Genomic DNA, 57671 nt, shown 5'->3' with positions numbered 1-57671 from the left:
GCCGAGGTGGAGACCGCGCCCACGCCGAGCAGCACCAGCGGCGGCATCAGCTGGAGGTAGTAGTGCCCGAAGAAGTGGAAGCCGACGCTGACCGCGACCACCGAGGAGAGCAGCCAGACCCACAGGTCGGCGGTCGAGCCGCGCTCCTCGCCGGCGGCCGGCAGCGGCCGGTGCCGGTACTTCAGCCAGAGCCGGTGGCCGAGCGGCAGCACCAGGCCCAGGCCCGCGCCGAGCAGGATCGCCGAGTTGCCGAGCGCCCGGCCGGCCATCTGCACCCAGGCGCCGCCGAACGAGGCGTAGTCGCCGCTGCCGGTGACCACCCAGAACAGGAAGCCCTTGGGCTTGGTGAGGATCACCGCGACCAGCGCTATCGGCAGCGCGAAGCCGAACCAGATCTTGGACAGGGCGGGAAGCCACCGCACCCCGCGTCTGCGACTGTCCTGGAAGAGCATCCAGAGCACCGGCAGCATCACCGCGCCGCCGGTCTGCTTGGTGAGCGAGCAGAGCGCCACCGCGATGCCGGCGGCCAGCCAGCGGCGCCGCTCGGCGTACCGGAAGGCGGCCACCATCGCGGGCAGCATGAAGACCTCGAAGGTCGCCGCCTGGGTGTCCTCCGGGGAGAGCCCGATGGAGAGCAGCAGGTACAGCGCCCCCGCGGCGGCGCCGGCCCGGTTGCCCCAGCGGCCGCGGGCGATCGAGGCCAGCAGGATCGCGGTGACCAGGTGCGCGACTATCGCGAGGCTGCGCAGCGGCCAGAGCGAGAGCGAGCCGAAGACGGTGAAGCAGGCCTCGTACAGCCAGGGCAGCAGCGGGGGCTTGCGGTCCACCACGGTGTCGTAGAGGACGCCGCCGTCGGCCAGCATCCGGGCCTGGGTGGCCAGGAAGCCCTCGTCGGGGCTCCAGACCGGCCGCAGGAACGACGGGATGTGGGTGACGACGGCCAGCAGTGCCAGGACCGGGACCACTCTCGTCCAGTAGCCCGTGCGTACCCGTGCGGGCAGGCGCTCGGTGAGCGCGGCGAGTCGGTGGGTGGTGGTCGGCACGAAGGACAACCTACCCGGCGGGACCGGCGCGAGGAGCGCCGGTCCCGCCTTCCGTACGATTATCGATCCGTGATGTCGCGTACGGTCATCGGAGTGTCGCCGCGGGTGGTCAGGCCTCGACGGCGTCGACGGCCAGCCGGGACACCAGGGCGGTGACCTGACGGGCGATGTCGGGGGCGGTCAGACCGATCTCGGCCAGGATCTCGGCCCGCGAGGCGTGGTCGAGGAACTCCTGCGGGATGCCGAAGTCGCGCAGCGGCAGGTCCACGTCCGCGTCCCGCAGGGCCTGGGCGATCGCCGAACCCACGCCGCCGGCCCGGCCGTTGTCCTCGACCGTGACGACGACCCGGTGCTCGGCCGCGAGGCCCGGCAGGGCGGCGTCGACGGGCTTGACCCAGCGCGGGTCCACCACGGTGCTGGTGATGCCCTGGGCGTCCAGCAGGCCGGCCAGCTCCAGGCAGAGCGGGGCCAGCGCGCCCACCGAGACGATGAGCACATCGGCGCGGCGCTCGCCTGCCGGCTCGCCGCTCTCGCGGAGCACGTCCATGCCGCCGACCTTGCCCACGGCGGGCACGGCGGGGCCGACGCTGCCCTTGGAGTAGCGGACCACGGTCGGGGCGTCGGTGACCTCGACGGCCTCCCGCAGCTGCGCGCGGACCTGGTCGGCGTCGCGCGGGGCGGCCAGGCGCAGGCCGGGGACGACCTGCAGGATGGACATGTCCCACATGCCGTTGTGCGAGGCGCCGTCGGTGCCGGTGACACCCGCGCGGTCCAGCACGAAGGTGACCCCGAGCCTGTGCAGCGCGACGTCCATCAGCACCTGGTCGAAGGCCCGGTTGAGGAAGGTCGCGTAGACCGCGACGACCGGGTGCAGGCCGTTGCTGGCCAGCCCCGCCGCCGAGACGGCCGCGTGCTGCTCGGCGATGCCCACGTCGAAGATCCGGTCCGGGTAGGCCTTGGCGAACGGCGCCAGGCCCACCGGGTGCAGCATCGCGGCGGTGATCGCCACGATGTCGTCCCGCTCGCGGCCGAGCGCGACCATCTCCTCGCCGAAGACGGACGTCCAGTCCTTGCCCGAGGACTTGATCGGCAGACCGGTCTCCGGGTGGATGACGCCGACCGCGTGGAAGCGGTCCTCCTCGTTCTGCTCGGCCGCGCGGTAGCCGCGGCCCTTCTCGGTGAGGCAGTGCACGATCACCGGGCCGCCGAAGCCGCGCGCCTTGGTCAGCGCGGACTCCAGGGCGGTGAGGTCGTGGCCGTCGATCGGGCCGATGTACTTCAGGCCGAGGTCCTCGAACATGCCCTGCGGGGCGATGAAGTCCTTGAGGCCCTTCTTGGCGCCGTGCAGGGTGCCGAAGAGCTGCTGGCCGACCACCGGGGTGCGCTGCAGCGCGTCCTTGCCCCAGGACAGGAAGCGCTCGTAGCCCTGGGTGGTGCGCAGGGTGGCGAGGTGGTTGGCCATCCCGCCGATCGTCGGGGAGTAGGAACGCTCGTTGTCGTTGACGACGATGACGACGGGCAGGTCGCGGGCGTCGGCGATGTTGTTGAGCGCCTCCCAGGCCATACCGCCGGTGAGCGCGCCGTCACCGATCACGGCGACCACCGGACGGTCCTTGTGGCCGAGGATCTTGTTGGCCTTGGCCAGGCCGTCGGCGTAGCCGAGGACGGTGGAGGCGTGCGAGTTCTCGATCACGTCGTGCTCGGACTCGGCCCGGGACGGGTAGCCGGACAGGCCGCCCTTCATCTTCAGCCGGGAGAAGTCCTGGCGGCCGGTGAGCAGCTTGTGCACGTAGCTCTGGTGGCCGGTGTCGAACAGGATGCGGTCGCGCGGCGAGTCGAACACCCGGTGCAGGGCGATCGTGAGCTCCACCACGCCGAGGTTGGGTCCGAGGTGGCCGCCCGTCTTGGAGACCTCTTCGACCAGGAAGCTGCGGATCTCCTCTGCCAGGGCGGACAGCTGTCCGGGCGTGAGCCGGTCGAGATCGCGCGGTCCCCGAATGCGGGTCAGCAGGGCCACCCGTTCCTCCTCGTACATTGTTTCGTCCGAACGGACTCGGACCTGTTCGGATCCGACGGGCTTGGCCGCCCATGCCGGCGCCGCGAACCGACGGTGTCGGTTCGTCCCGGCTGGTCGAGTCTAATGTCCGCCTGCCGGACGCCGAGCGGCGCGCCCGCCGTTGTCGTGTCCTGCGCCGTGTCCGACGCGGCCCGGCGGCACCGGACACGGTCGGCGACCGCACATGACAGGACGAGGCCCGGCACCCGATCGGTTCGGGTGCCGGGCCTCACAGTTGCTTCCGGGCGGGGCGTCAGCCTCGGCCGGAGGACTTCTGCGTCCGGCGGGACACGGAGTCCAGGACGACCGCGGCGAGCAGCACCGCGCCGGTGATCATGTACTGGATGGCCTGGTCGACGTGGACCAGGTCGAGGCCGGTGATGATCGACTGGATCACCAGGATGCCGAGCAGCGCCGACCAGGTCTTGCCCCGGCCGCCGAAGAGGCTGGTGCCGCCGATGACGGCCGCCGCGATGGAGTTCATCAGGACGTTGCCGCTGCCGAGCGCCTTGTCGGCCGAACCCTGCTGGGACATGATGAACAGCCCGCCGAGGGCGGCCATGCCGGCCGAGATCATGAAGACCGAGATCCGGACCCAGGCGACGTTGATGCCCGCGCGGCGGGCGGCCTCGATGCCACCGCCGACCGCGAAGATCTGCCGGCCGTAGGAGGTGCGGCGGAGCACGAAGTCGGTGACGATCACGATGCCGAGGAAGATCACCAGCGGCAGCGGCAGGCCACGGCTCTGGTTCAGCATGTACGCCGCGGCGATCGCGATCAGCGCCAGCACGCCGGTGCGCAGGCCGATCTCGCTCATCGGGCGGGCCGGCAGCCCGGCCGCGCTGCGGCGGCGGCTGTCGAGCACCTGGCCGGCCAGGAAGAGGGCTATGCCGGCGACGGCGAAGATCCAGGTGATGGCGATGTCGCCGTCACCGAGGAAGTAGTGGTCCAGGTCCGCGATGACGCCGTTGTTCACGACGTTGGCGGTGCCCTTGTCACCGAGCACCGACTGCTGCAGGCCGCTCCAGGCGAGCAGGCCCGCGAGGGTGACGACGAAGGCGGGGACGCCGATCTTGGCGAAGAAGAAGCCGTGCAGCGCGCCGATGGCGACACCGGCGGCCAGCGCGATCAGGATCGACAGCCACTCGTTGACGCCCTGGCGGGCCGACAGGACACCGGCGATGGCCGCCGAGACACCGGCCACCGAGCCGAGCGAGAGGTCGATCTCACCGAGCAGCAGCACGAACACGATGCCGACCGCGATCAGGCCGGGGCCCACGATCCACAGCGTGATGTTGGTGAGGTTGTCCGCGTTCAGGAAGTTGCCGGTCAGGCTCTGGAAGATCGCGGCGATCAGGATCAGGCCGAGGACGACCGGCACCGAGCCGAGCTCGCCGCTCTTGATCTTGCGCTTGAAGTCCGCGACGTAGCCGGCCAGGCCCTCCTCGCGGACCAGCAGGCGCGGGTCCAGTGCGGGGGCGGCGGTGGGCACGGGCTCCTGGGCCGGTGCTTCCTTCACGGCGGAGGCCTTGGTGGCCTCGGTGTTGTTGGTGCTCACTTCGCTACCTCCGCGATGCGTGCCTGACGCCGGGTCACGGCGTTCTCCGTGGCTCCGGTGATGGCGGAGATGATTTCTTCGTGGGTGGTGGAGGCGACGTCGAACGCACCGTTGTTGCGTCCGAGGCGCAGGACCGCCACGGTGTCGGCGACGGCCTTGACGTCCGCCATGTTGTGGCTGATCAGGATCACGCCGAGGCCGCGCTCGCGAAGCCGCTCGACCAGGTCGAGCACCTGGGCGGTCTGCTCGACGCCGAGGGCGGCGGTCGGCTCGTCCAGGATGACGATCTTCGGGTCACCGACCAGGGCGCGGGCGATGGCCACCACCTGGCGCTGACCGCCGGAGAGCGCGGCGATCGGGATCCGGACGCTGGGGATGCGGATCGACAGCGTGTCGAGCAGCTCCTTGGCGCGCTTCTCCATCGCGACCTCGTCCAGCGTGCCGAAGCGGCGCAGCTCACGGCCGAGGAAGAGGTTGCCGACGACGTCGAGGTTGTCGCACAGCGCGAGGTCCTGGTAGACCGTCGCGACGCCCAGGCCCTGGGCGTCCTGCGGGCGGTTGATGCGGACCTCGCGGCCCTCCCACTCGATCGACCCCTCGTCGATCGGGTGAACGCCTGCGATCGTCTTGACCAGCGTGGACTTGCCTGCGCCGTTGTCGCCGACCAGGGCGACGACCTCTCCGGCGTGGACCTCCAGGTGAACGTCGGTGAGCGCCTGAACGGCACCGAAGCGCTTGGAGACCCCGCGCAACGCCAGTACGGGTGCGCTTGTCAACTGAACCATCTCCTTCTTCCCGCCCGGCCTCTGTTGCACGAGGTGGGACGGCCGACGCGCGCCGACCCGGGCGCGAAGGGAGTAGTGCGAGAAATAAGGGGGTGCGCGGCGGGACGCACGCGCAGGGCCGCGACGACCCCTGGGGAGGGGCCGTCGCGGCGGTCTGACTACTTCAGGCCCGCGGTCGCGCAGGCGGCGGCGTAGTCGCCGGTGCAGATGTCGGCGACCTTGTACAGGCCGTCGGCGATGACCGTGCTCTGGACGTTGGCCTTGTTGACGACCTTCGGCTCCAGCAGCTTGGCCGGGATGCCCTTGTCGGTGTCGCTGTCGATGGTCGACGACGCGATCGACTTGACGTCCTTGCCCTGCAGCAGGTTGACGGCGAGCTCGCCGGCGCTGTCGGCGAGCGGCTTGTAGGCCTTGTAGATCGTGTAGGCCTGGTCACCGGAGACGATGCGCTGGATCGCGTCGATGCCCGCGTCCTGGCCACCGACCGGGACGTTGATGCCGGAGGACTTCAGCTGGGTGATGATCGCCGCGGCCATGCCGTCGTTGGCGGAGTAGACGGCCTGGAAGCCGTCCTTGCCCAGGCTGGTGATCGCGGTGCCGATCTTCTGGCCGGCGACGGTGGGCTTCCACTCGCCGGAGGCCTCGTAGACGACCTTCTTGACCTTGCCGTCGAGCACCTTGTGGGCGCCGGACTTGAAGAGCGCCGCGTTCGGGTCGGCCTCGTCACCGTTGATCATGACGATGTTGGCGTCCGCGGCCTTGGCGCCGAGGGCCTCGACCAGGGCCTGGCCCTGGAGCTCGCCGACCTTCTGGTTGTCGAAGGAGACGTAGGCGGCGACCGGGCCGGTGGCCAGGCGGTCGTACGCGACGACCTTGACGCCCTTGTCGGCGGCTTCCTTCACCCAGGACTGGGTCGACTTGGCGTCGAACGCGTCCAGGATGATGACCTTGACGCCCTCGGCGATCAGGGTGTCGAACTGCTGCTTCTGCTTCGAGGCAGAGCCCTCGGCGTTGCTGTACTTGACCTTGCAGTCGGGGCAGAGGGCCGCGACCTTGGCCTCGATGAACGGCTTGTCGAAGGACTCGTAACGCGTGGACGACGCGTTCTCGGGGAGCAGCAGGCCGATGGACTTGGTGTCGCCGGCCTTGTCGGAGCTCTTCTTGTCGTCGCCGGCCTTGCCGCAGGCTGCCATGGACAGAGCCATCGAGACGGCGGCGGTGGCGATGACAGCGCGACGCATCATTGCGTTCATGGTGGGGGTTGCCTCCCTGACATTGCCGCAACGCTGCGGCGAGGTGGGAGGGAGTCAACCCGCACCCGGCACATGCCGTCAATAAGTAAATCCAACCTCCGGCGGATCCAAACCCTTTCGTTATCTTCCTGAACGCTTACCCGATACCAAACGGGGTAGCTCCAAGTCAGGAACGCGCGCCCACAGCGTGCCCGGTACGCCCCAGAGCGCCCGATTCGCCCATCTCGCTCATCACCAGGGCAAGCGCTCCCAGAACCTCCGCACGACCACCCAGCGTGCCCGGAACCACCGACAACTGGCGGGCCGCGCTGGGGATCGCATAGCGGGCCACGGAGTCCCGGATAGGGGAAAGCACCAGTTCACCGGCCTCGGCGAGGTCACCACCGAGGATGATCCGCCGGGGGTTCAACAGGTTGCAGAGCGTAGCCACGCCACTGCCGATCTGTCGGCCGGCGTCCGCGATCACCCGACGGCAACCCAGATCGCCCTGCTGGGCGAGCTGCACGACCTTCGACAACGTGAGGTCGCCGCCCAGGTTGGCGTTCAAGAGATTGAGCAGGTAGCGGGAACCGACGAAAGTCTCCAGGCAGCCGCGGTTGCCGCAGCGGCAGACCGGCCCGGCCTCGTCCAGGGTGATGTGCCCGATCTCGCCCGCCGTACCGCCCGGACCTCGGTAGATCTGCCCGTTGATGACCAGGCCGGCGCCCACGCCGCTGGCCACCTTGATGTACGCCAGGTCGCTCAGCCCCCGCCCGGCGCCCCAGACCAGCTCGCCGAGCGCGCCGAGGTTGGCGTCGTTGTCCACGTGCACGGGCATGCCCAGCCGGGTCGCCAGCTCGCGGCCGGGCGCGATGCCCGTCCAGCCGGGCAGGATCGCGGTGGAGCCCAGCGCGCCGGTCTCCACGTCGATCGGGCCGGGCACGCCCAGGCCCACGCCGATCACCTTGTCCGGGTTGAACCCGGCCTGCTGGAGCAGCCGGTCGACCAGTGCCTCGGCCCGGTCGAAGCCCTGCTGCGCCGAGACGTCCACGTCGATCGGCTCGCTCTCCTCGGCCAGCACCCGGTGCGCCAGGTTGCCGACGGCGACCCGCAGGTGGGTGTGGCCGAAGTCGATGCCGACCACGATGCCCGCGTCACCGCTGAGCGAGACGCTGCGGGCCCGGCGGCCGCCGGAGGAGGTGTCGGCGACCACGACGGTGCCGCTCTCCTTGAGCTCCCGGACGATGTTCGACACCGTGGCCGCCGAGAGTCCGGTACTGCGCGCGATCTCCGCCTGTGTCAGCGAGCCGGCCATCCTGACCGCTCGCAGCACTCGTTCGAGATTCGCCCGGTGCAGTGAGGACTGCGATCCCGGTGTGTCCGTCGACATGATTCACCCTCCCAAGGGCGCGGGGACCTGACGTCCCCGCCCTTGCCGCGCCGTTGCGGCGGAGTCCGTTGTGTCAGTGGCCGGGTCACCGGAAGATGTGGATCCCTCAACCAACTGTTCACTTTCAACTTCTGAACTCTAAGCTCAGCCAACCCCGGAACGTCGCGTCAAGGCCGAACAAACATCGTTGCGAAACCTCTGCCGAGCTCCGGTTCACCCGGGAACGGTGCCCCCGACGGCCCACCTGCGGCCACCGGAAAACCCGTCCCCCTTACGATGGTCCCCAATCTCACCCGCCCCAGCAGCCTCGGGCCCACCAGGCGCGGGGGCGGGACGCTGAGAGGGTCCGCCGGTGGGGGGTCGGGAGCAGGAGCGGAGTCCGGACGCCGCGACGCCGGCCCGCGGCCGGCGGACCCTCCTACGACACGACGGGGCATCAGATGGCAGGGGACCACCCGAATCCGGGTACAGGCGACACCTCAGGCGGTCCGCCGCAGCAGCGGGGTGTGTCCTTCGGCCGCAGGCCGGAGGCCGACCCGGCCGCGCTGGCCGACCAGATGACACAACTCGGCGGCGCACCCGTCACCACACCGGCCGGGCCCCCCGCCACGGCCGCCCCGGCCCACGGCGGCGACTACGCCTACCAGCCGACCGCCGCGGCCTTCCCCGCCCAGAACGCCCCGCAGCAGCCCCAGGTTCCGCAGCCGGCCCCCGGCGGCCCGGTCGGGCCCTTCGACCCGTACGCGGGAACCCCGGCGCAGCCCTTCCAGGCGCAGCAGACCCCGCCGCCCACCGCCGGCGGCTACGGCTACCCGCCGCAGGCACCCGCGCCCGCGTTCCCCCAGCAGCCCGGCTACGGCTACCCAGGCCCGGCGGTCCCCGCCCCGCGCAAGCGCAACCCGGTGCTGGTGTACGGCGGCGCGGTCTGCGCGCTGCTGGTGGTCGCCATCGTCATCGGCCTCTTCGTCCTGTTCGACGACAAGGACCCGAAGAGCCCCACCGGCGGCGGCCCGGCCGGCACCTACAACGTGGCCTGGGCGGCGCCCAGGACTCAGGGCTCGCACTCCGCCGGCCTGCTCGGCATCTGGGGCAGCGAGAAGCTGATCGTCCGCGGCGACGAGGGCGGCATCAAGGCGTACAGCAGCTCCGACGGCAAGGAGGCCTGGTCGCTCGCCCCGCCGGCCGGCACCAAGGAGTTCTGCTCGATGTCCTACGGCCACAACAGCAAGGGCGTGGCCGCCGTCGCCCTCAACACCGGTGACGGGGACTGCTCCACCCTCGGGGCGGTCGACATCACCACCGGCCAGCTGCTCTGGTCCAAGAAGATCGACGCCGAGCGGATCTACGCCCCCACCCTCAGCATCACCGACAAGGTCGTCGCGGTGGGCGCCGGCTCCGCCCTCGGCGGCTTCAGCGTCGCCGACGGCTCCCCCGTCTGGACGTACCAGCCCCGCGAGAAGAACTGCAGCACCTCGGGGGCCAAGGCGGCCGGAACCAGCGTCGTGCTGACCGACCGCTGCTACGGCAGCACCACCACGACCAAGGCCACCCTCCAGGTGCTCGACGCGGAGACCGGCAAGTCCGGCGCCCAGTTCGCGCTGGAGGGCACCAGCGAGCGGCTCGGCACGGTGCTCTCCGACAAGCCGCTGGTGCTGGCGATGTCCGGCGGCACCGGCGGCGACTACGTGGTGGGCTTCGACGCCGCCGGCAAGCCGATGGCCAAGGTCCCGACCAAGGAGGCCGGCAGCGACAGCCTGCGGTTCTCCGACTCCTCGGACGCCTTCACCCTCAACGTGGTCAGCGGCACGACGCTGTACGTCCAGGCCGGCAGCACCAGCAAGCCGTCGATCGAGGCCTACGACCTGACCGCCGGCAAGAAGCTCTGGGAGCAGAACGGCGGCAGCGAGCAGGGCCTGCGGCTGGTCTCCGGCACCGACAAGGACGGCGCGGTGCGGGCCGTCGTCGCCAACGGGTACAGCAAGCCCGGCAAGCTGGTGACGCTCGGCAAGGCCGACGGCGCCGTCACCGAGCTCGGCCCGGTCGCCAAGCCCAAGTCCGGCACGCTGATCTGGAGCATCACCGAGTTCGTCGTCACCGACAACGGCTCGCTGGTGGCCTTCCCGAAGACCAGCACCGGCGAACCCGTCATCAGGTTCACCAAGGGCTGAGCCCGTGGCCGCCGCGGGGCCGGGCCGGGCGGCGCCGCCCGGCCCCGCGGGGGCGGCCCCGCCCGGCCCCGGGTATTCCCCCGCTGCGGCCCTCCGGCCATGGGAGGATGCGGAGCATCCCTGCCTGACGAAGGAGTCCTGCGAGTGCCTGGCACAAACCTGACCCGTGAGGAGGCCCGCACCCGGGCCCAGCTCCTCCACGTGGACGCGTACGACATCGAGCTCGACCTGAGCTCGGCCCGCGAAGGCGGCACCTTCCGGTCCACCACCGTGGTCCGGTTCGGTGCCAGCACCCCCGGGGCGTCCAGCTTCATCGACCTGGTGGCGCCGAGCGTCAGCGAGATCGTGCTCAACGGCGAGAGCCTGCCGGTCGCCAACTTCGCCGACAGCCGGATCGCCCTGCCCGGCCTGCGCGCCGAGAACGAGCTGCGGGTGGTCGCCGACTGCGCCTACACCAACACCGGCGAGGGCCTGCACCGCTTCGTCGACCCGGTCGACGGCGAGACCTACCTCTACACCCAGTTCGAGGTCCCGGACGCCCGCCGCGTCTTCGCCTCCTTCGAACAGCCGGACCTCAAGGCCGCGTTCCGGTTCACCGTGACCGCCCCCACCGGCTGGGTCGTCGTCTCCAACTCCCCCACCCCGACCCCGGCCGGCGAAGGCCCCACCCAGGTGTGGGAGTTCGAGCCCACCGGCCGGATCTCCTCGTACATCACCGCGCTGATCGCCGGCCCGTACGTCGGCGTCTTCGACAGCTACGAGAACGGCGCCCAGAAGGTGCCGCTCGGCGTCTACTGCCGGCCGTCGCTGCGTGAGTTCCTGGACGCCGACGCCGTGTTCGCCGTCACCAAGCAGGGGTTCGACTACTTCCAGGAGAAGTTCGACTTCGCCTACCCCTTCGCCAAGTACGACCAGCTCTTCGTCCCGGAGTTCAACGCCGGCGCGATGGAGAACGCGGGCGCCGTGACGCTGCGCGACCAGTACGTGTTCCGGTCCAAGGTGACCGACGCCGCGTACGAGTCGCGGGCCGCGACCATCCTGCACGAGCTGGCCCACATGTGGTTCGGCGACCTGGTCACCATGGAGTGGTGGAACGACCTCTGGCTGAACGAGTCGTTCGCGACCTTCGCCGAGGCCGTCTGCCAGGCCGAGGCCCCCGGCTCCAAGTGGCCGCACTCCTGGACCACCTTCGCCAACCAGATGAAGACCTGGGCCTACCGCCAGGACCAGCTCCCCTCCACCCACCCGATCATGGCCGAGATCAACGATCTCGAGGACGTCATGGTCAACTTCGACGGCATCACCTACGCCAAGGGCGCCTCGGTGCTCAAGCAGCTGGTGGCGTACGTCGGGCAGGACGCCTTCTTCAAGGGCGTCCAGGCCTACTTCAAGCGCCACGCCTGGGGCAACACCCGCCTCAGCGACCTGCTCGGCGCCCTGGAGGAGACCAGCGGCCGCGACCTCGGCGCCTGGTCCAAGGCCTGGCTGGAGACGGCCGGCATCAACATCCTGCGCCCCGAGCTGACGCTGGCCGCCGACGGCACCATCGAGTCGCTCGCGGTCCTGCAGGAGGCGCCCGCGCTGCCCGCCGGCGCCAAGGGCGAGGCCGTGCTGCGCCCGCACCGGATCGCCATCGGCGCCTACGAGCTGCAGGACGGCAAGCTCGTCCGCACCGAGCGGATCGAGCTGGACGTCGACGGGGCCCGTACCGCCGTGCCGCAGCTGACCGGCCGCCGCAAGCCCGCCGTGCTGCTGCTCAACGACGACGACCTGTCGTACGCCAAGGTCCGCCTGGACGAGGACTCGCTGGCCTTCGTCACCGAGCACCTCGGCGCCTTCGCCGACTCGCTGCCGCGCGCCCTGTGCTGGGCCTCCGCCTGGGACATGACCCGCGACGGCGAGCTGGCCGCCCGCGACTACCTGACGCTGGCCCTCTCCGGCCTGCCCCGGGAGTCCGACATCGGCGTCGTCCAGTCGGTGCACCGCCAGGTCCGCGCCGCGCTGGACGTCTACACCGACCCGGCCTGGCGCGAGCAGGGCCTCGGCCGCTGGGCCGCCGCCGCCGAGGAGCAGCTGCGCGCCGCCGAGCCCGGCAGCGACCACCAGCTGGCCTGGACCCGCGCGCTGGCCGCCGTCGCCCGCACTGACGGGCAGCTCGCGCTGCTCGCCGGCCTGCTGGACGGCTCGGTCGAGCTGAAGGGCCTGGCCGTCGACACCGAGCTGCGCTGGACGCTGCTCGGGCGGCTGGCCGCCGCCGGCCGCGCCGACGAGGCGGCCATCGAGGCCGAACTCGCCCGGGACCGCACGGCCGCCGGCGAGGAGCACGCCGCGACCTGCCGCGCCGCCCGGCCGACCGCCGCCGCCAAGGCGGAGGCCTGGGCCTCGGTCGTCGAGTCGGACAAGCTGACCAACTACATGCAGGACGCGGTCATCGCCGGCTTCGTCGACTCGGACCAGCGCGAGCTGCTCGCGCCCTACACCGCGAAGTACTTCGCGGCGGTCAAGGACGTCTGGGAGAGCCGCAGCCACGAGATCGCGCAGCAGATCGTGGTCGGGCTCTACCCCTCCGTCCAGGTCGAGCAGGCCACCCTGGACGCCACCGACGCCTGGCTGGCCTCGGCCGAGCCGGTGCCGGCCCTGCGCCGCCAGGTCGTGGAGGCCCGTGACGGCGTCGAGCGCGCCCTGCGGGCCCAGGCCGCCGACCGGGCGGCGGGCGCCCGGGAGCTGGGGCACTGAGGGTACTGAGGCACTGACGTACTGAGGTGTTCGAGACACCCGTGGGCGGGCCGGTGCCGGAGGTGATCCACCTCCGGCACCGGCCCGCTCCGGCGTTCCCGGCCCGGGCTCTGTCGATCCCGTAGGGATTTTCAAAGGAAACGCCCATCTTCCGGTGGCACGCTGGCTCGCCAAGGAGGCCAGCCCATGACCACTCCCGCCACCACCGCCCGCCGGGCCCACCGGACACCCCCTCGCCCGGCCCGCCGACCCCGGCTGCCCGCCGACACCCTCGCCGCCACCGTCCTCGCCCTCGTCGGGGCCGGCGCGGCCGCCGTGCTGGCGCTCTGGTGGCAGGACACCCGGTCGATCAGCGGCGCGGACCAGTGGCTGACCGGCGCCGGGCGGATCACCGGCCTGCTGGCCGGCTACACCGCGCCCGTCCTGATCCTGCTGACGGCCCGGCTCCCACCGCTGGAACGCGGCCTCGGCGCGGACCGCCTGACCCGCTGGCACGCCGCCGGCGGCCGCTACCTGGTCGGCCTGCTCACCGTCCACGTGCTCACGATCGTGTGGGGCTACGCGCTGACCGTGCACCGGAACGTGGCCGGCGAGGCCGTCGACGTCGTGCTGCACTACCCGGACATGCTGAAGGCGACCTTCGCCACCCTGCTGATGCTCGGCGTCGGCGCCGTCTCGGCCCGGGCCGCCCGCCGCCGGATCGGCTACGACACCTGGTACCACCTGCACCTGACGACCTACCTGGCGGTCGCCCTCGGCTTCGGCCACCAGCTCACCAACGGCGCCGACCTCGGCCCCGGGCCCGCCCGGGCCGGGTGGTACGCGCTGTACCTGGGCACCGCCGCCGCGGTGGGCTGGTACCGGCTGGCCGTCCCCGCCCTGCGCGACCGGCGGCACCGGCTGCGGGTCGCCGAGGTCCGGCCCGAGGCACCCGGGGTCGTCTCGGTCTTCGTCACCGGGCGGCGGCTGCCGGAGCTGCGGGCCGAGGCCGGCCAGTTCTTCCGGTTGCAGTTCCAGGCCCCCGGACTGCGCTGGACGGCCAACCCGTACTCACTGTCCGCGCCGCCGCACCCCGACTTCCTGCGCTTCACGGTCAAGGACCTCGGCCGGCACAGCGCCGCCGTGGCGGCCCTGAGGCCCGGTACCGCCGTCCGCGCCGAGGGACCGTACGGCGCCCTCACCGCCCGCCGGGTCCGGGACCGGGGCCGGCCCGTGCTGCTGCTGGCGGCCGGGGTGGGGATCACGCCGCTGCGGGCCCTGTTCGAGAGCCTGCCGGCGCCGCGCGGCGGGCTGACCCTGGTCTATCGGGCCAGCAGCGCGGCGGACGTGCTGTTCCGGGCGGAGCTGGCCACGGTCGCGGCCGCGCGGGGCGCCCGGGTGCACTACCTGCTCGGCCCGCGCGCGGAGGTCGGTGACACCGGCGCCGCGCTCGCCCGGCTGGTCCCGGGGCTGGCCCGGCAGGAGGTCTTCCTCTGCGGGCCGGACGCGCTGGCCGAGGCCACCGTCCGGTCGCTGCGGGCGGCCGGGGTGCCCCGCGGGCGCATCCACCACGAGTCGTTCAGCCTGTGAGGCCCGGCCTCGTCCGGTCCGTGAGGCCCGGCCTGGCAGGGCCGCGCAGCCGGCCGTCATCAGAAACCACCGTCCCCAGATCCTTTCGGGAGTCCCCGTGCGCAGAGCCGTCGTCGCCAGCAGCGCCACCGTGGCCGGCATAGTCCTGCTGCTCTCGCTCAAGCCGCACGAGGCGGCCACCGTCCCGGCCGCCGTCGGCACGGGCACCGGTACGGGAACGGGCGCCGGGACCGGCAGCGAGGCCGATGCCGCGAGCCCGTCCGCCGGGACGGGCGCCGCCGCCGGGACCGTGCGGACGGTCACCGGCACCGCCGCCGACACCCGGTTCGGCCCGGTCCAGGTCAAGGTCACCCTGGACGGCACGAAGATCACCAAGGTGGAGGCGATCCAGTACCCCACGCACGACCGGCGCGACCAGGAGATCAACAGCTACGCGGTGCCGCTGCTCAACCAGGAGGCCGTCGACGCGCAGAGCGCCGACATCGACGTCGTCTCCGGCGCCACCTTCACCAGCCAGGGCTACACCACCTCGCTGCAGAGCGCCCTCGACCGGGCGGCCGGCCGATGACCGCCTCGCCGAGTGCCCTCCCGGCCACGTCGTTCCGCGTCGTACGGCCCGCCGCCGGTCACGGCGCCCCGCTGCGGCACGCCGAGCACGTGATGGGCACCGTGTTCTCGTTCACCGTCCGCGACGCGGGGCAGGGCGCCCGGCGGGCCGGCGTGGAGGCCGCGCTGCGGCGGGCCGTGGACCGGCTGCACCGGATCGACCAGGTCTTCTCCCCCTACTGGCGGGACAGCCAGGTCAGCCGGCTGGCCAGGGCCGAGACCACCCTCGCCGACTGCGACCCGGAGGTCGCCGAGGTGCTCGACCGCTGCCGGGAGGTCGCCGACGAGACGGACGGCTGGTTCACCGCCCACCCCGGCGGGCGGCTGGATCCGAGCGGCTGGGTGAAGGGCTGGGCCGTGGAGGAGGCGGCCGGCCTGCTCCGCGCGGCGGGTGCGAGCGACCTCAGCGTCTCCGGCGGCGGCGACGTCCAGTGCGTCGGCGGCCCGTGGCGGGTCGGGATCGCCCACCCCACCAGGCCCGGCGCCCTCAGCGCGGTGGTGGCGGGCCACGACCTGGCGGTGGCCACCTCGGGCACCGCCGAGCGCGGCCCGCACATCCTGGACCCGCACAGCGGCCGGCCGGCCACCGGCCTGCTCTCGCTCACCCTGGTCGGCCGGGGCCTGGCCCGTACCGACGCCCGGGCCACGGCGGCCTTCGCGATGGGCCCCCGGCGCGGCCTGGCCTGGGCCGAGGCCCGCCCCGGCCTGGAGGCGCTGGCGGTCCTGCCGGACGGCCGCAAGCGCTGGACGAGCGGCTTCCCCGCCCTGGTGGCGTCGGGCGTCCCGCTCGGCCGGGCCTGACGGGACCGGCCCGGCCCCGTACGCGGTGGCCGGCCCGACAAGCGACCGCCGCGCGCGCCGGGCCCCGCCCGACACGCGACCGCCCCGCCGGCCACGGTGGGCGGGCGGGGCGGTCGTACGGCGTGATCCGGTGGGAGGCGCCTACTTCTTCTTGTCCTTGCCGACCACCGACGGCAGCATGACGAGACCGGCGATGACCGCGAACAGCACGATCGGGATCGCCACGTACAGGCCGAGGGTCTGGGCAACGCTCAGACCGGCGCCCGGGTCGTCGCCGTCGTCCCGGGTCAGGGCCATGGCGGGCGACGACATCAGCATCATCAGCGTGGCCGCTGCGGAGACCGCACCGGCGCGCAAAGCGTTCCTCTTGTCCACGTTTCCACCGTACCGGCCCCTTACCCGGGGCCGCGCGCCGGGGTCAGCCTTCCGGGCCCGCCGCCGGGGCCGGGCCGGGGCGCTGCGCCTCCGCGGGTTCCTTCGCGCCCGCCGCGCCCGTCCTGCCCTTCCCGTCCTCCCCGCCGCCTTGACGGTTCAGCTCCGCCAGCACCGAGACGAGGGCGGCGGTGCCGGGTGCGGCGGCCAGCCGGTCGAGGGTGAGCGGCCGGCCGGCCGCGTCCGCCACCGGGAGCCGCCAGTTGGGGTACTGGTCCCAGGTGCCGGGCAGGTTCTGCGGGCGCGGGTCGCCGACGGTGTCGGGCAGCCAGACGCCCACCAGCTCGGCCGGCGTCGCCAGCAGGAACCGGTGCAGCACCTGCGGGTCCAGCGGCTCACCCTTCGCCAGCAGGCCCAGCCGGGTCAGTTCGGCCCGCCAGTCGGCCAGTTCGGCCGCCGCCTCGGCCTGCTCCTCGCCCAGCGCGCGGGCCAGCAGCCCCAGCCGGTGGCGCAGCTCCACGTGCTCGCCGGAGAGGCGGGCGGCGGTGCTCGGCAGGTCGTGCGTGGTCAGGGTGGCCAGGCAGTCGGCGCGCCAGCGGGCGGGCGGCAGGATCTCGCCCTTCGCCTGCCAGTCCCGCTCGAACCACAGGACGGAGGTGCCGAGGATCCCGCGCGCCGCCAACACCTCGCGCACGCCCGGTTCGACCGTCCCGAGGTCCTCACCGATGACCGCCGTCCCGGCCCGGTGCGCCTCCAGGGCCAGCACGCCGAGCATCGCCTCCGCGTCGTAGCGCACGTACGCGCCCTCGGTCGGGCGGTGGCCCTCCGGCACCCACCAGAGCCGGAACAGCCCCATCACATGGTCGATCCGCAGCGCGCCGGCGTGCCGGGCGGCCGAGCGCAGCAGTTCGGCGTACGGGGCGTAGCCGGCGGCGGCCAGCGCGTCCGGGCGCCAGGGCGGCAGGCCCCAGTCCTGGCCGTGGGCGTTGAAGGCGTCCGGCGGGGCGCCGGTGGAGATGCCGGTGGCCAGCACGTCCTGGAGCGCCCAGGCGTCCGCGCCGTTCGGGTGCACGCCGACGGCGAGGTCGTGGATCAGCCCGACGGTCATACCGGCCCGCTCGGCGGCCTGCTGGGCCTGCCCGAGCTGCTCGTCCACCTGCCAGGCCAGCCAGCGGTGGAACTCCACCCGGGCGGCAAGCTCGCCGCTCGCCAGCGTGACGTGCGGGCTGTCGGGGCGGCGCAGGCCCTTCGGCCAGGCGTGCCAGTCACTTCCGTGCGCCTCGGCGAGCGCCGACCAGACGGCGTACTTCTCCAGCCACGCGCCCTCCCGCCGGACGTACGCCCGGTACGCGGCCTCGCGCCCCACCCCGCGCGGGGCCTGGTGCAGCAGCTCCAGTGCCTCGCTCTTCAGCGTCCAGACCGCGTCCCGGTCGATCAGCCCGTCGTGCTCCAGCACCTCCGCCCGCAGCAGGCCGGCCCGGCGCGCCAGGTCCTCCACCCGGCCGCGCTGCCCCGGCCGCAGGTACGCGTACTCGGGGACGGCCTCGACCCGCAGGTGCACCGGATCGGCGAACCGTCGCGAGGAGGGGCGGTACGGCGACGGGTCGGAGGGCACCCCCGGCAGCGCCGCGTGCAGCGGGTTGATCTGCACGAAGCCGGCGCCCAGCCCGGCGCCCGCCCACTGCGCCAGCTCGGCGAGGTCCCCCAGGTCGCCCATCCCCCAGGACCGCTCCGACAGCACCGAGTACAGCTGCGCCAGGAACCCCCAACTGCGGCCCCGCAGAGCGTCCAGCCGCTCCGGCGCGACGATCAGCGCCGCCTCTGCCCGCCGCTCGCCCACCACGGCCAGCAGCCGGTGCCGGCCGAGCGGCAGGTCCGCGGGCAGCCAGTGCGAGCGGGCGGCGGGCAGCGTCCACTCGCCGCCGTCCTCCAGCTCGATGCTCACCCGGGCGTCGGCCGGCACGTCCAGCGCCGTCCGCCGCCCGGCCCGCACCACCACGCTCGGCGGCAGCAACCTGGCCTTGGCCTGCGCCAGATGACGCTCCATCGACTCCCTGACGGCCTCCGGCGTCCCCGCCTCCACCCCCAGCGCGGCCAGCACCGCCACCAGCGTCCGCGCGCCCACCGGCACCGGCCCGCTGCCCGGGTCGTACGTACTGTCCACGCCGTGCGCGTGCGCCAGCGCCACCAACTCCGGCGGAGGCGGCGGGGCGTCCTGCGCCGGCACCTGCCGGCTGCCTGTTTCGTCACGGTCGAGGTATGCGGCCACTCGCGGCTCCTGCGGGTCTCGGCGACGCCCGTACGGGACAGCACAAGTCCTACCCGCGCGGGGGTCGGCCGACCCGGCACGACACGACGGGGCGGGGGCGGTGCGGCGGGACGGGTGACGGGGGCGAGGCGCTCGCCTCCCGGACCGAGCAGCGGCCGGAGGTCCGGCGTCGGCCGGGGCATCCGGGCGGACGTCCCGCCGCACTGCCCCCGCCCCGTCGTGTCGGGTGCCCCGGCAACGCCCGGCCCCCGGTGGCCGACACCACGGCGCGCAGGCGACGCCTCCCCCGTACCGCTTCAGGCGGCTGTCACGGCCTTCGACGACGAGGCGGCCCGGTCCGATCCGACGAACCCACCCGGACCGGGAACACGCCGTGTCGAGCGCACCGCCCACGAACGGATTAACCATCACAAACCGGATATACAAGCCGCCCACGTTGACACCGCCTGTCTCAGCTGGTGGGCTTTGGCCGCGACCGGGGATCGTGGGTGGCCGAGCGCGGCACCCGGGTCGGTCGCCGATCGATGATCACTCCGTGCGTCCGGCCCGTTGACCTGGGCACTCACTGCGAGGAGGCCCCCTGTGCAGTCCCGTGTGTCCGTCGCCGCCGGCCGCAGGCTGAGGCAGCAGTTGGAGCAGAGCGCCGCCCTGCGGGACGTGCTGCAGCACCCGGCCGCGCTGGCGGCCCGGCGGGCGACCGCGCGGACGGCCCGGCAGTTGGCGCCGCGGGCGGCGGACCGGCTGATAGCCGACATCAAGGGGACGGAGCCGTTGCTGGCGTCCGTACGGGCCGAGCGGGCGGTGGCCGCGGGCGCGGTGCGGGTCCCCTCGCAGCGTCGGCGGACCCTGCAGGTCGCGGCGACGCTGTCGGCGGCCGCGGTGGTCGGCGGGCTGCTGGTGAGCGCCCCGTCCTCGTACGCGGCGCCGACGGCGTACGCGGCGGCGGCCGACGTGGTGGGCGGGGAGGCGCAGACGCCGCTGGGGAGCCTGGCGAATCCGCAGGTCTTCCCGCGTCCGCAGCAGCAGACGGTGGCGGGGCGGCCGGTGTCGGTGCCGGCCGAGGTGACGCTGGTGCTGGCGCCGAAGGCGGACGACGCCGCGGTGGACGCGGTGCGCGAGGTGCTGTCGATCGCCGGGGCGAGCACGTTGACGCCGCGGCCGGAGTCGCCGCAGCCGGCGGCCGGTTCGCTGGTGGTGTACGTGGGCGGCCCGGCCGAGGGCGCCGATCCGGTGGTGGACCAGGTGCTGCGCGAGCTGGCGGCCACCGCGGGCGACAAGGACAGCGCCGTGCCCTCGCCGGCCGGGCTGCCGGCCGGCGGGTACGTGCTGTCGGCGGGTCAGCTGGCGGCGCAGGGCGGCGGGACGTACGGCGCGGTGGTGCTCGCGGGCGTGGACGCCACCGGCACCTACTACGCGGCGCAGAGCCTGCGGCAGCTGCTGGCGGCCGTCCCGGCCGGTCAGGGCCAGGCGCCGGCGCCGGGCGGCGAGCCCGTCGCGCAGCCTGCCCAGGCGAACGCCGGCACCCTGGGCCTGCCGGGGATCTCGCTGCGCGACTGGCCGGGCGGCGCGCCGGTGCGCGGCACCGCCGAGGCCTTCTACGGCCGGCCGTGGACCCAGCAGCAGCGGCTGGACCAGTTGGACTTCCTGGGCCGCTCCAAGCAGAACTTCTACCTCTACGCCCCCGGCGACGACCCGTACCGCCTCGCCCGCTGGCGGGACGCCTACCCGGCCGCGCAGGCCGAGGAGCTGGCGGCGCTGGCCGCCGAGGCCCGCCGCAACCACATCACGCTGGGCTACGCGATCGACCCCGGTCAGTCGTTCTGCTACAGCTCCGGCAAGGACGTGGACGCGCTGATCGCGAAGCTGGACGGGCTGCGCCGGATCGGTTTCGGCTCCTTCCAGCTGCAGTTCCTGGACGTCAGCTACGACGAGTGGCACTGCGGCGGGGACAAGCGCGCCTTCGGCTCCGGGCCGGCCGCGGCCGCCAAGGCGCAGGCCGAGCTGGTCGGCAAGGTGCAGCAACGGCTGATCGCGAAGAACCCGGGGCTGGCGCCGCTGTCCGTGGTGCCGACCGAGTACCACCAGCAGGGCTCCACGCCGTACCGCAAGGCCCTGGCGGCGGCGCTGCCCGAGGGCGTGCAGATCGCCTGGAGCGGGGTCGGGGTGATCCCCGAGAAGATCACCGGCGCTCAGGCCGCCGACACCGGCGCGCTGTACGGGCACCCGCTGGTCACCCTGGACAACTACCCGGTCAACGACTCCAGCCCGGACCGCCTCTACCTGGGCGCCTACACCGGCCGGGACCCGGAGGTCGCGGCCCGCTCGGCCGCCCTGCTGACCGGTGCGATGCAGCAGCCGGTGGCCTCCCGGATCGCGCTCGCCACGGCGGGCGACTTCGCCTGGAACCCGGCCGGCTACCAGCCGGACGAGTCCTGGAAGGCCGCCGTGCGCTCGCTGGCCGGCCCCGCCGCGGGCCCGGTCACCGGCCCGGCCTCGGTGCTGGGCGCGGTCACCGCGCTGGCCGGCAACAGCTCCTCGTCCCCGCTGGCCAAGCAGGAGTCCGGCTACCTGGCGCCGCTGCTGGAGCGGTTCTGGTCGGCGCTGGAGCCGGCCTCCGGCAACGCCCCCGACCAGGCGAGGCTGCTGGACGCGGCGGCCCCGCTGCGGGAGGCCTTCGGGGCGATGGCGGCGGCTCCGCAGACCCTGGCGGGCGACCGGGCGACGGCCGCGCTGGCCGCCGAGGCCGGCCCCTGGCTGGCCCCGCTGCGGGCGTACGGGCTGGCCGGGCAGTCCGCGATCGACATGCTGCTGGCGCAGCGCGGCGGTGACGGCACGGCTGCCTGGAAGGCCCGGGTGGAGCTCGGCCGGCTGCGCGACCAGGCCGGTCAGAGCCCGGCGACGGTCGGCGGGGGCGTGCTGGGCCCCTTCCTGGAGCACGCCGTGCGGGTGGCGGACACCTGGGCCGGGGTGGCGGGCGGCAGCGTGACGCCGACCAGCACCCTGGGCGCCGCGAACGAGCACCCGCCGGCGCTGATGACGGACGGGGAGGCCGGCACCTTCTACTGGAGCTCCGCGCCGCCGCAGCCCGGCGACTCGGTGGGGATATCGCTCGGCGACGGGCGCCCGGTCGGCAGCGTGACGGTACTGATGGGCTCCTGGGGCAACGGCCCGGACGCCGCGACCGCGGTGGACGACTACATCCGGGACGGGGTGCTGGAGTACTCCACCGGCGAGGGCGGCTGGAAGCAGCTGGCCCAGGTCAGCCGGCAGAAGAGCGTCACGGCGCCGGTGCCGGCCGGCGAGGTGGTGAGGGCGGTGCGGCTGCGGGCCACGGCCGCGCAGAAGACCGCCGTCGCGATCCGCGAGTTCACCGTCACGGCGCCGGGCGAGGTCCCGACGAGCGTCTCCGGCGGCCCGGCGGCGACGCCCGGCTTCTCGGCCGCGGCCGTGCTGGACAACAACCCGGACACCGCCTACCGGGCGGCCACCGCGCCCACCGCCGCCGACGAGCCGCTGACCGTGGAGCTGGGCGCCGACCGTCCACTGGACCGCCTCACCGTGCTGACCGACCCGGGCGTGCGGGCCACCGCGACGGTGCAGGTGCGCCGGGCGGACGGCAGCTGGGCGGAGATCGGCACGGTCCGGCCCGGCTACAACGAGCTGCCGGCCGGCGGGCTGCCGGCGGGCGCGGTCCGGCTGACCTGGCAGCCCGGCGGGGAGCCGCCGGTCGTCAACCAGGTGATCCCCTGGTACGCGGACACGCCGGCCGCGCGGCTGAGCCTGTCGGACACCGCGGTGGACGTGGTGACCGGCGCGTCCGCGCCCGCGCAGACCCGCGCGTTCGTCGAGGCCGGCCGGCCGGAGGGGGTGACCGGTGAGCTGCGCACGGAGGTGCCGCCGATCGCCAAGGGGCTGACGGTCACTCCGGTGGCCGCCGTGACGGTGCCGCGCGGCGGCCGGGTGGGGACCCCGCTGCTGATCACGGCCACCCCGGAGACGCCCTCCGGGACGTACCAGGTGCCGGTGGTGTTCACGGCGGGCACGGCCAGCGTGCGGCAGGTGCTGCAGGTGCACGTGGTGCCGCCGACCGGTGGCGCCGACCTGGCGCCGACCGCGACGGCGACCTCCTCGGGCGACGAGACGCCGGCCTTCCCGGCCTCGGCGGTGGCCGACGGCGACCCGAAGAGCCGCTGGTCCTCGCCCGCCTCGGACAGCGCCTGGGTGCAGCTCAAGCTGCCGCAGGCGGTCCACCTGGGCGCGGTGGTGCTGCACTGGCAGGCCGCGTACGCCGCCTCGTACAAGGTGCAGACCTCGGCGGACGGGGTGTCCTGGACGACGGTGGCCTCGGTGGACGACGGCGGCGGCGGCACCGAGACGGTCCGCTTCGACGCGCCGGGCGCGGTGTACCTGCGGGTGCAGGGCGTGTCGCGGGCCACCAAGTACGGGTACTCGCTCTGGGGCATCGAGACCTACGCGGTCACGCCGGCCGCGCCGCCGGTGGCACCTCCCGTGCAGCCGGGCGCTCCGGCCGCGCCCCCCGCCGCGCCCCCGGCGCAGCCGCACTGACGCGCGCCGCCGCCGTAAGGACGGCGGGCCGCCGGCGCTCCCGCTCGGGGTGCGTCGGCGGCCCATGAGGCGTACCGGGATATGACGGGGCAGGCCCTTTGTGGAGCGGGATCAGGCGGAGAGCGGTTCGGGCTGCTCCCCGCGGCGGCCCGGCGCGGGGCGCGCGGGGGCGCCGTGCACCGGGAGGGAATGGGCGGCGTGCGCCCGGCCGAGCGGTACCGGGTGGGCCCCGGCGAACTCGGTATGGTCGTGGTGCTCGTACTCCCGGAACTGGTCGTTCGCCCCGTACGGCTCCAGGTAGGGCCGCCAGCGCGGGTCCTTGATCCCGGTGCCGATGATGCGCCAGGCCAGGCCGCTGGGCGGGGCGGGCTGGCGCTTCATCCGCCAGCCGAGTTCGGTGAGGTGCCGGTCGGCCTTGGTGTGGTTGCAGCGGCGGCAGGCCGCCACGACGTTGTCCCACCGGTGCTGGCCGCCCCGGCTGCGCGGGATGACGTGGTCGACGCTGGTCGCGGCGGCCCCGCAGTAGACGCAGCGCCCGTGGTCACGGGCGAACAGAGCGCGGCGGGTGAGCGGGACGGGCCCGCAGAAGGGGACCCGGACGAAGCGGGTCAGCCGGACGACGGACGGCGCCGGAAGGGCGCTGGTGGCGCTGTGCAGAGTGACTCCCGAGTCCTCCAGGCTGACCGCCTTGTGGTTGAGGACCAGGATGAGTGCGCGGCGCATCGATACGACGCCGAGTGGCTCGTAGGACGCGTTGAGGACCAGGACATGCGGCACGGATGCCTCCTTGGACGCCTGCGGCGCGTGGCTCGCGCCGGGACGAGCGGTTCGACCACGCAGCGGGTGCGTGATCTCCCCCAGTGTCGCCTTACGTGTTCGCGCGGCGCCACCACTCCTGTGTAACGGACCTGACGTGAATTCCGGATGTGTCTTCCGTCATACCCGGTATGCCCAGGTCGCGGCCGGGTTGCACCCGACGCGCCGGGGTGTCCTCGGCGCGTCGTCACCCGCCCGCCCCTCGGCGGTCACCGTCCGCCGTCACCCGGCGTCGGCCCGGCCGCGGACGGCCGGAGCAGCCCTGACTGCCTGTCCGGGACGGCCCCGGGCGGCCGCTAGGCTGGTTCGGACGGCCTTCGGGCCCGGGAGCGGCGCCGCACCGGGTCCCCGGCGGCCCTCCACCGCTCCCTGCAGGAAGGCCCCGCACGTGTCCTGGTCCGGTGTCACCGGTCTCCTCGCCGACGCGACCCCGACGACGGCTCCCACGGCCCCCACCCCCGGCACGGGCCAGCCGCCGTCCGGCCTGCCCGGGCTCGACCTCAGAATCCCCACCAGCGCGGACGAGGTCACCAGCAGCACCAAGGAGGCGGCCGGCTGGCTGGACGCGCACTGGCAGGAGTGGGTCGCCGGCGGTATCCGGATCGTCTTCATCGTGGTGCTCGCGCTGGTGCTGCGGGCCATGGTGCGCAAGCTGATCACCCAGTTGATTGGGCGGATGACCAAGCCCGCCGAGGGCGAGGCCGCCGAGCCGAGCCGGCTGGGCGGGCTGCTGGCGAACACCGGGGTGGTCAACCCGGAGCGGCGTCAGCAGCGCTCGGAGGCGATCGGCTCAGTGCTGCGCAGCGTGGCCTCGTTCACCATTCTGGGAACGGCCGCGCTGATGGTGCTGTCGGCCCTGGGGGTGAATCTCGCGCCGCTGCTGGCCAGTGCCGGTGTCGCGGGTGTGGCGATCGGTTTCGGCGCCCGCAACCTGGTGACGGACTTCCTCTCCGGGGTCTTCATGATCATGGAGGACCAGTACGGGGTCGGGGACGAGATCGACACCGGGGTGGCCACCGGCACGGTGCTGGAGGTCGGCCTGCGGGTGACCAAGCTGCGCGGGGCGAACGGCGAGATCTGGTACATCCGCAACGGCGAGGTGAAGCGGATCGCCAACATGAGCCAGGGCTGGTCGACCGCCTCGGTGGACGTCCAGGTCGGCTACAAGGAGGACCTGGTCCGGGTCGAGGCGCTGATCCTGGAGACGGCGGAGGCGCTGTCCAAGGAGTCCCCGTACGACGAGCTGATCTGGGCGCCGTTCTCGGTGCTCGGGGTGGAGTCGGTGGCGGCGGACTCGGTGGTGCTGCGACTGGAGGCGAGGACGGCCCCGGGCAGGTCCGCGCTGGTGGGCCGCGGTCTTCGGCAGCGACTGAAGGCGGCCTTCGACCTGGCGGGGATCAAGCTCAAGGAGGAGGTCCCGACCGCGGCCGCCGCCGCGACCGCGGCTGCCGCGGTCGCCCCGGTGCTGGTGGCGGACGCCGGCCCGCCGTCGGCGCTGGCCGATCCGGCCTCGCCGCGGTCGCTGGCCGCGGCGCCGATACCGGCTCCGGCCCGTCCGGCCGACGAGGCCGGGCCCGGGTCCCTCAAGACCACCTGAGCCGGCCTGCGCGGCCTCCGGGCCCTCGTCCCGGCCGGTCCGCCGCCGGGGCCGCCGCGGCCCCGGCCCGGGCGTCCGCGCGGACGGCCCGCGACGCCTCCCACCGAGCCCCGTCCCCCTTGCCGGGGGGCGGGGCTCGGTCGTGTCCGGTAACGCTTCGGCATCCACCTGCGGGCGGGCCATTGACACCCTGCTGAGCCGGGTTCTACGGTCCTCTCCAAGCGACTGGAAAGTTTCCTAACAGTTCTTGTCGCAACCACCGGGCGACCCCGCCCGGTCACCGCGGCCTGCCGGGCCCGAGCCACCCCGGCCTGCCGGGCCCACCCGACCCCGGCCTGCCGGCCGGGCCACCGAAAGAGGAGGATCGACCTGTGACCGAGAACACCAGCCGCCTCCCCCTCGCCGGTACCCCCAGCCTGCTGCGCGCCATCAACGACCGGGCCGCCCTCCAGCTGCTGCTGGAGAACGGGCCGCTCTCCCGCACCCAGATCGGCACCCTCACCGGCCTGTCCAAGCCCACCGCCTCCCAGCTGCTGGCCCGCCTGGAGGCCGCCGGGCTGGTGGTGCCGGTCGGCACCACCGAGGGCGGCCCCGGGCCGAACGCGCAGCTCTACCAGGTCGACCCGGCCGCCGGGTACGTCGCCGGGCTGGACGTCACCACCAGCCAGGTCCGGGTCGCGGTCGCCGACATCACCGGCCGCACCCTCGCCGAGCACGTCGTCCCCACCAAGGGCTGGCCCGCCGCCGCCACCGTGGAGAAGGTCGGCGAGGCGGTCGCCGAGACCGTCCGCCGGGCCGGCCTCGCCCCCGGCAGCCTGCGCGAGATCGTGATCGGCGTCGGCGGCGCCCCCGACCCGGTGAGCGGCAAGCTCCGCTACGCCTCGCACCTGCCCGGCTGGCACTCGCCGCGGCTCACCGACGAGCTCTCGGCCGCGCTGGACGCGCCGGTGAGCATCGAGAACGACGTCAACCTGGCCGCCGTCGCCGAACAGGCTTCCGGCGCCGCCCAGGGCTGCGAGGACTTCGTCCTACTCTGGGCCGGTGAGGGCACCGGCGCCGCGATCGTGATCGCCGGCCGCCTGCACCGGGGGTTCACCGGGGGCGCCGGGGAGGTCGGCTACATGCCGGTGCCCGGGGCACCGGTGGTCCGCGACGTCCGCCGGAAGAACTCCGGCGGGTTCCAGGAACTCGTCGGCGCACCGGCCGTCCGGGCACTCGCCCGGGAGCACGGCCTGACCGCGCCGACCGCCGAGGAGGCGGTCCTGCTGGCCCTGGAGACCCCGGGCGCCGGCGACGACTTCCTCACCGCGCTGGCCGGGCGCCTCGCCGTCGGGCTGGCCGTGATCGTCTCCGTCGTCGACCCCGAGCTCGTGGTGGTCTCCGGCGGCGTCCCGATCGCCGGCGGCGAGCGGCTGCGCCTGCTCGTCGAGGACGAGCTGGCCCGGATCGCGATCACCCGGCCGGAGGTCCGCAGCAGCGCGCTGCCCGGACCGCCCGTCCTGCACGGGGCGCTGCAGCGCGCACTGGCCGCCGCCCGCGAGGCGGTCTTCTCCACCCACTGACGCTCCGCCGCCCGACAGACCCTTCCCCGCCCGACTTCCCCGCACCGACTTCCCCGCACCCGACACCGCACCGCACCGCAGCTGAGGAAGACTCAGAACCGCGCCGCACCCGACACCGCGACCGCAGCACACCTTCCCCCAACCCCCGCCGGGCGACGAGGCAATGACGCCTGCCCGCGCACCCCCCAGGAGGACCTCGAAGTGCACGCCACCACCTCCCGCAGAGCCCGCCGTACGATCGCCGCCGTCACCGGAAGCGCCGTCCTGGCCCTGCTCGCCACCGCCTGCACCGGCACCAACTCCGGTGGCGGCAACGACGATTCGGCCAGCGGCAAGGACGTCACGATCACCTTCTGGCACGGTTGGAGCCAGGACAGCGAGACCAAGGCGATCAACGACAACATCGCCGCCTTCGAGAAGGCCCACCCGAACATCCACGTCAAGGCCGTCGGCAACATCGCGGACGACAAGACCAACCAGGCCCTGCGGGCCGGCGGCGACGACGCCCCCGACGTGGTGTCCTCCTTCACCACCAACAACGTCGGCACCTTCTGTTCGTCGAACGTCTTCGCGGACCTCAACCCGCTGCTGAAGAAGGACGGCATAGACGCCGCCAAGACCTTCCCGGCGGCGATGCTCAACTACACCCAGTTCAAGGGCAACCAGTGCTCGCTGCCGCTGCTCGGTGACGTGTTCGGCCTCTACTACAACAAGAAGGCCTTCGCCGCGGCCGGCATCACCGCGCCGCCGAAGACCTTCAGCGAGTTCGCCGACGCGGCCGCCAAGCTGACGATCGCCGACGGCGACGGCTTCAAGCAGCTCGGCTTCATGCCGAACTACCACGGCTACGAGTCGACCACCGAGCACTTCCTCGGCCAGTTCGGGCCCAGCTACTTCGGCTCCGACGGCAAGTCGAGCATCGCCACCGACCCCAAGGTCGCCGAGATGCTGACCTGGCAGAAGGGCCTGGTCGACAAGCTGGGCGGCTTCGACAAGCTGGAGAAGTACCGCGCCTCCTTCGGCGACGAGTTCAGCGCCAAGAACCCGTTCCACACCGGCCAGGTCGCGATGGCGATCGACGGTGAGTGGCGGACCGCCTCGCTGGCCACCGACAAGCCCGACTTCGAGTGGGCCACCGCGCCGTTCCCGGTGCCGGACGCCGAGGTCTCGACCTACGGCCGCGGCTACCAGACCGGCACCATCATCGGCATCGCCAAGAACAGCAAGAAGCAGGCCGCGGCCTGGGAGCTGGTCAAGTACCTGACCACCAACACCGACGCCGTGGTGAGCTTCGCCAACGCGATCCACAACGTGCCGAGCACCTTCGAGGCGCTGAACTCGCCGAAGCTGGACGCCGACGCGAACTTCAAGACCTTCCTGGACATCGCCAAGAACCCCAACTCCGGCACCACGCCCGCCAGCGTCAACGGCGGCGCGTACATCGTGTCCCTGCAGAACCTGGGCTACGACTACGAGTCGGGCAAGCAGACCGACCTGGCGGCCGGCCTCGCGGCCACCGCCAAGGAAATCGACGCCGCCGTGAACCAGGCGAAGTAGCGTAAGGCGAGCAACACATGGCAATCGCGTTCGGCTCCCGTAAGGCGAGTGCCGGACTCCCCGTCCCGGCGGCGCTTCGCAGCAAGCGCCGCCGGGCGGCGGCCCGCACCCTGGCCTTCCTCTCGCCCTGGCTGATCGGCTTCGGCTTCTTCTTCGTCTACCCGCTGGTCTCCACCCTCTACTTCTCCGTCACCCACTACGACGGGTTCACGACCCCGACGTTCACCGGCCTGAAGAACTGGTCGTACGTCTTCAACGACTACCCGTTCTTCTGGCAGGGCCTGCGCAACACCCTGTGGCTGGTCGTGGTGATGGTCTCGCTGCGGGTGGTCTTCGGTCTCGGCATCGGCATGCTGATCACCAAGGTGAAGACCGGTGCCGGGCTGTTCCGCACCTTCTTCTACCTGCCCTACCTGGCCCCGCCGGTGGCCGCCACGATGGCTTTCGCCTTCCTGCTCAACCCCGGTACCGGCCCGGTCAACCAGCTGCTCGGCGACCTCGGTCTGCCGGCTCCCGGCTGGTTCACCGACCCCAGCTGGTCCAAGCCCGCCCTGACCATGCTGGCCATGTGGGGCATCGGCGACCTGATGGTGATCTTCATGGCCGCCCTGCTGGACGTGCCGAAGGAGCAGTACGAGGCCGCCGAACTCGACGGCGCCGGACCGTTCCAGCGGTTCCGCTACGTGACCTTCCCGAACATCTCGCCGATCGTGATGTTCGCGGTGGTCACCGGGGTGATCCAGACCATGCAGTACTACACCCAGGCGATCGTCGCCGGGAAGGTCGCCAGCGGCGTGATCGGCGGGTCCGGCCAGCAGTTCGAACCCGGCTACCCCCAGGGCTCCACCTGGACCCTGCCGCAGATGGTCTACAACCTGGGCTTCCAGCGCTTCGACTACGGCTCGGCCTGCGTCATCGCCCTGATCCTGTTCGCCATCTCGATGGCGTTCACGTCGATCCTTCTGCGCCGCAAATCCGGCTTCATGGCGAACGAGGACTGACCCATGACACTCAGCACCACCCTCACCAAGCCCGCGGCCGCGCCCGGCTCCTCGAAGTCCGCCTCCGAGGCCGCCCGGACCGCCCGCCGGCGGGCCGCCCTGCACTGGGTCGCCGTGCACTCGACCGCGATCGCGGCCGCACTGTTCTTCGTCCTGCCGTTCGTGTTCGTCTTCCTCACCTCGGTGATGACCGACCAGCAGGCCCTCACCAAGAACCTCTGGCCCACCTCCTGGGAGTGGGGCAACTACGTCAAGGTGTGGCAGACCCCGGGCTTCCTCACCTGGTGGCGCAACACCCTGCTGTACGCGGGGCTCGGCACGCTGCTGACCGTGGTCTCCAGCCTGCCGGTGGCGTACGCGCTGGCCAAGTTCCGCTTCCGGGGCCGCAACCTCGCCCTGATGGCCGTCATCGCGATGATGATGCTGCCGCCGCAGGTCACCGTCATCCCGATGTACCTGTTCTGGGCGAAGCAGATGCACCTCAGCGGCACCCTCTGGCCGCTGATCATCCCGATGGCCTTCGGCGACGCGTTCTCGATCTTCCTGCTGCGCCAGTTCCTGCTGACCATCCCCAAGGAGTACATCGAGGCCGCCAAGATCGACGGCTGCGGTGACCTGCGGACGCTGCTCAGGGTCGTACTGCCGATGGCCAGACCGGCCATCGCCGCCGTGGCGCTCTTCCAGTTCTTCTACGCCTGGAACGACTACTTCGGCCCGCAGATCTACGCCAGCGAGAACCCCGGCGCCTGGACCCTCTCGTACGGGCTGGAGTCCTTCAAGGGCGCCCACCACACCAACTGGAACCTCACGATGGCCGCCACCCTCCTCGTCATGGCACCCGTCATCATCCTGTTCTTCTTCGCCCAGAAAGCCTTCATCGAAGGCGTCACACTGACAGGGGTCAAGGGCTGATGTCCCCCACGCTCAAGCTCGCCATCGTCGGCGGCGGATCCACCTACACCCCCGAACTCATCGACGGTTTCGCCCGGCTGCGCGACACGCTGCCGATCGGCGAACTCGTCCTGATCGACCCCGCCGCGGACCGCCTGGAGCTGGTCGGCGGTCTGGCCCGGCGGATCTTCGCCAAGCAGGGGCACCCCGGCACGATCAGCACCACCACGGACGTCGCGGCCGGCGTGCAGGGCGCGGACGCCGTCCTGCTGCAGCTGCGGGTCGGCGGACAGGCCGCCCGCGACCGGGACGAGACCTGGCCGCTGGAGTGCGGCTGCGTCGGCCAGGAGACCACCGGCGCCGGCGGCCTGGCGAAGGCCCTGCGGACCGTCCCGGTGGTGCTGGACATCGCCGAGCAGGTGCGCCGGGCCAACCCGGACGCCTGGATCGTCGACTTCACCAACCCGGTCGGCATCGTCACCCGGGCGCTGCAGAGCGCCGGGCACAAGGCGGTCGGCCTGTGCAACGTGGCGATCGGCTTCCAGCGGCGCTTCGCCAAGCACCTCGGCGTCGACCACGAGCTGATCCGGCTCGACCACGTCGGCCTGAACCACCTCACCTGGGAGCGCGGCGTCACCCTGCTCGACGCCCCCGGCAGCGCCACCGGCCGCGAGGTGCTGCCCGAGCTGCTGGCCGGCTTCGGCCAGGAGATCTCCGAGGACCTCCACCTGCCGCTGCCGGTGATCCGGCGCCTCGGCGTGGTCCCCTCGTACTACCTGCGGTACTTCTACCAGCACGACGTGGTGGTGGAGGAGCTGAAGGCGAAGGGCTCGCGGGCCTCCGAGGTCGCCGCGATCGAGCGGCAGCTGCTGGACATGTACGCCGACCCGGCGCTGGACAGCAAGCCCGAGCTGCTGGCGCAGCGCGGCGGCGCGTTCTACTCCGAGGCGGCGGTCCAGCTGATCGCCTCGCTGCTGGGCACCGACGGCCGGACCACCGTGCAGGTCGTCAACGCCCGCAACGACGGCGTGCTGCCGTTCCTGCCGGACGACGCCGTGATCGAGGTGCCGGCCGAGGTCGACGCCGCCGGCGTGCGCCCCCTGCCGCAGCGCCCCGTGGAGCCGCTCTACGCCGGCCTGATCGCCGGCGTGACCGCGTACGAGCAGCTCGCCCTGGAGGCCGCGCTCAAGGGTGGCCGGGACCGGGTCTTCGACGCCCTGCTCGCGCACCCGCTGGTCGGCCAGCTGGAGCTCGCGGACAAGCTGACGGACAGCCTGCTCGCCAACAACCGCGAGCACCTCAGCTGGGCCTGAGCAGCCCTCAGCAGCACCCAGAAACCCCGGTCGGGACGACGGCCGGGGCACGTACGAGCGCGGGGACCTGATGACCCACCAGCCCGATCCACTCCTGCCCGGCGTCCTGGCCATCGACGCCGGCAACAGCAAGACCGACGTCGCCCTCGTCGCCGCCGACGGCACCGTCCTCGGCAGCGCCCGGGGCGGCGGCTTCCAGCCGCACCTGGTCGGCCCGAAGGCCGCGATCGCCGCCCTGGTGCCGCTGGTCGCGGCCGCGGCCGCGCAGGCCGGCCACACCCTCGGCGGCAGACCGCTGACCAGCCACGTCAGCGCCTGTCTGGCCAACGCCGACCTCCCGGTGGAGGAGCGGCTGCTGCAGGCCGCCATCGCGGAGCAGCCCTGGGGCGTCACCGCGGACGTCGTCAACGACACCTTCGGCCTGCTGCGGGCCGGTACCGACGGGCCGCGCGGGGTCGCCGTGGTCTGCGGCGCGGGCATCAACTGCGTGGGCCTGCTGCCGGACGGCCGGACGGCGCGGTTCCCCGCCCTCGGCGAGCTCACCGGCGACTGGGGCGGCGGCGCGGGCCTGGCCGCCAGCAGCATGTGGCACGCCGTGCGGGCCGAGGACGGCCGGGGGGCGCCCACCGCGCTGGCCGCCGCCATCGCCGCGCACTTCGGCCTGCCGAGCTCCAGCGCCGTCGCCGAGGCGATGCACCTCGGCCAGCTGGACCGCGGCCGGCTGCACGAGATCGTCCGGGTGCTGTTCGCCACCGCGCAGGCCGGCGACGGCCCGGCGCTGGAGCTGATCGACCGCCAGGCGGACGAGATCACCCGCCTCGCGATCGTCGCCCTCACCCGGCTCGGCCTGCTCGGCGAGCCCACCCCGGTGGTACTCGGCGGCGGTGTGCTGGCCTCGCGCCAGCCGCTGCTGATCGACAACGTGACGGCCCGGCTGGCCGCCGCCGCCCCGCGGGCCGAACCGCGCATCGTGGTCGCCCCGCCGGTGCTCGGCGCCGCCCTGCTCGGCCTGGACCACCTGGCGGCGGCGGGCCTGGGCGGCGGCCCGGCGGCCCAGGAGCGGCTGCGTTCGGCGTACTCGCTCCAGGACCAGGTCGCGGCCTGACCGGCGCAGCGCCACCCGCCCTTCGGGGCAGCACCCTCCGACCCGGCGTCCGCCAGGGAGGTCGGCCGGACAGGCCCGCACGCCTGTCCGGCCGGCTCCCCCGGCGGACGCCGTCATGTCCGGGCCCGTCAAATCCGGGCCCGTCATGTCCGGGCCTTCATATCGGATCCCTCGCGTCGGGCCCGCCCACGGTGGACACGTCCCCGGCCGGGCGGCCCGGCTCGTCTACGCTCCTCCCCATGAGCCCCTCCATCGCCTCGAACACCCGCGTGGAACTCGCCGAGTTGCTGGACTTCGTCCGGCCGCGGCACCGCGCGCTCCTGCTCACCCGCCGGGCCGACGGCTCCCCGCAGGCCTCGCCCCTCACCTGCGGCGTGGACGACGCCGGCCGGATCGTCGTCTCCACGTACCCGGAGCGCGCCAAGGTCCGCAACGCCCGCCGCGACCCGGCGGTCAGCGTGGTGGTGCTGTCCGACGAGTGGAACGGACCGTGGGTGCAGATCGACGGCGAGGCCGAGGTCGTCGACCTGCCCGAGGCGGTCGAGCCGCTGGTCGAGTACTACCGGAACATCGCGGGCGAGCACCCGGACTGGGACGAGTACCGGGCGGCGATGGTCAAGCAGGGCAAGTCGCTGATCCGGATCACCCCGCGCCGCTGGGGCCCGGTCGCCACCGGCGGCTTCCCGGCCCGCCTCGCCGAGCCCGAGGGGGACGAGGGACGGGGCTGAGGCACCGGCCCGGCCCATACCGCCCGCGAAGGACGTCCCGTGACCCGACCCGGCACCGCCGGACCGCCCGCCCCCGAGGACCCGCCGGTCGGCGGGGAGCCGCTGCCGTCCGAGGAGTCGCTGCCCCCGACCGAGCGGCGCAACCCGGCCAGCACCGGCCTGGACCGGCTCGGCACCGCCGACCTCCTCGCCCTGATCAACCGTGAGGACGCCGGCGTGCCCGGCGCCGTCGCGGCCGCGCTGCCCGCGATCGAGGCCCTGGTGGAGGCCGGTCTGGCAGCCCTCGCCCGGAGCGGCCGGGTGCACTACTTCGGTGCGGGCTCCTCCGGCCGGGCCGCCCTGGCCGACGCCGCCGAACTGCTGCCCACCTACGGCGTCGGCCCGGAGACCGTCCGTCCGCACCTGGCGGGCGGTCCGGCGGCCGGGCGGACGGCCGACGAGGCGGCGGAGGACCGCGCGGACGGCGCCGACACGGCCGACGTCCGGGCCGGCGACCTGGTGATCGGGATCAGCGCGAGCGGCCGGACGGCGTACGTCGGCGCCGCGCTCACCCACGGCCGGGCGGCCGGCGCCGTCACCGCCCTGCTCTCCGGGGACCCGGCCGCCCCGCTGGCCGCCCACGCCGACCTGCACATCGTGCTGGCCACCGGCCCCGAGGTGGTCACCGGCTCCACCCGGATGAAGGCCGCGACCGCGCAGAAGCTCGCCCTGAACATGTTCTCGACCGCGCTGATGGTCCGCACCGGGCACACCTGGTCGAACCTGATGGTGACCGCCTCGGCCGGGAACGCGAAACTGCACCGGCGGGCGGTCCGTACGCTGTCCCTGGCCTGCGGGGTGCCGGCCGCCGAGGCCGAGCGGGCGCTGCGCGCCTGCGAAGGCCGGACGGCGACCGCGCTGGTCTCGCTGCTGGCCGGCGTCGGGCCCGAGGCCGCCGGGGCCGCGCTGCGGGCGGCGGGCGGTCTGCCGCTGGCCGCCGTCCGGAGGCTGGCCGCATCGGCGGCCGCACCCGTCGTCCACGACCCGGAGGACCCGTCATGAGCGCGCCCGAGGACCAGGCCACCGGCCCGGGCCCCGCCCCTGGAACCGGACCGGGCACCGGCTCCGCCGACCGCACCGGTGCGGGGGCGCGGGACGCGGGCGCCTGGCCGTCGCCCGGCGCCGAGCAGCGCCTGGTGCTGGGCGTCGACGCCGGCGGCACCGCCGTCCGGGCCGTGCTCGCGGACCTGACGGGCCGACGCCTCGGCGAGGCCCGCGGCGGTGGCGGCAACCCGCAGGCCCAGGGCGGCCCGGCGGCCGCGCAGCGGATCGGCACGGTGATCGGGGCCGCGCTCGGCGACCACGACCCGGACCGGCTCGCCGCCTGCGTGATCGGCCTGGCCGGCTACCGGCGGTTCGCCACCGACACGGCCGCGGTGGCCTTCACCGAGGAGTGCCGGACCGCCGCCGGGCCGGCCGTTCCCGGCCACCTGAGGCTGTCCCTGCGGCCGGACGCGGAGGTGGCCTTCGCCGCCGGCACCGCCGCGCCGGACGGCGTGGTGCTGATCGCGGGCACCGGCGCGGTCGCCTGCCGGCTCCAGCGCCGCCGGGTCAGCGGCGTCCGGGGCGGCCAGGGCTGGCTGCTCGGCGACGAGGGCTCCGGGTTCTGGCTCGGCCGGGAGGCCGCCCGGCACGCCCTCGACACGCTGGGGTCGCCGTCCGGCGCGCCGGACGCCCTGACCACCGCCGTGCTCGCCGCCCTGGGCGTCCCCGCCCGCCCCCGGGCCGGCGCCGTCGCGGGCCTGCTGCGCGCGGTCTACGACGCGCCGGCCACCGCACCGGCCGCCCTGGCGCCGCTGGTCAGCGCCGGTGCGGCGGCTGGCGACGGGGCCGCCGCCCGGATCGCCGCCCGTGCGGCTGCGCATCTGGCCGCCCTGGTCGAATCCGCCCTGCCGGCCGGTGCCCCGCCGGAGCCGATCGTGCTGGCCGGCGCGGTGGCCGCCTCCCCCGGCCCGGTGCGGGACGCGCTCACCGCTGCCTTGGCCGCTCTGCCCGGCCGGGTCGTGGCGGCCGGCGACACCGCCATGGCTGCCGCCTGGCTGGCCGCCCGCACGGTCGTGCCCGGCACCCCGCACGAGGCCTTCCTGCCGTAGGCCCGGGCAGGCGGGCACGCCGGCCGTCTGCCTGCTGGACGCCGCCGCCCCCGCCCGCCCGGTTCGGGTTGAGTGTCGGGCGGGCACGGCGGTCGACCAGGAGGTGGCGAGGATGCGGGGCACGGCGGCAGCGGACGGCGGACGGGCGCCGGACCGGCGGCGCTGGGCGGTGCTGGCCGTCGGGATGCTGGCGATGACGGCCGGGTGCGCCTTCCAGTTCGGGCTGCCCTACCTGATCCCGGCCCTGCGTGACGAGGGTCTGTCGCTGGGGCGGGCCGGTCTGCTGGCGGCCTGCCCGACGGCCGGGCTGGTGTTGACGCTGGCCGCCTGGGGTTCGGCGGCGGACCGCTGGGGCGAGCGCTGGGTGCTGGCGGGCGGGCTGGGCGTGGCCGGTCTGGTGCTGCTGGCCGCGCCGGCGGTGCGCGGGACGGCCGCGCTGGGCGCCTGCTTCGTGCTGGCCGGCGCGGCCGGCGCCTCGGCGCACGCCTCCAGCGGGCGGCTGATCCTCGGCTGGTTCCCGGCCCGCGAGCGGGGTGTCGCGATGGGGCTGCGGCAGACCTCGCTGCCCCTGGGGATGGCGGTCGCCGCCGTCCTGCTGCCCCGGACGGCGGCGCACGGACGCGGGACGGCGCTGGCCGTGCTGGGCGCGATGAGCGTGACGGCGGCCCTGCTGGTGGTGGTCGCCGTCCGCGATCCGGCCCGGCCTGCCCGGGACGTGCCGGGGCGGGCCGGGTCGCCGTACCGGACGCCGGTGCTGTGGCGGCTGCACGGCGCGGCGACGTTGCTGGTGGTGCCGCAGTTCGTGGTGGCCGCCTTCGCGCTGGTGCTGCTGGTGGACGAGCGGGGCTGGGCGCCCTCCACGGCCGGTGCGCTGCTGGCCTGTGTGCAGGTCGGCGGCGCGGGCGCCCGGTTGGCCTCGGGCCGCTGGTCGGACGTGGTGGGCAGCCGGACCGGGCCGATGCGGGTGCTCGCCCTGGTGACCGCCGGGGCGCTGGCGGCGCTGACGGTCTGCGTGCTGACCGGCTCGCCCGTCGCGACGGTGGCGCTGGCGGCCACCGGGGTGCTGACGGTGAGCACCAACGGTCTCTCCTTCACCGCCGTCGCCGAGTACGCGGGGGCCGGCTGGGCGGGCCGTGCCCTGGGCATCCACACCACCGTCCAGAACGCGGTCGCGGCCTGCGTGCCGCCGCTGGCCGCCCGGTTGATCGGCGCGGGCGGCTTCGGCCTCGCTTACGGCCTGACGGTCGCCCTCCCGTTGCTGGCCGCCGCCCTGGTGCCGGCGGAGCTCCGCCCGCCCGACGCCGTACGGGCGCCCGGTCCGGCGGGCGGGTCCGTCCTCGGGCCGGCGGCCGAAGTCGGGTCTGTGACCGGTGCGGGGACGGTGAACGGAGCCGGGCCGACGGCCGGAGCCGGGCCGGGGCTGCCGGGCGGACGCCGCCCCGCCCCGCGGACGTAGACTCCCCGGACCGGCAGGGCGAGGGGGTGCGACAGCCGTGGACCGATGGACCGGCGCGGCCACCGTGCGGCCCGGGATGCTGCTGTTCGGCGGCCGGATCGGCGCCGCCGCGATGCACGCCCACCACTCGGTCCAGGTCCTGGTGGCCGCCCGGGGCACGCTGGAACTCGCCGACGCCGCCGGCCTGCGGGTGGTCTGCCGGGCCGTGGTCGTCCCGGCGGACACCGAGCACACCGTGCTGCGGGGCGCCGCCGAGGGCGTGCTGGCACAGCTCGACCCGGACTCCGTGACCGGCCGCGAACTCGCCCGCCGCGCGCAGCCGCCCGGGTGCGCGGCCGCCTGGGCCCGCGCGGGCGGGGCGCTGCCACCGGTGAGCGGTGGTGGGCACGAGGAACTCCTCGCCCGGATCGGGGCGTTGGTGGACGCGGCGGCCGGTGGCGGCCCGGCGCGGGCCCGTCACCCCGCGGTGGCGCGGGCGGTCGCCCGGCTGCCGGAACTGGTCGCGGACGGCAAGGTGCGGATCGGCGCCCTGGCCGCCGCGGTGGGCCTGTCGGAGAGCCGGCTGGCCCACCTGTTCCGGGCCGAACTGGGCCTGCCGCTACGGCCGTACGTGCGCTGGCTGCGGATGCGCCGGGCCACCGAACTGATCGCCGCCGGGGCGTCGCTGACGGCGGCGGCGCACCAGGCGGGCTTCGCCGACGCGGCGCACCTCACCCGGACCTGCCGCCGGACCTTCGGCATCCCGCCCTCGGAGTTCGCCCACCGGGTGCGCTGGGTACCCGGGTCGTCGGCCTCACCGACGTGGCCGTAGGCCGTGCCTGACGATGCCCCTGGCCGCACCGGCAGGATCGCAGCAGGTTCGTTCAAGTCAGGCCGGCCGGCGCCCGGCAGGCTGGGGGTCGCGCCGGCTCCGAACGGACCGGCCCGTCAGGAGGAACCATGCCGCACCCCATGCCGTCCCGCGTCCGCGAAGCCTTCGAGGGCGAACTGCGCCGGGCCCGTACCAGCACCGACCCGGCCGGGATGTGGAGCGCCCTGGAACGGGCGCACGTCCTCTCCCAGCCCTGGGCCTGGCCGCACACCCGGGCGCACTGGGCGATGTTCCGCCTGGCGCTGCGCCACCGGGACCGCCGGGAGGCGGTCGGCCAGGTGGTCAGGTTGCTGGTGGCGGCGCCGGGTTCACTGACCGGCCGGGCGCCGGTCGGGAACAACGGTCGTACGGCGGCCGGACTGTTCACCCCGATGACCGTCCCCGGGGATCTGGCGCTGCTGCTGGCCGACCGGCCGGGCGCCGCTTCCTCCCGGGCCGCCGGCTGACGGCCCGCGGCCGCCCCGGGCGCTCCCCGGCAGCTCAGCCGCCGATCAGCCGCCGATCAGCCGCCGATCAGCCGGGCCAGTGCGGTGACCAGCACCGCGATGCCGACCACCAGCAGGAAGGGCGCCCGTCGCCAGGCGGCGAGCGCGGCGGCGGCCAGGCCCAGGGCGCGGGCGTCCAGGCTGAGGCCGTCGTCCTTGCCGAAGGTCTGCAGGGCGGTGAGGGCGGCCAGCAGGGCGACCGGGATGAGCGCGGCCGAGCGGCGCACGGCCGGGCGCTCCAGCAGTCCGGCCGGGATGCTGAGGCCGATCAGCTTGAGCAGGTAGCAGCCGAGGGCGGTCGCGCCGACGGCGATCCAGACGGTCATCCGAGGTCCTCCTTGCCGGCGCGGCCGCGGGTGCCGGCGCGGCCGGGGGTGCTGGCGGGGGCGGAGGTGGTGGCGGGGCCGGAGCCGTCGGGGCCGCCCGGCCCGTCGCCGGCGGCGCGGTCGCGGCGGCGGGCGGCGGCCAGCACGATCGGCACGGCGGCGATCGAGAGCAGGACCGGCACGCCGGTGGGCAGGACCACGGTGGCGGCCAGCGCCAGGAGGGCGCCGACGGCGGCCACCTTCAGCTCGGTCGCCCCCTCCCGCAGCCGGGGTGCGAGCAGTGCCAGGAAGACGGCCGGCCCGGCCGCGTCGAGCCCGTAGACGGCCGGGTCGCCGAGGGCGTCGGCCCCGAGGGCGCCGGCCAGGGTGCAGAGGTTCCAGGTGGCGAACAGGCTGATCCCGGTGACGGCGAAGCCGAGCCGGGCGCTGCGGCGGTCGGGCTGGGTGAGGGCGACGGCGGCGGTCTCGTCGATCGTCAGGTGCGCGGCGAACGGCCTGGTCAACCGGGAGAGTTCCAGCCGGGGCCCGAGGCGCAGCCCGTAGAAGGCGTTGCGGGCGCCGAGGAAGAGCGCGCCGAGCACGGCGGCCGGCAGCGCGGCCCCGGCGGCCAGCGCGCTGACCAGGGCGAACTGCGAGGCGCCGGTGAAGACCAGCAGGCTGAGCGCGCAGGTCTGCCAGACGCTCAGGTGGGCGGCACTGCCGGCGACGCCGAAGGCCAGCCCGGAGACGCCGACGGTGAGCCCGATGCCGAGCGAGTCGCGGACGACGGCCGCCGTGGCCCTCCGGGCGGGGGCCGTCCCGGCGGGGGCTTCCCCGGCGGTCGGCAGGTCCTGTTCCAACTTCATCCGGTCACACTCATCCGGTCCGCACTCCCTGATGTTCGCCGTGGCGAACGCCTGTCCATTAGAGTGAACGAGACGATGGAGGCGTTCGTCAAGTCGAACGAGCAGACTTCTGGAGCGAACACGTGGCAGACGTGGCAGACGTGGCCGACGACGGCGCGACGGAGGACGCGGTGACCGGGAGCGGCCGAGCGGGCGGACCCAATCCGATCGAGCTGATCGCGGTGTCCATCCGCCGGGAGCGCGAGCGGACCGGCCTGTCCATGACCGAGCTCGCCAAGCGCGCCGGGATCGCCAAGTCCACGCTCTCGCAGCTCGAATCGGGCACCGGCAACCCCAGCGTGGAGACCCTGTGGGCGCTGGGCGTCGCCCTGGACGTACCGTTCAGCCGGCTGGTCGACCCGCCCCGGCCCGTCGTCAAGGTGATCCGCGCCGGCGAGGGCCCGGTCACCCACTCGGAGCGCGCCGACTATTCGGCCACCCTGCTGGCGTCCTGCCCGCCGAACGCCCGCCGGGACATCTACCGGATCGAGGCCCAGCCCGGCGAGGCCCGCACCTCGGACCCGCACAACCCCGGCACCACCGAACACCTGCTGCTCAGCGCCGGACGCGCCCTGGTCGGCCCCGCCGAGGACCCGGTCGAGCTGGCTCCCGGCGACTACATCGCCTACCCGGGAGACACCCCGCACATCTTCCGCGCTCTCGTGCCGGACACCACCGCGGTCATCGTCATGGAGCACACCTGAGCCCGGGCCGCAGCGCCACGCACCGCGCCGGCCGGCCCCCGCGGGTCACCCGCCGGCGCCAGCCTGCTCCGCCAGGACGGCCTCGAACACGGCCCGTAGCGCGAGGCGCTCCGCGGCGGTCGGCTCGGGCCCCGCGTGCGGCACGGCCGCCGACGGGTTGACCACCGCCGTCAGGTCCGACCCCGGCGGGGGCGTGAGGGCCTGCAGGAGGCGGGGCAGACTGTCGGCCGGCGGTTCACCGACGCGTTCGAGCCACCGCCGGAGTTCGACGGTGAGGTCCGTCCGCGGCAGCGGCACCGCGCCGTCGGACGCCGCCGCCTGCCGGGTGTGGTCGTCGCCCCAGAGGCACAACTCCCAGCCCTCCCAGCCGGGCAGCGGCCAGGGAAGAAGGCCGAGGACGGGGACGGTGGTCCACACCCCGATCGTGCGGGTGAGCTGGTCGAAGTGGATGCCGCTGTCCGGCATCGCGGTGAGCACCGGCGCGGGGGCGTCGTCGGGCAGCAGGCCGAGCAGGGCCTCGCCGCCGCCGAGCTGCTCCACGACCTCCGCCCAGGAGCCCCAGGCGCGCACCCGGCCGTCCGGGCGCCGGACCGTCAGCAGCGTGCAGGTCTCGTCCTCGCCGGGCGGCCACCAGTGCGGCTCGTGGGCCTCCGGGGGCTTCGCGGCGCCTCGGCCGAAGCCCCGGCCGAGGCCGAGGTGGTCGTGCAGGTCGCCGAGGCCGTCGGAGGCCCAGCGGATCTCCCAGCCGGGCCAGGTCCTGGCCAGCACCGCGGCCTGCGCGGCGTACCGGGCCCAGCCGAACGTCTCGTCGCAGTACCAGAGCAGCGTCCTCCGGTCGTGGTCGACCAAGGCGGCGCCCTCGCACCACACGTCGTCGAGCCAGCCGTCCGGGTCGGTCCGCAGGGCGTCGTCGACCCGGCTGTTGGCCCGGAAGCACCGGCCGGCCGCGGCCGGCCCGTGGGCCAGGTCGGTCGCCACCCGGCCGGCGCCCCAGTGCGACCGGTGGAGCGACCAGTCGCCGCCCTCCACCACCACGTAGTTCGCTCGTGATCCCATGGTCCGGAACGTTAACCCGATGCCCGCAAACGGCCGACGGGATTTTCCGGCGGTGCCCGGCCCGGCGCCGCCGCTGTCCGGCCGGGCCCGACCGCCCCGGCGGCGATATCCGGTCAGACCCCGCCGGCGCCGGTGACGGACAGGCGTCGAGCGCCTACGCTCCGGACTATGCCAAGGACAAAGTTACGGAGTCTCAGGCTTACCGCGTTCTTCCTCCTGCTGATCGGCCTCGTCGGCCTCTCCCAGCCGGCCCGGGCCGCCACCTCGACCGTGCCGTCCTACTTCGCCATGTCGGCCGACCGGACCTCCGCCCACCCCGGCGAGAGCGTCACGGTGACCATGACCTTCACCAACAACCGGACCACCGACGTGCAGTTCGTCTTCCAGTCCTTCCAGCAGACCTACGAGACCATGCTGGCCGTCTCCGCCGGGCTGACCTACAGCTGGACGGACTGCACCGACGACCAGGGCAACGCCTGCACACCCGGTGTGGCGCCGGGCTTCACCGCCCTGATCCGTCCCGGCGAGTCCCGCACCGCGACCCTGACCTACCGGATCGGCGCCGACAGCAACTGCGGCGGCCCCATCAAGCTGGGCTTCTACTCCTACGTCTACTACGAGTGGGCGGGCGGGGCCGGCACCGAGGACGGCCTCAGCCACACCGGCGACACCTTCGTGAACTGCACGACGTGACGGCCTGACGCGACCCACGCCGTGGACGGCCCGGGCCGACCGCCGACTCCCGTCCGCCCCCTGCTCTCCCAGGAGGGCGGACGGGACCTCCCCCGCAACCCGCAACCCGCAACCGGTCACCCGCCACCCGCCACCCGCCCGGCGGGCCTCAGCCGTGAGCGGTGTCGATCACGCAGAAACGGTTGCCCTCCGGGTCGGCGAGGACGACGAAGTCGGGGTCCTCCGGGTAGCTGTCCCAGTCGACCCGGACGGCGCCCAGCCCGACCAGCCGTTCGACCTCGGCGGCCTGCTCGGCCGCGTCGTCCGCGTACAGGTCGAGATGGACCCGCGGGTGCTCCTGCACCGGCGTCACGCTCCGGCCGAGCGCCACCGGCGTGCCCGGCCCGTCCGGCGGCACCAGGACGACCCAGTCCTGCGAGGGCTCGCCGTCACGCGGGACGTACCCGAGGGCCCGCCCCCAGAACTCCGCCGCCCGCCGTACGTCCTGGGCGCCCAGGACCACCGTTCCGATTCTCAGCATGACCCGATTGTGCCGCCCCCGACCGTCCGTCAGGTCGGCTCCCGTGCAGCGGCTCTCGTGGGCCGGTTCTCCTGCGCCGGCTCTCGTGGGCCGGCTGCCGGCCGGGGTGTCCGCCGGGCCGTTTGTCAGTGCCGGCCCGTAGATTGTCGGACGGATCCGGACACCGCGTCACAGCGACGGTCACGGGTCGGATCACCTACGTCGTCCACGGCGCCGGTCCCGCGACCGCCGTCGGCCGGGATCCATGATGCACGTGACCACCAGCAACGACAGTCAGGACGAACCGCGATGACCGAGCCGGTCAAGGGCCCCGCCAGCTACTTCCCCTCGATCGAGAAGAAGTACGGCCGGCCGATCAGCGAATGGAAGGACCTGATCCGCGCCTCACCGCTGACCAAGCACATGGAGCTGGTCTCCTGGCTCAAGACCGAGCACGGGATGGGACACGGCCACGCCAACGCCCTGGTCGCGCACACCCTCGCGGAGGACGCCGGCAAGTAGGCCGGCGGCGGAACGCCCGTGGCCGGGCGGGCCCGTCGGCCCACCCGGCCGTCGTGGCGTCAGCAGTTCGACGGGGCCTGGCTCCCGGCAAAGCGGTCGGCGATCCAGGACAGGTACTCCTGCTGCGCCTCGAACGGGATCGTGTTGTGGGTCGCGCCCTCGTACGTCGTGTACTCGACCGGCTGGCTGAAGCCGCAGGCCCGCCTGATGTACTGCTCGGTGGAGTGAGGGTTGATCACGGTGTCGGCCGTCCCCTGCATGACCAGCACCGGCGCCACGGTGGTGACGTAGCCCGGCGTGTTCTCGTGGAAGCGCTGGTGCCAGCTGTCCGGCACCTCGCGCAGCGGCTTGAACAGGGTGTCCAGCTGGTGCGCGTCGCCGACGTTGTTCTGGATCACGTCGGCGAAGTGCTCGATGCAGGCGACCCCGTCACCCTCCAACGCCTGGATCCCGGCGGGTTGGAGCACGTCGGTGGCCCGCAGCTCCGGATAGGCCGCGAGGAACCCCCGGTAGACGTTGATCCGCAGCGCCGCGTTGTGCGACTCGGAGGAGTCGTTGCGCGGACCGGGCGGGACGAGGCCGGCGAACTGCGGGCCGAGGTCGGCCGCCGGTGCCAGCGCGGCCACCCCCACCAGGTCCAGGCCGGGGCTGTAGGCCGGGGTGTCCTGTCCGACGAACAGCCCGGCGCCGCCGCCCTGCGACCAGCCCAGCACCGCCACCTTCTTGCCCGCGTGCACCGGCCGCAGCTGCTGGGCGGCGGTCACCGAGTCCAGCACGTTGTGCGTCTCGGTGGCACCGACCACGTACTGGTGGACGCCCGGCGTCCCCAGGCCCTGGTAGTCGGTCGCCACCACGACGTCACCGGCCGCCAGGAACTGGGTCAGCGCGGGCACGCCGACGTCGATCTGGAACGGGCTGTCGTACGTGAAGTAGTCGACGAGATCCCGGGCCGGGTTCGGCGCGGCCGAGGGCGCGCACTGGCGGGGGCCGCCGACCGTCCCGTGCGCCCACGCCACCACGTTCCGGCCGCCGCGCGGCGCCGGCCCGTCCGGCCAGGCCACCAGCCCGGACACGGCGACCCGGGTGCCGTCGTGCAGCGTCGACAGGTACAGGATCTTGCAGGCCCGGGCGCCGTCCGGCGCCTCGATGCGGTGAGCCCGGATCAGGTCACCGTGCCGCCCCCGGGGCAGCGGCGAAGGCGGTTCGTAGAACGCGTCCCCGTCGGGCCCGGCCGGCACTCCCGGCGCGCACTGCGCCGAGCGCTCTCCCCCGACTCCCCCGCCGGTGGCGGCCGCCGTGCCCGTGCCCAGCCCGGGCAGGGCGAGAAAGGTCACCAGGGCAGCCGAAGTGACTGCCCGTAGCCAGGCTCTCATCAGGATTCCCGTCGCTCGAAGCCGCCGTTCGGCCCCCGGCCGGGGGCGTCCGACCTGCTTGTCATGGTCGAGCCGAGAGTACTGTCCGCTGACCATAGCAGCACTTATCGTGCCAATACGGGCGTGTTGCCTCGGCCGGTGAGCGGGCAGGGCCCCGACCTCGCCAGAGGCCGGTCGATCGCGCCCGGCTGGCCGAGGTCGTCGACAGCAGGCCGTCATCACGTCAGGGTCGGAAACACGACGAGGCAGACCCTCTCGATCGGCTGGCCGCCGACCACCGGAACGTTGCGCATCCGAGAGGGACGGCCGTCCGGCCCTCGGGCCCGCCTACGGCGACGCCGGCAGCGAGCGGCGTGGAACTGCCCTGGCCATGTGGTGAGTACTTGGATGTGTCGGCTGAGCGTCCGGGCCATCGGGTTCGAGCCGACTTTCGGAGGAAGCCCTTGCGCTGCCGATCCGGCCAGGTCACCCCTCTACGAGATGTCCTGGCCGGATCGGGGGCGACGCAACCCCCTGCGGAGACCGGACTACTGCAGCGAGATGGCGTTCCAGTCCCAGTTCGCCGAGGACGGCACCGTGTAGCTGGCGTCACCGAAGGTCTGGATCAGACCGTTGGCGTCCGCCAGACCCGTCCGAAGACTGATCGAGTTGTCACCGTGGTGGTACATCAACGCCAGGTCCGTACGGTGATCACCGTTGAAGTCACCCGAGACCAGCTTCATGCTCGCCCAGTCCCAGTTCCCCGCTGGCACCGTGTAGCCCGAGTTGAACGCCTGCAACTTGCCCGCCGCATCCGTCAGCGACGTGTAGAAACCGATCGCCCCGTCCCCATGGCGGTACGGCATGATCAGGTCCGCCCGACCGTCACCATTCGCGTCACCCGCGAACAGCGAGATGGCGTTCCAGTCCCAGTTCGCCGAGGACGGCACCGTGTAGCTCGCCTCACCGAAGGTCTGGATCAGACCGTTGGCGTCCGCCAGACCCGTCCGAAGACTGATCGAGTTGTCACCGTGGTGGTACATCAACGCCAGGTCCGTACGGTGATCACCGTTGAAGTCACCCGAGACCAGCTTCATGCTCGCCCAGTCCCAGTTACCGGCAGGAACCGTGTAGCCCGAGTTGAACGCCTGCAACTTGCCCGCCGCATCCGCCAGCGACGTGTAGAACCCGATCGCCCCGTCCGCATGGCGGTACGGCATGATCAGGTCCGCCCGACCGTCACCATTCGCGTCACCCGCGAACAGCGAGATGGCGTTCCAGTCCCAGTTCGCCGAGGACGGCACGGTGTAGCTCGCCTCACCGAAGGTCTGGATCAGACCGTTGGCGTCCGCCAGACCCGTCCGAAGACTGATCGAGTTGTCACCGTGGTGGTACATCAACGCCAGGTCCGTACGGTGATCACCGTTGAAGTCACCCGAGACCAGCTTCATGCTCGCCCAGTCCCAGTTACCGGCAGGAACCGTGTAGCCCGAGTTGAACGCCTGCAACTTGCCCGCCGCATCCGCCAGCGACGTGTAGAACCCGATCGCCCCGTCCGCATGGCGGTACGGCATGATCAGGTCCGCCCGACCGTCACCATTCGCGTCACGATCGGTGACGGCCCGCAGGACGGTCTGCTGGATCCAGCCGGCGACGTCGTCGGTACGGGTGCTGAACGCGCCGTTGCGCGCGGCCTCGGTGCTGCCGAGGCAGCCGTTCTGCCAGGAGGTGCTGCTGATCGCGGCGAGTTCGGCCTTGCCGTTGACCTCGCGGACAGCCGGGCCGCCGGTGTCGCCCTTGCAGACGCTCGCCCCGGCCGGGGCGGTGCCGGTGATGTCGACGCCGGTAGCCTTGACCGCATCCACCCTGAATGCTGCCGTGTGCAGCTGGTTGGGCACCCACTCCGTCTTGGTGCGGCCGAATCCCGCCACCCGCAGGCTCTCCCCGGTGGCGGGTGCGGCGGTCGCAATGGCGAGCGGCGTGACATCGTCGACCGGTGTCGCGAGGCGCGCCAGCACCAGGTCGCGGTCGGCGCGCGGTACGAGCTCCACGATGTCGACCACATGCCCGGCGGTCGTGGTGAGGTCGGTGCGGCCGATGGTCGCCGTGGTCTTGATCGCCGGAGCGCCAGCCGGTACCGAGAAGCCGGGCGCGGGGTTCTCCGCGAAGCAGCTCGCGGCGGTCGCCACCCAGATGCGGTCGATCAGTGCACCGGTGCAGGCGCGCTTGCCGGTGCCGATGTCGAGCTTGACGGTGTAGGCGTAAGAACCGGCCGTGGCGGTGTCACCGGCCAGAGCGCTGGCGGAGCCACCGGATCCGGCGGTCAGGGCACCGGCGGCGACGGCGGCCGCGAGCAGGCCGGCCCTCCAGGCCGCGGGTGTCTTGCTGTCGAACATGTGATGAACCCCCATGTAGGAGTCAAGCGTGAAAGGTCGGGAAACTCGACCTACGAAGGACTGCAAATCAGCCTGAAAGCCGGAAATCGGTCGCAGACACCGACTTCCGAATCGGGGCGGTCAGGCGGTGACGCGCAGTTCGAGCAGGACGGTTGGGCTCCCGCCCTGTACGCCCTCACCGACGCCCTTGAGCTCGTCCTTCGCGACGTTGACGGTCTGGGTCTGCCCATTGGTCGTGATACTGGCCGTCAGAGCCCGGTCATCGGTCTCGATCCCGAAGACCTCCGGGACGGAGAGGGCAAGGAATCCCGTGGACGAGGTGGCGTTGAAGCAGATCCGATAGCCATTCGGCTGGGTCTTCGGGAGGCGGGTCGAGATCCTGATCTGGGCCGTGCTGCAGTCGGCGGCGAGGGTGATGTGACCGTCTCCGCTGGTGAGCGTTGCTCCGGTGTCCTGCAGGATCTTCGCCGCGTCAGGGTAGGCGAAGTCCTCAACAGCATAGGGCGCTGCCGAATTGTCCACGGGCGCCGAGTCGGCCGAGGCCAGCGTGGACGTCCCCAGCAGAGCTGCCGCTGCTGCGGCAACTCCGGCAAGCAGCCACCTATGTATGCGAAACGACATGAGACCCCTTTCGGATCACGGAATTACACGAGTACATTCAAATAAAAGCAAAACGGACATACGTCACCGGTTCGACATACCGCCAAGTATCACACCCACCTGACGGCATGTCGCACCTTCATACATCATCACCATAGATCATGGCAGTGCACGAGAATTCCGAGGGCCAACTTCCCCTTCGAGAACTCTTGACCTACAGTGCAGCTGACACATCGTGCCCTGACGGACATTCTGTTCAACCGTCAACTGCGCCTCCAGATCGCTCCTTCCCGCTATGCTCGCCGCGCCGGTATTTGACGGACCGCGAACGTTAGGGGTTACCGTGAGTCCAGGTATGGATCAGGCATTTCGAGTGCGGGAAGGACTCATAGGTACGCGACTTTTGTGTCGCATACTGCTTCCTTTGGTACTTCTCGTCGGCCTTGTCTCAGCAACACCGGTTGCTGCGGACGAGGTTCCTCCGCTCACGGACAGAGGGCGGGTCCTCGCACTCTGGGATGCGGGTGGCACGGCCGTGAAGGCTGCGGCAGAGGCCGCGTTGGCCGGGTCGGATGCAGATGTGCGCCGGTTCCTGGACAGCGAGCAAGCAGTCGCCCAGGTGCAGGACGACAAGGCGCAGGCGATGCAAATGGCCACGGTCGGCGGCCGTGGCGTGCGTGAAGCCGCGAAGACCGCTCTGGCCGGGAGCCCGGCCGACCTGGCGTCGTTCCTGAAGACCGGCTGGCAGACACCACTGGAGGTGGATCAGCGCGTCCAGGCCACCCAGGTGACCACCACAGGTGGGCGCGGGGTACAGGAGGCCGGGAAGGCCGCACTGAACGGCACGATCGACGATGTCCGGGCCTTCCTCAACGCTGGGCAGTACCCACTGCACGAGGCCGACGACCGAGTCCGGCTGATGCAGATCGTCAGCGCCGGCGGTGCCGCCACCCAGGCTGCGGCCAAACTCGCCATGAACGGCTCCGATGAGGATGTTCGCGAGTTCCTGTCCGTCGGCCAGTACGTTGCGCGCGCACGCGACCAAGAGTTCACCTCCGTAGCCCAGTTGGCTCAGCAGGCCAAGGACGCCAGTGCCCAAGCCTCGCGGGAGACCGAGGCGGCGAAGGATGCGTCGGAACGAGCCGTGGGGGCAGCGGAGTTGGCCAAGCAAGCGGCCGCACAGGCCGCATCGGAAACCGAAGCTGCACGGAACGACTCCGCAAAGGCGGCGAGCGCCGCCGGCCGGGCCGCGGACGCGGCGAACCGGGCGGCCCAAGCCTCCCAGGCTGCCATCGACGCTGCTCGTGCGGCCAACAACTCGGCCCGGGTGGCCGCGAGCGCCGCCATGCAGGCGGCGAACGCAGCAGCAGGTGCCGCAAAGGCAGCCAGCCGAGCGCGCAATGCGGCTGCCGGTGCGGCTGCCGACGCCAACCAGGCCGGCGCGGCGAGGGAGGCGGCAGAGGCCGCGCGCACCGCCGCGAGCGGAGCGACCGCAGCGGCCGCAGCGGCGGATCAGGCAAGCGCTGCTGCAAAGGCGAGCGAGGATGCAGCCAAGGCAGCGCGTGGTGCCGGCATCAACTCGTCCGCCGCGGCGGACTCGGCGGACCAGGCCGGAAACTTTGCCGACCAGGCGGGTGCGCAGTCGACCAAGGCCAGGCAAGCGGCGGAGGCCGCCCGGCGCCAGGCGAAGGAGGCGACACGAGCGGCCACTGCTGCCGAAGCGCTCGCACACGAAGCGACTCAGGCCGCAGCGGAAGCACGGGACGCAGCCAAATCCGCCGCTTCCCATGCCTCTGCTGCCGCACAAGCTGCTGACGAAGCGGCCCAGCACGCCGGCGACGCTTCCACCGCCGCGGCGCAGTCCACGGCTCATGCCGCAGCAGCGAAGGTGGCTGCCGACGCGGCTGCGGAAGCGGTCAATGAGGCCACGCGGGTTGAGGACCTCGCGCGCAGGAGCGAGGCCGAGGATCTCAACTCGCGTACCGCGAACGCGATCAATGTGGCAAGGGATGCCAAGGCCGCCGATGACGCTGCCAAGGCGGAGCTGACCCGATCGACGCAGGAGGCAACACAGCTGGACGCCGAGGCTGCCCAGCTCGCGGCCAACGCCGTGAAGCCCGGGGCGGATGTCCAGCAGATCACCTCGGACGGCCGCAGGGTGGCAGTGATCGCCTTGAAAACCCGAGGAGCATGGAGCAAGCAAGCCGCACGGGCAGCACTCGCAGGCTCGGACGGCGGAGTCCGGGACTATGTGCGGACCGGCTGGCAGCAGGCTGCCCAACTCGACGAGCGCGCGCGGGTGGAGAACCTCGCAGTCAATTCCGAGCTGACCGCTGTGCGGACCGCGGCGACAAATGCCCTGAAGGGAAACGCGACAGATGTCGCCGCTTTCCTGAAGAGTGGTCAGTACGACGCGGCAGGCCTCGACTACCGGGTCGCAGTCGTCCAGGCCGTGAGTGCCGGTGGCCGAGGCGTCAAGGAGGCCGGCCAGGCCGCGCTCAACGCCAACACGACGGAGGCGCTGCGACAGTTCATGACCACCGGACGCTACAACGCCCAGGAAGCCGATGACCGGGTCCTCGCGACCCAACTCGTGAGTGGCGGCGGTCCGGAGGTCAAGGCTGCCGCGTCCATCGCGCTTGAGGGACCGCCGCAACAGTTGCGTTCCTTCATTCAGTCAGAGCAGTTCACCGCGCAGCGCAAGGACGATCTCGCCAGCACACACATCGCTCAGGTCCAGGAGCTGCTCTCGGAAGCCGCCGGCGCGGCCGCACTCGCCCAGCAGAATGCTGCACAAGCTGCCCAGGCCGCGGCGACTGCCAACCATGCATCCGAAGAGGCAAAGGCCTACGCCGCACAGGCTCAGCAGTCCGCCGCACAGGCCGCCGACTTCTCGGCGCAGGCGCAGCAGTCCGCAAACCAGGCCCAGCAGTCGGCCACCAAGGCCCAGCAGTCGGCGAAGACGGCGGCCGCGGCCAAGGTTGCGGCTCAGCGTGACGGCGACAGGGCCGCCAACTCCGCCTCGCGTGCCAACGTCTCGGCCGCACAGGCCAGGGTGTCTTCGCAGTCCGCCTATCGTGCGGCCAGCGAAGCCCGCGCCTCCGCGGAGGCTGCTGGCAAGGATGCCGCCGCGGCTGACGCGGCCCAGAAGGAGGCATTCGACACCTACGTTGCCAAGCAGCGCCAAGAGGACGATCTCCGTATCCAGGAGGAGGAGAAGCGCCGGAAGGAAGAGGAGCAGATCCCCGAAAGCATCCGGTGGCAGCTGCAGATGATGCGGGAGGGGCCGATCGTTGCACAGCCCAAGCCCAACGCCCTCCAGGACGGGTTCGGCTGGATCACCGGGCTCGGCGAACGCACCGTCAACTACAAGGCCGGCGACGAGTTCACCGAGCAGCTGCGCAAGGACCACTCGATGGATGTGGTCAGGAAGCGGATTCTCGACGGTATTGCGGCAGGCAAGACGAAGGAGAAGGGAGGCTACTCGGTCCTGGGTGAAGAAGGTGTCGACCGGTTGATCACCGATGCCACCGATGTGCTGACCCTCGGCGGAACCGCCTGGCTGAGCAAGATCGGATCGGGTGGCAAGTACGGAAGCTCGACGTCCATCTTCGTCGGGTCCTACGACTATTCGTATGAGATAGTCTCGCGGGACACCCAGACCGGGAAGGCAGAAGTGACGATCACCGTCAAGAACGACACCACCTTCAACTCCCTGGTGCACCCTCCGATCTTCCGCGATGCCTGGGACTCCTGGATCGGCGGTCCCATCAACTCGGTCGCTGACTGGGTCGGCGGCCCCATGTCGACGAAGACGCAGATCGCCACCTGGAACGAGACCTTGGACACCCGATGAAGAAGGCCATCCTTGCCAGCGTTCTCGGCCTCGCACTGGCCCTCGTAGCTGCTGCCTTCCTGTTTCTGAACCCCTTCGGCGGTTCGGCCAGCGCCGAGGACCTCATCGGCTCCTGGCGAGGCGACCAGGGAGCACAGTTGATCTTGAACGGGGACGGTTCGCTGAAGGCCGTGAAGGTCCCGACCAACTTCTCGATCGAGGGCGGTGCGCCGGTCGACCCGTTCACCGGCAGCGGGAAGTGGTCCTTGCAGAAGAAGGCGAACCTGGTCGACCAAGAGATCGAAGTCACTCTTGGCGAGGCCGACGGAGCGAAGACGGGAATTCGCCTGAGAATAATGGGCGAGGGCGCCGGTGACGGCATCTACATCCCGATCTCCGAGGATTCCCCCAAAAAATTCAAGTTCACAAAAACTCCCTGACCCTGGATGTACGTGACGGCCTACCGATTCGGTGGGCCGTCACGCCATTTCGGCACCTCCTACGAAGGCTTTCGGGCGGCTTCGGCGTACAGCTTCGCCGCCGTGTCCCGGTCGCCGTCGCGCACGTGGAAGTAGGCGGCCGCCGCGCGGTTGAGCCGAACAACCGGGCTCCCGGGCCCCCGGGCCCCGGGGCCCCCGGGCCCCGGGGCCCCCGGGCCAAGCGTGCAGTTCGTCGTGCCACTCCACGATCTGCACCCAGTCGGTTTCCTCGGTGGTGAGGCGTCGGCGTGCAGGCCGCGACGGCGGCCTGAGGCCAGGAACCCGCCCGGCCGGTGGCAGAGTCGTCCATTTACTGGGCGTGTACAGAGATCTCCTCCGGCGTCCACCGCTCCATCCCCCCACGTCGTCGACCGGGGCCAGGGCGCCGCAGTAGGGCTTGAGCAGGAGCTACCTGGCGATGGCACGCCGTCGCAGGAAGTTGCCGGGCCGCTCGGTTGGGGCGGCGTTGGTGGGCCGTTGGTGGGGCGCGGGAGAGTGCTGCTCGTCGATCGATTCCGAGCAAGGAGAGCCTCTCGTGGCCCGCAGGACCCTCAAGCGACGCAGTGTGTTCCTCGTGGCGGCGGTCGCGCTCGCCAGTGTCGGTGCGCTGGGCGGGAGCGCCCAGGCCGAGCCCGGGCAGTCGTACATCGGGCCGGGCAAGCCCAACGAGTACGAGGGCGTCATGTGCACCCAGATCCTCGCCAACATGCTGCACTGGCAGACCGGTTACCACGTCGTCGCGGAGGACGGGCACTTCGGCCCGGACACCTACGGGGCGATCAAGGCCGTCCAGAAGTGGGCGAGCCTGCCGCAGGACGGCATCGTCGGCCCGCAGACCGGGACGGTGCTGCTGGAGTCCACCAAGGACGGCGACGGCAACGGCTGCTACTGGCACCTGCCCTCGTACAAGTGACCTCCGGACCGGCGGGAAGGCTGCTCTCCCGCCGGTCCGGCTCCCCGGGGGGTCGGGGCGTCGCCGAGCCGCTCCGGCGGACGCCCCCGCTCACCCCTGAGGCCGCCGCTCCCCTCCGTAGCGGGGAGCGGCGGCCTCAGACCGTTCGGGGGCACGGTCCGGCCGGGCGCCGGCCGGCGCCCGGTCCGGGGCGATTCCCGGCGCCCGTCGGCGGCCGCCGGTAGAGTCTCCGCCCACGGGGAAGGAGGGGGCCGTGCCGAAGAGTTCCGGGGTGGGCGGAGACGGGCAGGACCTGCTCGACACCAAGCGCTACACGGACCTGGAGACATGGGCGGCGCTCCGCTGTCCACCCGGCGTCGCGGCGGCCGAGGAGCCGGCCGACGGCCCGGCCGATCCATCTTCCGACGGCCCGGCCCCGGACGGGAGCCGGGCGGGCCCGCAGGCCCCGGCCGACGAGGCGGCCTTCGTGCTGCTGCTCCGGGGGCGGATCGAACGCGGGGCCTTCCGCCGGGCCGCGGCGGCGGCCCGCGCCGGCCGGGCGTACTTCCCCGAGGACGGTCCGGCCGGTCTCTGGGGACGGCTGGCGGTCGTGCTCGACACGCCCGACGACGAGCGTCCACGGGTGCTCGCCGAACTACGGGAGCACGCCCGCGCGGTGGCCGCCTCCACGGCCGCCCCCGGGACGGCCGCGCTGGCGCTGGAACTCCAGGCGCAGGCGATGGCCCTGGAGTTCCTCCTCCAGGGCGGGCCGCTCGATGCCGGTGCTCCGGTCGTGGAGCAGTGGGAGCGGGCGGCCGCCGCCTACCGTGACGCCGGCCTCGGCCGTGAGGCGGGGAGGACGACGCGCCGGGCGGCGCGGTTCGTCTCCGAGGGGTACCTGCGCGACCACGCCCGGGCCCGGGCGATGCTGCGGGCCGAGCACGCGGCGGCCGTCGCCGAGGGCGACGGCCTGCGCGCCGCCGAGGCCCGTTCCGCGCTCGCCGAACGCGCGCTGCGGGAGTGGTTCGCCGCTCTCGGGAGCGGCGTCGTCCCGGTGACGGACGACCAGGTGAGCCCGGGGCCGGAGGGGAACAGGCCCGAGGGGAACAGGCCCGAGGGGAACAGGCCCGAGGGGAACAGGCCCGAGGGGAACAGGCCCGAGGGGGACGAGCCGGAGGGGGACGAGCTGGAGGCGCTGACCCGGGAGTGCGACCTCGCCGCCGAGGCCCTGACCGCCGCCGGTGTGGTGACCGCCACGGCGCGGGCGGCCGCGACGGGCGCGCGGCTGCTGCTCGCCCATGGGGTGCCGGAGGGCGTGGAGCAGGCCGAGCAGGCCGCCGTGCTGCTCCGGGAGCACGGGGCCGACAGTGACGAACTGGCCCTGTGGCAGGACCTGACGATGTACCACACGCGCAAGGGTGACGCGCTCGGCCGGGCCCGGGCGCACGAGGCGGCGGCGGCCGTCTCGGCCCGGCTGGGCAACGGCTTCGCCGCCGACGGGCTGGCGATGGGCGTGGCCGACACCGCTCTGCGTGACGGCCGCCTCGGGGAGGCGCAGGAGTTGACGTCCGCCCGGTCCGCGGACGCCCTGGGCGACCCGGTGGGCCCGCGCGTGGTCCGCAGCTCCGCTCTGGCCGTCATGGGACTGACCGGCGAGGCGACCGCGCTGTTGCGTTCCTGTGCCGAGGAGTTGGAGGCCCGGCCCGGCGTGTCCGGGCTGCTGCCGCAGGTCTACCTCTCGCTGAGCGGCCTGCTGGCCGGCGACGATCCGGACGCGGCCGAGGAGTGCCTGCGCCGGGGCGCGGAGGTGGCCGGCACCATCGGCGACCCGATGGACCGGGCCCGTTGCCTGGGCGTGCTCGCCTGGACGATCGCCCGCCGGTCGGTGGGTGCGGCCGGTGCGGCCGGCCCGAGCGGCGTCGACCGGACGGCCGAGTACGAGGCCCTGTTCGGCGAGGCGATCGGCCTGCTGTTGCCGCTGCGGACCCTGGAGGCCCTCGACCACCTCGCCACCGCGCTCCAGCAGCGCGGACAGGCGGCCTTCTTCCGGCTGGACGCCCCGGCCGCGGAGTACTGGCTGGCCTGCTCGGAGGAGGTCGCCCGGGCGGCGGGGCTGGGGCCGACGCTCGCCTTCACCCTCGGCTACCAGGGCATCCTGCTGCTCTCGGAGGCCCGGACGGACCCGGGTCGCTACGACCGGGCGGACGCCCGCTTCGCCGAGGCCCAGCAGTTGTTCACGGCCGCGGGGATGACCGGCGACGGGTGGCGCCTGCTCTTCCACCGGGCCGTCTGCGCCCTGGAGTCGGGCGACCGGATCCCGGCGGAGCAGCGGGAGCGGTGGGCCGAGGCCGACCGGCTGCTCACCGAGGCGGCGGACAGGGCCGACGCCCTCCGGATCGCCACCTCGACCCCCGGCACGGCTCCCGTCCGGGCCCAGGAGGCCGGGATCGCCTCCGCCCACGACAAGGGCGAGTTGTACCGGTCGGCCTTCGAACTCCACTGGCACCGGCTCGGGGACTCCGCCACGGCCCTGTACTGGCTGGAGCGGGCCAAGAGCCGCGCCCTGCTGGACGGGTTGGCGGCCCTCGGCCAGGACGGCGCGGCTGACGGCGGCGCGAACGACGGCGGCACGACCGATGGCGGCCGTCCCGTCGAGACCCCGGCGGCCGCCGAAGCGGTGACCTGGCCGGACCTGCGGGCCGCGCTGGCCGCCGAATTCGACCGCACCGGGCAGCGGCTGGTGATCGCCCAGTACCGCAGCTCACCGACCGGCCTCCTACTGCTCGGACTGCGGCACGACTGGGAGCAGCCCCGGGTAGAGGTGATCGACATCGACCTGGCCAGGCTGCGCCGGTTCACCGCGAGCACCTTCCACCGCTCCGGCGAAGTACGGACGATGAGCGACGGGATGCTACGCGGCTGGGCCGGGTTCGCCGGGCTGGTCGGGCCGCTGGCCTCCTGGACGCTGCCCGGGGACGTGGTGGTGCTGGTCCCGCACGGACCGCTGCACGACCTGCCCCTGCACACCCTGCCGGTGGCCGGCGTCCCGCTGCTGCTGCGCAACCCGGTCGTCCAGGTACCGAGCAGCTCCGTGCTGGCCGACCTGCTGCGGCGGGACGCCCGTGGCCCGGCCTCCCGCGCCGGTCGCGCGAGCGTGCTCGCCGATCCGCAGCGGAACCTGCCGCACTCCGTGTCGGAGGGCGCGGCCGTGGCCGGACTGCTCGGCGTACCGGCCGTCACCGGCGAACCGGCCACCCGGGCCGTCCTGCTCGAAGCCCTGGAGACCGCCGGGCTGGTGCATCTGGCCGGCCACGGCCTGATCACCACCGGCAGCGGCTTCGAGCGCGGGGTGCACCTGTCCGACGGGCCCGTGCGGGCCGCCGACCTGGTCGGCCGCCGGATCAGGGCGGGGACGGTGGTGCTCAGCGGGTGCGAGACCGGCGTCAACGAGCAGCGGGCCGGGGACGAGCCGGTCGGCCTGCCGAGGGCGCTGCTGCTCGGCGGCGCCCGGTCCGTCCTGGTCAGCCAGTGGCGGGTGGCCGACTCCTCCTCCCGCGAGCTGCTCACCGCCTTCCACCGGAAGCTGGCCGCCGGTGACGCCCCCGCCCTGGCGCTGCACCACGCGGCGGTGGAGACGTTCCGGACACCCGGCGGGAAGCTGGAACACCTCTACCACTGGGGCGCGTTCGTCCTGGTGGGTGACTGGGCCTGACCACCGGCCAGCCGGACCGTGCCCGGTTCACCTGATCCCCCACCGAGAACAGCCGATCCGTCGAACGAGGAGAGAGCGTGCTCGAAGAACCCCTGGAGCAGTGGGACGAGGACATCCCGCTGGAGCTCGACACCGGCGCCCTGGAGGAGCGGGCCGGGGACTCGGAGGCCGAGGACATCGACCTGGACGACGAGGCGGTGCTGCTCGCCCGTCGCAGCCGGCTCGCCCTGCGGGCCCTGCCCAGCGTCTGGGTGGAGCACACGCCCCCGCCGCAGACCCTCGTGGACCTGTCGTTGCGGTGCGCGTTCCACCGCCACCCCGACGTGAAGCTCGCGTGGGTCAGGCTCACCGTCGACCTGCCCGAGGACGGGACGGTGCTGGACCTCAGCCCGGACGGTGAGATCGCCGACCGGCCGGTGCACATCGTCACCCGGTACGGCGGCGGGCTCTCCCTCCAGACGGAACTCGTCCCGCTGGCTCCCGAGGTGGCCGCCGAACGGGTGCGCGAACAGGACGTCTTCCTGCCCGGGCTGACCGTCTCCGGACGCGAGTTCTCCTACGCCCAGTGGGACTTCCTGCAGCAGGGCGAGACCCCGCTGCACGTGGACCGCAACCTGCGCGCGCTGGTCGCGCTCCCGGCCGGGACGGCCGAACTGCCGCTGACGGTCACCCTCCGGGCCAAGGTCACGGTCGGCGGCCTGCTGGGGACCGTCCCCCTGCTCGGGAAGCGCCGGATCGTCCGCATGGCCTCGGGGATCGTGAAGCCCTGAGACGCAGGTGCCCGGCCCGGCATCGCCGGGCCGGGCCGTCGCTCTGCGGTCGTGCTCAGCAGCCGGCGGGGAACTCCCCGGCGCGGACGCCCGCGACGAAGGACTGCCAGGCGGTGGCCGGGAAGACCAGCGCCGGACCGGACGGGTCCTTGGAGTCACGTACGGGGACGAGGCCCGGGAATCCGGGGGCCACCTCGATGCAGTCGCCGCCGTCGTCCCCGCTGTAGCTGCTCTTGCGCCAGGTCACCGCGTTGAGATCGAGATTCGTCATGAGCGCTGTACCCCT

The 57671-nt window shown here is 73.3% G+C and carries 44 protein-coding genes and 1 pseudogene (2 of these 45 only partly in view); 27 read left to right on the top strand and 18 right to left on the bottom strand.

Annotated elements, in window-relative coordinates; all coding sequences use genetic code 11:
• From J2S46_RS28115 to J2S46_RS28090, 6 genes are all read right to left on the bottom strand, one after another.
• Positions 1 to 1043: the 5' portion of an ArnT family glycosyltransferase gene (locus tag J2S46_RS28115; protein WP_191289948.1), read on the bottom strand. 472 nt of this gene lie to the left of the window's left edge; the window shows 1043 of its 1515 coding nt (coding positions 1–1043); it begins with the start codon at positions 1041 to 1043; the stop codon falls past the left edge of the window.
• A 109-nt stretch (positions 1044 to 1152) separates the two neighbouring features.
• Positions 1153 to 3078 (bottom strand): 1-deoxy-D-xylulose-5-phosphate synthase, encoded by a 1926-nt coding sequence (gene dxs, locus J2S46_RS28110; protein ID WP_191289949.1) that lies wholly within the window; start codon positions 3076 to 3078, stop codon positions 1153 to 1155.
• A gap of 274 nt (positions 3079 to 3352) precedes the next feature.
• On the bottom strand, positions 3353 to 4657 hold the full coding sequence (locus J2S46_RS28105) for a sugar ABC transporter permease (RefSeq protein WP_370882253.1): 1305 nt from the start codon (positions 4655 to 4657) through the stop codon (positions 3353 to 3355).
• Positions 4654 to 5442, bottom strand: a complete 789-nt coding sequence (locus J2S46_RS28100; RefSeq protein WP_191289950.1) for an ATP-binding cassette domain-containing protein — start codon at positions 5440 to 5442, stop codon at positions 4654 to 4656. Before J2S46_RS28100 ends, J2S46_RS28105 begins: the two co-directional genes overlap by 4 nt.
• 158 nt (positions 5443 to 5600) lie before the next feature.
• Positions 5601 to 6695: a sugar ABC transporter substrate-binding protein gene (locus J2S46_RS28095; protein ID WP_191292523.1), complete on the bottom strand. Its 1095-nt coding sequence runs from the start codon at positions 6693 to 6695 to the stop codon at positions 5601 to 5603.
• A 166-nt stretch (positions 6696 to 6861) separates the two neighbouring features.
• Complete coding sequence (locus tag J2S46_RS28090; RefSeq protein ID WP_073928931.1) at positions 6862 to 8064, bottom strand: ROK family transcriptional regulator; 1203 nt, start codon at positions 8062 to 8064, stop codon at positions 6862 to 6864.
• Between the two features lie 506 nt (positions 8065 to 8570).
• Here J2S46_RS28090 and J2S46_RS28085 point away from each other — a divergent pair.
• The 5 genes from J2S46_RS28085 (at position 8571) to J2S46_RS28065 (ending at position 15944) form a co-directional block, all read left to right on the top strand.
• Complete coding sequence (locus J2S46_RS28085; RefSeq protein WP_191292522.1) at positions 8571 to 10232, top strand: outer membrane protein assembly factor BamB family protein; 1662 nt, start codon at positions 8571 to 8573, stop codon at positions 10230 to 10232.
• 144 nt (positions 10233 to 10376) lie between these two features.
• On the top strand, positions 10377 to 12968 hold the full coding sequence (gene pepN / locus J2S46_RS28080) for an aminopeptidase N (RefSeq protein WP_191292521.1): 2592 nt from the start codon (positions 10377 to 10379) through the stop codon (positions 12966 to 12968).
• Positions 12969 to 13154: 186 nt separating this feature from the next.
• Positions 13155 to 14537, top strand: a complete 1383-nt coding sequence (locus J2S46_RS28075) for a ferredoxin reductase family protein (protein WP_191292520.1) — start codon at positions 13155 to 13157, stop codon at positions 14535 to 14537.
• Positions 14538 to 14634: 97 nt separating this feature from the next.
• On the top strand, positions 14635 to 15105 hold the full coding sequence (locus J2S46_RS28070; RefSeq protein ID WP_191292519.1) for an FMN-binding protein: 471 nt from the start codon (positions 14635 to 14637) through the stop codon (positions 15103 to 15105).
• A 92-nt stretch (positions 15106 to 15197) separates the two neighbouring features.
• Positions 15198 to 15944, top strand: coding sequence for an FAD:protein FMN transferase (locus J2S46_RS28065; RefSeq protein WP_191292531.1), 747 nt, complete (start codon positions 15198 to 15200; stop codon positions 15942 to 15944).
• 141 nt (positions 15945 to 16085) lie between these two features.
• Here J2S46_RS28065 and J2S46_RS28060 read toward each other — a convergent pair whose 3' ends face one another.
• Complete coding sequence (locus J2S46_RS28060; protein WP_073928935.1) at positions 16086 to 16319, bottom strand: hypothetical protein; 234 nt, start codon at positions 16317 to 16319, stop codon at positions 16086 to 16088.
• A 43-nt stretch (positions 16320 to 16362) separates the two neighbouring features.
• Positions 16363 to 18543, bottom strand: a complete 2181-nt coding sequence (gene malQ / locus J2S46_RS28055; RefSeq protein ID WP_229913113.1) for a 4-alpha-glucanotransferase — start codon at positions 18541 to 18543, stop codon at positions 16363 to 16365.
• Between the two features lie 624 nt (positions 18544 to 19167).
• Between malQ and J2S46_RS28050 the strand changes: the two genes are divergently transcribed.
• The gene (locus tag J2S46_RS28050; protein ID WP_229913106.1) at positions 19168 to 23151 is read left to right on the top strand and encodes a glycoside hydrolase family 84 protein; all 3984 of its coding nucleotides are present in this window, start codon (positions 19168 to 19170) and stop codon (positions 23149 to 23151) included.
• A gap of 273 nt (positions 23152 to 23424) precedes the next feature.
• Here J2S46_RS28050 and J2S46_RS28045 read toward each other — a convergent pair.
• Positions 23425 to 23928, bottom strand: a pseudogene (locus J2S46_RS28045) (HNH endonuclease); the annotation flags it as partial.
• A gap of 523 nt (positions 23929 to 24451) precedes the next feature.
• On the opposite strand from J2S46_RS28045, the gene J2S46_RS28040 reads away from it, so the two are divergent.
• The 13 genes from J2S46_RS28040 (at position 24452) to J2S46_RS27980 (ending at position 38626) form a co-directional block, all read left to right on the top strand.
• On the top strand, positions 24452 to 25564 hold the full coding sequence (locus J2S46_RS28040) for a mechanosensitive ion channel family protein (protein WP_191292529.1): 1113 nt from the start codon (positions 24452 to 24454) through the stop codon (positions 25562 to 25564).
• Positions 25565 to 25935: 371 nt separating this feature from the next.
• Positions 25936 to 27126, top strand: a complete 1191-nt coding sequence (locus tag J2S46_RS28035) for an ROK family transcriptional regulator (protein WP_191292516.1) — start codon at positions 25936 to 25938, stop codon at positions 27124 to 27126.
• Between the two features lie 201 nt (positions 27127 to 27327).
• Positions 27328 to 28683: an ABC transporter substrate-binding protein gene (locus J2S46_RS28030; RefSeq protein WP_191292515.1), complete on the top strand. Its 1356-nt coding sequence runs from the start codon at positions 27328 to 27330 to the stop codon at positions 28681 to 28683.
• A gap of 17 nt (positions 28684 to 28700) precedes the next feature.
• Complete coding sequence (locus J2S46_RS28025; RefSeq protein WP_191292514.1) at positions 28701 to 29684, top strand: carbohydrate ABC transporter permease; 984 nt, start codon at positions 28701 to 28703, stop codon at positions 29682 to 29684.
• A gap of 3 nt (positions 29685 to 29687) precedes the next feature.
• Positions 29688 to 30596: a carbohydrate ABC transporter permease gene (locus J2S46_RS28020; protein WP_191292513.1), complete on the top strand. Its 909-nt coding sequence runs from the start codon at positions 29688 to 29690 to the stop codon at positions 30594 to 30596.
• Positions 30596 to 31888, top strand: a complete 1293-nt coding sequence (locus tag J2S46_RS28015) for a 6-phospho-beta-glucosidase (protein ID WP_191292512.1) — start codon at positions 30596 to 30598, stop codon at positions 31886 to 31888. The genes J2S46_RS28020 and J2S46_RS28015 overlap by 1 nt, the downstream gene beginning before the upstream one ends.
• Before the next feature lie 70 nt (positions 31889 to 31958).
• Entirely contained in the window at positions 31959 to 32993 is a 1035-nt protein-coding gene (locus J2S46_RS28010; RefSeq protein ID WP_191292511.1) for an N-acetylglucosamine kinase, read from the top strand.
• Between the two features lie 239 nt (positions 32994 to 33232).
• A complete protein-coding gene (locus tag J2S46_RS28005) occupies positions 33233 to 33721 on the top strand; it encodes a PPOX class F420-dependent oxidoreductase (RefSeq protein ID WP_191292510.1) in 489 nt (162 codons plus the stop codon).
• A 39-nt stretch (positions 33722 to 33760) separates the two neighbouring features.
• Positions 33761 to 34762, top strand: a complete 1002-nt coding sequence (locus J2S46_RS28000; RefSeq protein ID WP_229913105.1) for an N-acetylmuramic acid 6-phosphate etherase — start codon at positions 33761 to 33763, stop codon at positions 34760 to 34762.
• Positions 34759 to 35853, top strand: coding sequence for an N-acetylglucosamine kinase (locus tag J2S46_RS27995; RefSeq protein WP_191292509.1), 1095 nt, complete (start codon positions 34759 to 34761; stop codon positions 35851 to 35853). The genes J2S46_RS28000 and J2S46_RS27995 overlap by 4 nt, the downstream gene beginning before the upstream one ends.
• Before the next feature lie 112 nt (positions 35854 to 35965).
• The gene (locus J2S46_RS27990; protein WP_191292508.1) at positions 35966 to 37309 is read left to right on the top strand and encodes an MFS transporter; all 1344 of its coding nucleotides are present in this window, start codon (positions 35966 to 35968) and stop codon (positions 37307 to 37309) included.
• 37 nt (positions 37310 to 37346) lie between these two features.
• Positions 37347 to 38120, top strand: a complete 774-nt coding sequence (locus tag J2S46_RS27985) for a helix-turn-helix transcriptional regulator (protein WP_191292507.1) — start codon at positions 37347 to 37349, stop codon at positions 38118 to 38120.
• Between the two features lie 128 nt (positions 38121 to 38248).
• Positions 38249 to 38626 carry a DUF3703 domain-containing protein gene (locus tag J2S46_RS27980; protein ID WP_191292506.1) on the top strand — a complete coding sequence of 126 codons (378 nt, stop codon included), beginning with the start codon at positions 38249 to 38251 and terminating at the stop codon, positions 38624 to 38626.
• A 56-nt stretch (positions 38627 to 38682) separates the two neighbouring features.
• Here the strand turns inward: J2S46_RS27980 and J2S46_RS27975 are convergent, their stop codons facing one another.
• Both J2S46_RS27975 and J2S46_RS27970 read right to left on the bottom strand, forming a co-directional pair.
• Entirely contained in the window at positions 38683 to 38991 is a 309-nt protein-coding gene (locus J2S46_RS27975) for an AzlD domain-containing protein (protein ID WP_191292505.1), read from the bottom strand.
• The gene (locus tag J2S46_RS27970; protein WP_191292504.1) at positions 38988 to 39836 is read right to left on the bottom strand and encodes an AzlC family ABC transporter permease; all 849 of its coding nucleotides are present in this window, start codon (positions 39834 to 39836) and stop codon (positions 38988 to 38990) included. The genes J2S46_RS27975 and J2S46_RS27970 overlap by 4 nt, the downstream gene beginning before the upstream one ends.
• Positions 39837 to 40096: 260 nt before the next feature.
• Between J2S46_RS27970 and J2S46_RS27965 the strand changes: the two genes are divergently transcribed.
• Positions 40097 to 40579 (top strand): helix-turn-helix domain-containing protein, encoded by a 483-nt coding sequence (locus tag J2S46_RS27965; RefSeq protein ID WP_191292527.1) that lies wholly within the window; start codon positions 40097 to 40099, stop codon positions 40577 to 40579.
• Positions 40580 to 40624: 45 nt separating this feature from the next.
• Here J2S46_RS27965 and J2S46_RS27960 read toward each other — a convergent pair whose 3' ends face one another.
• Positions 40625 to 41635, bottom strand: a complete 1011-nt coding sequence (locus tag J2S46_RS27960) for a hypothetical protein (RefSeq protein WP_191292503.1) — start codon at positions 41633 to 41635, stop codon at positions 40625 to 40627.
• 168 nt (positions 41636 to 41803) lie between these two features.
• On the opposite strand from J2S46_RS27960, the gene J2S46_RS27955 reads away from it, so the two are divergent.
• Positions 41804 to 42328, top strand: coding sequence for a hypothetical protein (locus J2S46_RS27955; RefSeq protein ID WP_191292502.1), 525 nt, complete (start codon positions 41804 to 41806; stop codon positions 42326 to 42328).
• Positions 42329 to 42476: 148 nt separating this feature from the next.
• Here the strand turns inward: J2S46_RS27955 and J2S46_RS27950 are convergent, their stop codons facing one another.
• Positions 42477 to 42848 (bottom strand): VOC family protein, encoded by a 372-nt coding sequence (locus tag J2S46_RS27950; RefSeq protein ID WP_191292501.1) that lies wholly within the window; start codon positions 42846 to 42848, stop codon positions 42477 to 42479.
• Positions 42849 to 43136: 288 nt separating this feature from the next.
• Here J2S46_RS27950 and J2S46_RS27945 point away from each other — a divergent pair, with 288 nt between their 5' ends.
• Positions 43137 to 43349: a DUF4287 domain-containing protein gene (locus J2S46_RS27945; RefSeq protein WP_191292500.1), complete on the top strand. Its 213-nt coding sequence runs from the start codon at positions 43137 to 43139 to the stop codon at positions 43347 to 43349.
• Between the two features lie 59 nt (positions 43350 to 43408).
• Here J2S46_RS27945 and J2S46_RS27940 read toward each other — a convergent pair whose 3' ends face one another.
• The 3 genes from J2S46_RS27940 to J2S46_RS27930 form a co-directional block, all read right to left on the bottom strand.
• A complete protein-coding gene (locus tag J2S46_RS27940; RefSeq protein ID WP_191292499.1) occupies positions 43409 to 44683 on the bottom strand; it encodes a lipase family protein in 1275 nt (424 codons plus the stop codon).
• Between the two features lie 566 nt (positions 44684 to 45249).
• The gene (locus J2S46_RS27935; protein WP_307351506.1) at positions 45250 to 47097 is read right to left on the bottom strand and encodes a trypsin-like serine protease; all 1848 of its coding nucleotides are present in this window, start codon (positions 47095 to 47097) and stop codon (positions 45250 to 45252) included.
• A gap of 120 nt (positions 47098 to 47217) precedes the next feature.
• Positions 47218 to 47718: a hypothetical protein gene (locus tag J2S46_RS27930; protein WP_191292497.1), complete on the bottom strand. Its 501-nt coding sequence runs from the start codon at positions 47716 to 47718 to the stop codon at positions 47218 to 47220.
• Between the two features lie 403 nt (positions 47719 to 48121).
• Here J2S46_RS27930 and J2S46_RS27925 point away from each other — a divergent pair, with 403 nt between their 5' ends.
• The 5 genes from J2S46_RS27925 to J2S46_RS27900 all read left to right on the top strand — a co-directional run bounded on the left by J2S46_RS27925 (position 48122) and on the right by J2S46_RS27900 (position 57385).
• Entirely contained in the window at positions 48122 to 51553 is a 3432-nt protein-coding gene (locus tag J2S46_RS27925) for an ALF repeat-containing protein (protein ID WP_191292496.1), read from the top strand.
• Positions 51550 to 51972, top strand: a complete 423-nt coding sequence (locus J2S46_RS27920; protein ID WP_191292495.1) for a hypothetical protein — start codon at positions 51550 to 51552, stop codon at positions 51970 to 51972. Before J2S46_RS27925 ends, J2S46_RS27920 begins: the two co-directional genes overlap by 4 nt.
• A gap of 574 nt (positions 51973 to 52546) precedes the next feature.
• A complete protein-coding gene (locus J2S46_RS27910; RefSeq protein WP_229913104.1) occupies positions 52547 to 52924 on the top strand; it encodes a peptidoglycan-binding domain-containing protein in 378 nt (125 codons plus the stop codon).
• 253 nt (positions 52925 to 53177) lie between these two features.
• Positions 53178 to 56615 (top strand): CHAT domain-containing protein, encoded by a 3438-nt coding sequence (locus J2S46_RS27905; protein WP_307351502.1) that lies wholly within the window; start codon positions 53178 to 53180, stop codon positions 56613 to 56615.
• A gap of 77 nt (positions 56616 to 56692) precedes the next feature.
• Positions 56693 to 57385 carry a hypothetical protein gene (locus tag J2S46_RS27900; RefSeq protein ID WP_191292492.1) on the top strand — a complete coding sequence of 231 codons (693 nt, stop codon included), beginning with the start codon at positions 56693 to 56695 and terminating at the stop codon, positions 57383 to 57385.
• A 55-nt stretch (positions 57386 to 57440) separates the two neighbouring features.
• Here J2S46_RS27900 and J2S46_RS27895 read toward each other — a convergent pair whose 3' ends face one another.
• Positions 57441 to 57632 carry a DUF397 domain-containing protein gene (locus J2S46_RS27895; RefSeq protein WP_229913111.1) on the bottom strand — a complete coding sequence of 64 codons (192 nt, stop codon included), beginning with the start codon at positions 57630 to 57632 and terminating at the stop codon, positions 57441 to 57443.
• A protein-coding gene (locus J2S46_RS27890; RefSeq protein WP_191292490.1) for a helix-turn-helix domain-containing protein crosses the window boundary here: on the bottom strand, positions 57541 to 57671 show its end. 844 nt of this gene lie beyond the right edge of the window; the window shows 131 of its 975 coding nt (coding positions 845–975); its start codon lies off the right edge, out of view — the gene reads right to left on this strand; the stop codon is at positions 57541 to 57543. Before J2S46_RS27890 ends, J2S46_RS27895 begins: the two co-directional genes overlap by 92 nt.

It is taken from the genome of Kitasatospora herbaricolor (genome assembly GCF_030813695.1).
In the GTDB taxonomy this organism is placed as follows: Bacteria; Actinomycetota; Actinomycetes; order Streptomycetales; family Streptomycetaceae; genus Kitasatospora; species Kitasatospora herbaricolor.
The sequence above is the reverse complement of the archived record's forward strand: the minus strand, read 5'-3'. Positions and strand labels throughout refer to the sequence as shown.

What these genes read in the sequence shown, in the direction of transcription:
- J2S46_RS27920 (WP_191292495.1), top strand. Translation starts at nt 51,550, where the DNA reads ATGAAGAAGGCCATCCTTGCCAGCGTTCTCGGCCTCGCACTGGCCCTC.
- J2S46_RS28075 (WP_191292520.1), top strand. Translation starts at nt 13,155, where the DNA reads ATGACCACTCCCGCCACCACCGCCCGCCGGGCCCACCGGACACCCCCT.
- J2S46_RS27935 (WP_307351506.1), bottom strand. Translation starts at nt 47,097, where the DNA reads ATGTTCGACAGCAAGACACCCGCGGCCTGGAGGGCCGGCCTGCTCGCG.
- J2S46_RS27965 (WP_191292527.1), top strand. Translation starts at nt 40,097, where the DNA reads ATGACCGAGCTCGCCAAGCGCGCCGGGATCGCCAAGTCCACGCTCTCG.
- J2S46_RS27960 (WP_191292503.1), bottom strand. Translation starts at nt 41,635, where the DNA reads ATGGGATCACGAGCGAACTACGTGGTGGTGGAGGGCGGCGACTGGTCG.
- J2S46_RS27930 (WP_191292497.1), bottom strand. Translation starts at nt 47,718, where the DNA reads ATGTCGTTTCGCATACATAGGTGGCTGCTTGCCGGAGTTGCCGCAGCA.
- J2S46_RS27955 (WP_191292502.1), top strand. Translation starts at nt 41,804, where the DNA reads ATGCCAAGGACAAAGTTACGGAGTCTCAGGCTTACCGCGTTCTTCCTC.
- J2S46_RS28065 (WP_191292531.1), top strand. Translation starts at nt 15,198, where the DNA reads ATGGGCACCGTGTTCTCGTTCACCGTCCGCGACGCGGGGCAGGGCGCC.
- J2S46_RS28095 (WP_191292523.1), bottom strand. Translation starts at nt 6,695, where the DNA reads ATGAACGCAATGATGCGTCGCGCTGTCATCGCCACCGCCGCCGTCTCG.
- J2S46_RS28005 (WP_191292510.1), top strand. Translation starts at nt 33,233, where the DNA reads ATGAGCCCCTCCATCGCCTCGAACACCCGCGTGGAACTCGCCGAGTTG.
- J2S46_RS28025 (WP_191292514.1), top strand. Translation starts at nt 28,701, where the DNA reads ATGGCAATCGCGTTCGGCTCCCGTAAGGCGAGTGCCGGACTCCCCGTC.
- J2S46_RS27945 (WP_191292500.1), top strand. Translation starts at nt 43,137, where the DNA reads ATGACCGAGCCGGTCAAGGGCCCCGCCAGCTACTTCCCCTCGATCGAG.
- J2S46_RS27975 (WP_191292505.1), bottom strand. Translation starts at nt 38,991, where the DNA reads ATGACCGTCTGGATCGCCGTCGGCGCGACCGCCCTCGGCTGCTACCTG.
- J2S46_RS28090 (WP_073928931.1), bottom strand. Translation starts at nt 8,064, where the DNA reads ATGTCGACGGACACACCGGGATCGCAGTCCTCACTGCACCGGGCGAAT.
- J2S46_RS28015 (WP_191292512.1), top strand. Translation starts at nt 30,596, where the DNA reads ATGTCCCCCACGCTCAAGCTCGCCATCGTCGGCGGCGGATCCACCTAC.
- J2S46_RS28020 (WP_191292513.1), top strand. Translation starts at nt 29,688, where the DNA reads ATGACACTCAGCACCACCCTCACCAAGCCCGCGGCCGCGCCCGGCTCC.
- J2S46_RS28010 (WP_191292511.1), top strand. Translation starts at nt 31,959, where the DNA reads ATGACCCACCAGCCCGATCCACTCCTGCCCGGCGTCCTGGCCATCGAC.
- J2S46_RS27980 (WP_191292506.1), top strand. Translation starts at nt 38,249, where the DNA reads ATGCCGCACCCCATGCCGTCCCGCGTCCGCGAAGCCTTCGAGGGCGAA.
- J2S46_RS28100 (WP_191289950.1), bottom strand. Translation starts at nt 5,442, where the DNA reads ATGGTTCAGTTGACAAGCGCACCCGTACTGGCGTTGCGCGGGGTCTCC.
- J2S46_RS27990 (WP_191292508.1), top strand. Translation starts at nt 35,966, where the DNA reads ATGCGGGGCACGGCGGCAGCGGACGGCGGACGGGCGCCGGACCGGCGG.
- J2S46_RS27995 (WP_191292509.1), top strand. Translation starts at nt 34,759, where the DNA reads ATGAGCGCGCCCGAGGACCAGGCCACCGGCCCGGGCCCCGCCCCTGGA.
- dxs (WP_191289949.1), bottom strand. Translation starts at nt 3,078, where the DNA reads ATGTACGAGGAGGAACGGGTGGCCCTGCTGACCCGCATTCGGGGACCG.
- J2S46_RS27970 (WP_191292504.1), bottom strand. Translation starts at nt 39,836, where the DNA reads ATGAAGTTGGAACAGGACCTGCCGACCGCCGGGGAAGCCCCCGCCGGG.
- J2S46_RS27950 (WP_191292501.1), bottom strand. Translation starts at nt 42,848, where the DNA reads ATGCTGAGAATCGGAACGGTGGTCCTGGGCGCCCAGGACGTACGGCGG.